This window comes from Pseudomonas sp. CCNWLW23, assembly GCF_037095675.1.
In the GTDB taxonomy this organism is placed as follows: domain Bacteria; phylum Pseudomonadota; class Gammaproteobacteria; order Pseudomonadales; family Pseudomonadaceae; genus Aquipseudomonas; species Aquipseudomonas atacamensis.
Map to the genome: position 1 here is coordinate 329,448 of NZ_JBAWKM010000002.1, position 55,663 is coordinate 385,110.

Genomic DNA, 55,663 nt, shown 5'->3' on the forward strand with positions numbered 1-55,663 from the left:
TTCCTTTACTTCGAGCAGGCACGCGTCGTCGCCGAACACTTCCCGGACCGCGAGGCGCAGGTGCGCGTGTTCGGCATCATCGACTTTGTCGTGCAGGCGGGCGCCCTGCTCTGTCAGCTGTTCATCACTGGACGCCTCGCGCAAAGGCTCGGCGTCGGCGTGCTGTTGGCCATGGTGCCGCTGGTCATGTGCGCGGGATTTATCGGGCTGATCTTCGCCCCCGGCTTTGGCCTGATCGCCGCGCTGATGATCGTGCGCCGCATCGGTGAGTACGCCTTCGTGCGCCCAGGCCGAGAGATGCTGTTTGCCCCGCTCGATGCCGAAAGCAAGTACAAGGCGAAGAACTTCATCGACACCGTGGTCTACCGCGCCGGCGACGCCATCAGTGCCTGGGCAAAAAGCGCGCTGGACGCCCTCGGCCAAGGTGCAGGCATGGCAGCGCTGGTTGGCGCGTTGTGTGCACTGCTGTGGGGTCTGCTGGGGTGGCGACTCGGCGAACGGGCGGACCGCCGAGCCAGTGTGGCGGGAGCGCGGCAAAACCCAGCGTAGCGTTCAACGGTCATTGACTGAGACAGGCATTGCCGTAGAATCGCCCGCCCAAAAAATCAGCTTGCAGAGCGAGAAGGAGCTTCGATGCAACGGGTGATGATTGTTGGTCAGCCTGGGTCTGGCAAAAGCACGTTGGCGCGCAGGCTTGGTGAGCGCACGGGGTTGCCGGTCGTGCATATCGACACGATCCATTGGCAGCCAGGCTGGATCGAGCGAAGCCCGGATGAGAAGACCCGACTCTGCCTGGAGGTCGAGGCGCGTGATCGCTGGATATTCGAAGGTGGCCATTCAACCACTTGGGAAAATCGCGTCGCCCGTGCAGATCTGCTGATCTGGATCGATCGTTCGCCACCGCTTCGATTCTCGCGCGTCTTCCGTAGAACGCTGCTCAACCACGGTCAGTCTCGGCCCGACTTGCCGGAAAACTGCCCCGAACAGCTGGCGAACCTGCCTGAATTTCTAAAGTTCATGTGGCGGACGAGAAAAACCTCGCGAGCCAAAATGCGCCAATTCGTGTCAATGGCGCCATCGGCTTGCCGGGTAGTTCATCTGCGGTCGAATCGAGAGACGAGGATTTTTCTCGAAAACATTCGCCATGCACAGGGCCAGACTTTGCAGACTGACTGACGGCTGACCGCTCCACCAGGGAACTGCCGGTGCCAGGCATCGTCCGAGCTTAAGCGTTTAAGCAAACAGCTCGTCGCGAGGTTTCCGTTTGAAAGCTGCCATCGTCAAAAAATACCGTTTGATCATCAAGACCCTGGGTTACGTGGGCTGGTCTTTGTTCTGGTTGCTGCTCTGGGACATCGCCGTCACCGTCGACTTCATGCTGTTTCTCAACACAAAACTCAACCTGCCGTTGATGCCGCTGACCTTGCTCGGTTCAGCGTTGATCGTGTTGATCAGTTTTCGCAACAGCAGCGCTTACAACCGCTGGTGGGAAGCGCGGACGCTGTGGGGGTCGATGATCAACAATTCCCGCAGCTTCGCCCGGCAAGTGCTGACGCTGCTGGACGACGCAGGTGGCGAGGTTAATCCGGTCAAATCGACGCTGTTGCGCCGCCACGTGGCCTACGTGAATTGCCTCGCCGCGCACCTACAGGGCCAGCCATGTCCCGACGAGGTGCGGGCGTTTATTCCCGCCGAAGAATTCGCCCGCAGTGGCACAACCAATAACTTTGCCAACGATATTCTCACCGGCTCGGCGACTTTGCTCGCTCGCGAATACAAGGCCGGGCACCTGGACAGTATTCGCCTGGCGCGGCTTGAGTCGACGCTGGTGGATCTGTCCAACAGCCAAGGCGGCATGGAGCGGATCGCCAATACCCCGCTGCCCTACCCTTATGTGTATTTCCCACGGCTGTTCATATCGCTGTTCTGCCTGATCGTGCCGATAGGACTTGTCGAATCCCTCGGTTGGTTCACGCCGCTGGCGTCGACCGTGGTCGGGTTCATGCTGCTGGCCATCGAACGCATCGGCACCGATCTGCAAAGCCCGTTTCGCCACAGCGAACACCAGATTCAAATGGAGGCGCTGTGCGAAACCATCGAAAAGAATTTGCAGTCGATGCAGCGTGATTCGTTGGGGGATGTGCGCAGGGTTGAGGAGCCCGCTTGAGACGCTGCTTTAGCAGCTGCGCTTTTCATCAGATGCGCAGCAGCTATTGACGAGTGTCCGCCTCCTCGGCCGGGTAAAACTCGCCCTGCTTGCCCATTTCTTCGAGTCGTTCGCGCGCTACCGCCTCAACTCGGGCCACTGCGTCTCGATCGTCAGGGTCAACCAACTGCAAACACAGGCGTCGGACATTTTGGTCATGGGTCCCCTCGCTGAGCATTTCGTGGGTGAAGACTTGTTCAGCACGCCATAGGCATAACTGGGTATGGGTCCCGCCGAGCCATATCTCGTTGATTGATCCAAGATCAGTGGTTGCCAGTTGATCCACGGTGATTGTCTTATCCATTGCGCCGTACCTGTAAAAATGTTCGTAGACAGGTACGACTAGCGGGCACAGTGGGTCGTTCCAAGCGTCGCACGTTCCCACCGCATCCGCGGTATATCCTCCTCCCAAAACGTCAATTTTTCCGAGCCCAACTCCCAAACATCACATCACCGACGTAGATACCCGAAGAAGCTGATCGCTCCTGATCCAGACGCGTCTGCAACGTTTCAATGTCGACCTCCTCTGCACTGGCCACCCCTAACGCAATGATTCGCGGCAAGCATGCTCGAACGATGGCGCCAAGGCTGTACGGCGTATCAGGCGTTTGTACCAGGCACTCGGCTCGCACGCTTTCAACGGTCAAGCCTGCCTGAGTGAAAATGCCGTGCAGGTTGAACCCGATGTGCAAATCCGCTCCTTCGCGAGCAAGCATTTGCTGTAACCAACGTTGCGCTCTTGCATGCAAAGGGAAAGGCTCGACGCTGGCAGGCGCCATCGTCGTATCGTGTTCCTGGAAGACCATGATCCCGCCGGGACGTAGACATCTCGACAGCGCTCGGATCGTCGCCACCGCATCCGGTTGATACATGAGGACACGCCCGCCGACGATGGCGTCAAAACTGCCGATAGAGTCTGGCAATTCCAAGAGGTCTCCCTCAAGAAAGGTCAGCGCATGTCCTGCGGTGCGCTGGCGTGCAACGGCAATGGCAGCGGCATCGTGATCAACGCCGATGATCTCCCCGCCTCTTCCCACGAGATCACACAGCAAAAACGAAACATCACCCGAACCGCAACCTACGTCCAGGATTCGCATCCCTTCACTAACGCCCGCATCGATCAGCAAGCGTGTGGTGAAATCGAGTCGGTTGAGCGGCATTATCAAATTCCCTGAGTTTTCTGAAAAATCATGGCAGGCGCATAAGTCATCTGGCCCCCAACAGCGCTTCATCCTTGGCCACCGCACGTTTGTAGGCGTCGCGGCTGGTCAACTTCTGGGCATAGGCGAGAAACGCAGGCCTGGGCGGCAAGGTTTGCAAGCCTAACCCCCAGCCAATGTGGGAGCCAACATAAACGTCTGCAGCGGTGAAGCGTTCCCCGGCGATAAACGGATGCGCCAATACCGCGCGCTCAAGCTGATCGACCGTGCGCTCATAGCTTCCGTAGCCAAAGAAAAACTCCTGATCCGGCGTCGGGTTGAAACTGGCGCGGTAGTTGGTGACCGCCTGCTCCAGCGGTCCCGCAGCGAAAAACATCCACCGGTAATAAGCGGCGCGCTCCGCTGCCACTGGCGCCAGCCCGGCTTCGGGAAATGCCTGAGCCAGATAGGCACAGATGGCGGCGGTTTCTGTTATGGTTTGCCCGTTATGCACCAGGGCCGGGATCTTCCCCATCGGGTTAACGTCGCGAAAAAAACTGGCGCGCGAACCATCAGCGTCGTTCATCGTCGGCGCCGCCAGCGCAGCACCACCCCAGCGGTCAGACTGACTGGTCGACTGGTAATCCATCACCACCGTCTCATACGCGCAGCCGATTTCTTCGAGCATCCAGCGCACCATACGGCCGCGAGAATTGGGGTTGGTATAGAAAGTCATTGTCATCGTGAGCTCCTTTTGGCTCGGTGTGTTGACGACAATGGTAAAAGCGAAGCGGTATGAGCCTGTGGGCGCCTTCCGCCAGAATACTTGCAGAACGCGCCATTGGCGGCGTATTGCATCACGCATCACCGCTATCCTGCAGTTCGGAGTCTGGAAATGCCGCACCTTCACACCAGCGCCGAGCGGTGTAAATTACCCAGGGTATTCTGGGAATCAATAGCGCAGCTGGGACTGGATCCCTCGTTGATTGAGCAACATGCTCAACTGCCCCATGACCTTTATCTGAACGAATCGACCTTTGTCAGCACACAGCAGTTGTTCGCTGTCTGGAACGCCATTGAGGCGCTTTCGGCAGATCCCGCTTTGGCGATAAAAATGGTTCGCGACACGCCCAGTGCGAAGCACAAAATGGCGTTCATCACGGCGTTATATGCTGCTGATTATCGCGACGGACTTGCGCGGTTGGCGCGCTTGCAGCGCCTGTGCAGTCCCGACAAATTATCCATGGTCGAGCACCAGAACACTGTGTCATTCACGATTCAGTGGCCATCCGGCACGGGGCCTGCGCCCTATCTTTCAGTGGAGGCGTGTTTTGCCTTGGTACTGGAGCTCGGTCGACGAGGCACCGGAAAACACATCACGCCTATGTCATTGAGCTTGCGGCGGCCAAAGCCACCGCTGGAAACTCACTCGGATTATTTCGCCTGTCCCATCAACTACGGCGCCAGCCATGACGAGATGATCGTGAGCGCCTCTGATCTTGAGCGGCCGTTTCTGCACCACAATGCGCAGGTGCTGCACATGATGAGCCCCGGCCTCGATGCCGCATTACGCGCAATCGAGGCGCCGGTTGGCTTCTGTGAGCAGGTCATTGAAATATTCAAGCGCACGCTGGCAAACGGACGGCCAAGTTTGCAACACCTCGCCAGAGAACTGTTGCAGAGCGAGCGAACCTTGCAGCGCCGTCTGGCGTCCGAGGGCACGACCTTCAACGCACTGCTCAACGAGGCGAGGCGTCAAGTGGGGTTGCAGCTGCTGGCTGATAAGAGCCTGGAGCTCAAAGAGGTGGCGTATCTTCTGGGTTATGACGACGTCAACTCTTACTATCGGGCCTTTCGGCAGGTGGAAAAGGTTACGCCCAGTCAGTGGCGTCGTTCGTTCAATCCTGATAAGAACCAGGCCTGAAGCAGCCGCTACCCGCTCTCAAAATGATGTCCGCTCTAGTTGGCGATAAATTTGTTGTTGGTTTTATTCGTCGTACTGTCAACAAACCAAATCGCGACCCCATCTGTTAAAACCCTGCTGCATTCCTTACCGTATTTTTGATAGGCAACGCAGATCACATCCCCCGTAATCACCCAACTTCCTGACTGCATGGACTCGCTGGAAATCTGAATTTGTGCAGTTCCGTCAGCGCTTAATACTTGAGAAAAAGGATAGCCAGTGGACGTTACGCTGGAATGTTTTCGGCCTATGACCGTAGTTTTTATTTCGCTGCCCGTTAGCTGCTTTGCGGTCGCCGGTGCGGCCGCATGGGCGTCGAGCGCAGCTTGATTACCGGACGAAGTGCAGCCAATCAAAAATAGAACGGCAACCGCACAAAAAAGGAGCTTTTTCATAACTATCACCCTTTCGCTTATTGAAGCGCATAGAAATACCGGACTTATATTAGGCACGAAACGGATCGACAATATATTCGATTACTATAAAGCCAATAGCACTCCCACCTATACATCCCCAAACTGTAAAGCAATCGGACACAATTAGATTTAGTTTGGTAGCGTCGCCGCGATTTAATTTTGCGAACTCACACCATTCAACTTAACGATGTAATGCTGGCGCCCAATTGGCGATTTCCGCCCATAGCGAGCCATCAGAAATGACCGCTGAAGTCGAAAGCAAACGATGCTTCAAAGCCTTGTCACCAGACAGTCACGCCAATTCACTAATCTTCCCATCCCCCCGTCGCCCCAAGAGCCCGCATTCCAAAATGCCGCCCATCACCGCCACCTCCCCACCCCGCCAAAAGATCATCCTGCGCTCCGACAACCTCACCTCTTCCGACTTCGGCGCCCTGTTCTCCAGGCTCTTCGGCAACCGCTACGCCGATACTCCGCCGCCACCTTCCAACATCATCATCGGCGGTGTCTACGGGCGGCACGACGGGGTGAGTTTTCGGCGTATGCATTACCACGGCGACTTCAGCGTCGCCCTCCCCGATCCGCAGAACGAAATCACTTTCGTCATCCCCACCGCCGGCAAGATCGTTTTCAACCACGTCGCTGAATCCATTGGCATGGCGCACATCGGTCTGGCAATCGACAAGGCGGATATCCGTTCGATGCGCTTTGTGGACGATCACGCGCACCACGGGATTTCGATCAATCGTCAGCAGCTCACCGAGCGGTTGTCGGCGCTGCTGGAGAAACCGGTCGTGCAGAAGATCGTGTTTGAGCCAAGCGTGGATCTGAATACCCCGGCATTTCAGGGCCTCAAGGCGTTGATCGATCTGGCCACGGGCACTGAGTTCGATGCCTTGATCAACAGCGGCACGCTGATGCCGTCGCGCTTACGCGAGATGTTGATCGATGCGGTGCTGGAGGCGTGGCCGCACAACTTCACCGAGGCATTACGGGGGCCGGCGCCGTGTGTGGCGCCGCGTCATGTGAAGGTGGCGATGGAATTTATTCAGGCGCATCCGCAGCAGTTGGTCAGTGGCGTGGATCTGGCGCGGTTGAGCCATGTCAGCCAGCGCGCCTTGCAGGAAGGCTTTCGACGTTTTGTCGGGATGTCGATCGTGGCGTATCAGCGGCAGGTGCGTTTGCAGCGCGCCTATGATGCGTTGGCGCGAGGGCATGCAGGCTCTGTGACGGAGGTGGCGTTGAGCTTTGGCTTCAGTAATGTCGGGCGCTTTTGTCAGTATTTTCAGAGTGCTTACGGCGTAAGCCCAGCGGAGTTGAAGGCCAGGCGTTGACCATTCGGTCCGGTGAAACCTGTATTTGATTGAACAGCAGGAATCTCAGGGCGACTAACCCCAGACAGGTCGTTTGACGGCACCGCCGATTCAAGCGGCGTTTACCTGGCTGCGACCCGACGGTGCGTTTCTGCGCGCGTCGGTGCAGGCTTCGCAAGGGGGTTTCCATGACCGAGGATTTCATCGGCTTTTTCACGGCTCACACGATTTTAGGAATTTCACTGGCGAACTGGGTGCTGGCGTTCCTCGCCGCGACACTCAGTTATCTGCTGACCACCACGGCGATCCGTTTCGTGTTCCGCAAGGTGCAGGCCCGGGCCAGCGCCGGCAATGGGCATCTGACCTACATGGCCAGCGAAGTGCTGGCGGCGACCAGCACCACGTTGCTGCTGTTGGCATCGATTCTGGTCGGCATCGGCTTGCTGGATTTGCCGGAGCGCTGGCTCGGGCGGGTCAGCAGTTTGTGGTTCGTGGTGGCGGCGTTGCAGGTTGGCCTGTGGACCAACCGCGCGCTGGCACTGGGGCTGCATCGGTATTTCTCGCGGCATAACGCGACCGGCACTTTTCAGGCGAGCGCCCTGGCGACCCTGAGCCTATGGGGCGTCAAGGTGTTGCTGTGGGCGGTTATTCTGCTGGCGATGCTGTCGAATCTGGGCGTGAACATCACTGCATTCGTCGCCAGCCTGGGTGTCGGCGGTATCGCGGTGGCGCTGGCGGTGCAGAACATTCTCGGCGACGTGTTCGCCTCGCTGTCGATTGCCGTCGACAAGCCGTTTGAGGTGGGTGATTTCATCGTCGTCGGCACGCTGGCCGGTACGGTCGAGCACGTCGGCCTGAAGACCACGCGCATCCGCAGTCTCGGCGGTGAGCAGATTGTCATGGCCAACGCCGACATGATCGGCAGCACCATTCAGAACTACAAGCGCTTGCAGGAGCGTCGAGTTGTGTTTGAGTTTCGTCTGACATACGAGTGCACCAGCGAACAGATCCGCCAGATCACCCAACGCGTTGAAAGCATCATCAAGAACGAAAAACAGGCACGCTTCGACCGCTGCCATTTCCGCAGTTTTGGTGAGAGCGCGCTGGAATTCGAGACGGTGTACATCGTTCTGGACGCCAGCTACAACGTCTACATGGACGTGCAGCAACGCATCAACCTGGCAATCATGGAAGCGGTGGCCGAGCTGGACGCGACGTTCGCCTTCCCGGCGCGCACCGTGCATGTCGCCTCCCTGCCCGAACCCAGCGCGCAGCCAGCACGCACACAGCAACCTTCGCGTGCGCAGCATGCTTGAGCGCAAGAGCCCGGCAATTTGCCGGGCTCGCTGTGTTCAAAACGCGTAACTGGCCTTGAGTCCGCCATTGAAACCATGGCTGTCACCGCCACCGTTGGCCCCGACCTCAGCGCCTACACTCAGTGCGCCGAGGTTGGCCATCAGATTAACGCCGCCGCTGAACTGGTCGCGGTTGTCGAACGCCGCGCGCTGCTCGATATCCAGCCCCAGCAGCTGGCCTTCGCTGTCGACTTGCTGATTGCCGAGCGCACGTTCATAGCCCACGCGAACACCCGGGACCAACTGCCACGCACCCATCGTCACCGGGGCAAATGACACGTCGAGATTGGCCACCGCGCTGCGGCGGGTCTGCTCAATGCCATCGACGTCGAGCGCCAGCTCACTGCCCTTCTCTTTGAAACCTTGCAAGTCGAGATGACTGACGCGAAAGCCCAGGCTCGGTTCGACAATCACGCTGCTGAGCGGCAGGCGATAACCCAACGCCACGGTCGCGCCAGTGAGATTGCCGTGAGTGTCGCCCTTGGCAGTGCCGAGGCCACCGCCAAGCTCGCGTTTGCTGTCGTAGTCGACATAACCGGCGCTGGCGTTGGCGTCGACAAACAAGCCGCGCTCAAGGCTGATGAAGCCGTAACGCGCACCGAGGTTGAGGAAGGTGAAGTCCGTATCGGCCTCGCCACCCGCTCCGCCCACGCTGCCCTTGCTGTAGCCAAAGCTGCCGCGCGCGCTGAGTTGTTCGCTGAAGCGCTGGGTGATGCCGAGCATCAGGCCCTGGCTGTGTTCGTTGCTGCTCTCGGCATGGGCCGAGCCGTCGGTGCCGACGTAGCTGGCGAGCGCGGTGCTCCAGAGGCGGTATTGGCCGACCTTCAAATCGCTGCCGCTGGCGAACGGTGCGGCGGCTTTTTCGATCATCGCGTTCTGCCGCAGCAGGTAGCTGGCCGCATCAGCGTGGACCTGACCGCCGACTTGAGATTCGACACCGCCCAGAGTGCCGGCGTCGATCGCCGATTGCAGGTAGTAGTTGTAGGCGCTGTAGGTGCCGGACAGCTCGGAGTTCTGCAACTGCCGCAGCAATTCTGCACCAGCGGCGGCATTGCCGATCAGCCCGGCCTGCCCCGGCAAGCTGTTGTACTCGACCAGTTTGCCGCGCAGCACGTAAATGGTTTCCTGGGACAGACCGAGGCCCTGCTTGAGGTAGTTGTCCATGCTGCCGTACTCGGCGGCGACCTGGTCGAGACCGGCCTGCAAGTAACTGGCCTGTACCCCGAGCAGCGGCTCGTAGACAGCGGCCATGCTCGGCGGCAGCGCTTTCAAGGTCGCGGCGACACGGGCGGCGGTGTAGTCGTTGGTCGCCAGATAATTGGCCATGATCGTCGCCTCATCGACGCCAGCGATGCTCTGCAACACGGCGGCGGTCCAGCCGGTGCGGTCCTTGCCGGCGGTGCAGTGGAATAGCTGCGCGGCGTCGACACTGGCCAGCTCATTGAACAACTGGCCGAACTGCCCACGCATGCCGGCATCGCTGACGAACGCGCGGTTGGTGTCCTCCATCATCGCCACCGCTTCGGCGGCGCTGTGGAACGAGATATTGGTGATGTTCGCACCCGAGGTGGTGCTGCCAATGATGTCGATATTGCGGTAGGCCGCGCCCGTGATCATCGTGTCAGGCGTGGCGGCAATTTCGCTGGGCGTGCGCAAGTCGTAAATGGCTTTGATGCCGAGCCCATTGAGTGTCGCCAGATCCGCCGCCGACGGCGTCAATGCGTTGGAGCGGTAGAACACGCCGCTGCGCATAACGCCGTCGTGGGCGGTGGAGTACGCGGTGGTGATGCCGGCGATGTCGCGGAAGTTGTCGATGCCGGACAAGCGCGGCGTGTCGAGGGTGACAGGCTCGGCCGCATGGGCAGCGGCGATGGACAGGCTCAGAACGGACAGCGAACACAGAAGACGTTGGAACACAGTGCAGCCTCATGAAATCAGCGTTGGGCTGGTCACTATGGGCAGACGAGTGGGAGGGAATATGACAGTTTCGGCTGGCGACAAAATGCCTGCGCGAATGGGCCGTGGCGTGCGTGATCGGTCCATCAATCCTGCTTGGATATGTTGAAGATCCCTGTGGCAGCGAGCCTGCTCATGAAAGCGGCGTGTCAGCCGATTATATTCAAACTGAAAAAAAGCTTTCGCGAGCAGGCTCGCTCCCACAGGGTTTGGGGAAGTATCCGTTTTTTCAATTTGTCGCGCGCAATGCCAACGCCTTATAAGACTGCCATCACTTTCAAGAACAAGAGGCTGTACCCATGAGCAACGCCTGGAACGAAGGTTATTTCACCGACGAAGGCTACACCTACAGCTATAGCCGGGAGATCAATCCGGTGTTCCTGCGTTACTGCCTGTTGTTGCGCGGTTTTGCCACGCTGGAAAGCAACGATGGCGTGCACTGCGAACTGGGCTTCGGTCAGGGCGTGTCGATCAACATCCACGCCACCGCCAACCCGGGTTCGTTTGTCGGTACGGACTTTCACCCGGGTATGGCGGCCCATGCCATCGACCTCGCGACTGCCGCCAACAATGGCGCGCGTCTGTATGACGACAGCTTCGAGCAGCTGCTGGCGCGCAATGATCTGCCGCAGTTCGACAGCATCAGCCTGCACGGTATCTGGACCTGGGTGAGCCGCGACAATCAGAAACTGATCGTCGAATTCGCCCGCCGTCACCTGAAACCGGGCGGCATGCTCTACGTCAGCTACAACTGCTTCCCCGGCTGGTCGCCGTCGGCGCCGCTGCGCAATCTGTTCAGCCTGCATGACCGTTTCGCCAACGCCTCGGCGCGCTCCGATGAGCGCATCGACGCCGCACTGGAGTTTTCCGAAGCGTTGCTCGCGGCCAATCCGAAGTATGCCGCTGCGGCACCAAGCCTGGGCGCGCGGCTGCAAAGCATCAAGGGCCAGGATCGTCACTACGTCGCCCACGAATATTTCAACCGCGACTGGAACTGCATGTACTTCGCCGACATGGTCGACGCGCTGGCCCCGGCCAAACTCGACTACGCCACCACGGCAGTGCCGCTGGACTCAATCGACCCGCTCAACCTGAGCGCCGAAGGCATGGACTTTCTGGAAACCATCGAACACCCGATCATGCGCGAGCAAGCGCGGGACTACTTCGTCAACCAGCACTTCCGCCGCGATCTGTACGTGCGTGGCGCGACGCGCCTGTCCGCTGCCGAACGCCGGGCGAGAATGCTGCACAGCCGTTTCGCGTTGCTGCAACCCTGGGAAACTGTCGCGGGTTCGGTCACCGGTCCTGCCGGCGAAGCGACCCTGCAAGCGGAAATCTACGGCCCGGTGCTCGATGCCTTGGCGGCGCAGAACTATGCGGCCAAATCAATGCGCCAATTGCTCTCCGAGACTGCAATGGCTTACGACGACGTCGAACAAGCCCTGGCCGTGCTGATCGGTATGGGCGCGGTCGCTCCGTGCCAGAGCGAGGCCGCCGAGGCGCAGGTCAGCGGTCGCTGCGCCGCGCTCAATCTGCAACTGTGCAAACGCTCGCTGTACGGCGCCAACATCCAGACCCTGGCCAGCCCGGTCACCGGTGGTGGCGTGACGGTCAGCCGCTTCCAGCAGTTGTTCCTGATCTCGATCAAACAGGGCAAACAGCAGCCGGCCGAATGGGCGCAACTGGCGTGGGGGGTGATCAGCGAACAAGGTGAAGTGCTGGTCGACAATGGCCAGCCGCTGCTCACCGCTGAAGCCAACATCGCCGCGCTGACCGCACAGGCGCAAGTGTTCGCCGAGCAGACGCTGCCTGTGCTGAGGGCGCTTAAAATCGCTTGATTGCAAACGAACCAAGGTGGGAGCGAGCCTGCTCGCGAAAGCGCTGGATCAGCCGCCAAATCGGTGACTGACGTACCGCATTCGCGAGCAGGCTCGCTCCCACATTGGTCGAGGAACCTGGCTAAGCCAACCGTCCTGTTTGCGGAACTTTCCGCGCTCTGCCGCCCGTCCTGCCACTCGGCAAAAAACGAAATTTCTGCTGCGCGCCCTGCTCACAAACTATGCATGCGCCAACGCCCACAAGGGTCGAGGCGCGATAGCCTGGTCTGAGGAAAATTTGAATGTTCATACATAACAAGCGACTTCAGTACACCGTTCGAGTGGCCGAGCCCAACCCGGGTCTGGCCAATCTGCTGTTGGAACAATTCGGGGGCGCCAATGGCGAACTGGCCGCGGCAGCGCGCTATTTCACTCAAGCCTTGGCTGAAGAAGATCCGGGGCGCAAAGACCTTTTGCTGGACATCGCCACCGAAGAGTTGAGTCACCTGGAGGTGGTCGGCTCGATCATCGTCATGCTCAACAAAGGCGCCAAGGGCCAACTGGCAGAGGGCGTTCAAGAGGAAGGCGAGCTGTACCGCGCGCTGAATGGCGCCGGTAATGACTCGCACATCACCAGCCTGCTTTATGGCGCAGGCGCTCCTCTGGTCAATTCGGCTGGCGTACCGTGGACGGCGGCCTACGTTGACTCGATCACCGAGCCGACCGCCGACTTCCGCTCCAACATCGCAGCCGAAGCGCGGGCGAAAATTCTCTACGAACGCTTGATCAACATCACCGATGATCCGGGCGTCAAAGAGGCGCTGGGCTTTTTGATGACGCGGGAAATCGCCCATCAACAGTCCTTCGAAAAAGCCCTGCATTCGATCCAGCCGAACTTCCCGCAGGGCAAACTGCCGGGCATGCCGGAGTTCACCAACAAGTACTTCAACATGTCTGGCGAGCCCAACGTGCGCGGTCCGTGGAACGAGGGCGGTGCGTGGGAGTACGTGGAAAACCCAGAGCCGGCAGTCGACGGCGGCGATGGTCTGGCGACCGTCACCCTTCCGGCTGAAGACGAACAGGTGCTGGAAGCGATGAAGACCCGTACAGCTTCTGACCCACTCAGCGAGCCGGTGACCGGTGCTGATCTGGGCTCCGGTTACGTGCAAGGCAAAGATGTCTGAACCCCGTCCGGCGGCCCCGGATCGGGGTCGCCACTTGCTCAAGGTGATCAACATGAAAAACAGCAAAGTCTCGGCACTGACCTCTGAACATTTTCAACGTTTGATGGAGCACGCATACGCCGGTTTTGAGCTGGACTGCAAACAGGCCTGTCGGGGATTGAAAGTCAGCATGGCGGTGAATGTATTTGGCCTGGGCACCCTGCTGCCGAATAATTTCGCTGAGGAGACTGCCGTTCCGCCAGCGGACGCACATCCAGCCGTCGACGACGCCTTGCCCACGATGCCGGTGGTCGCCAAGCGCGTATTGGCGCAGCGCAACCGTTCCATCGACGGGGCGGAAAGTTTTCATCGGTAACAGGAGCGCGACATGAGAACGTATAAAAACCTGAGTTTCCCCTCAAGCCTGGGTGTCGCCCCGGGACTCCAGTTTCTGCTGGGCTGTGCGATATTCGCCGGCGGAACGCTGATCCTGATGAGCGAACTGGCGGGAACATTCTTTGCGATGTGAACCTTGGTTTGCTATCGCGCGTTCAAAACAGCACCGCAGCCGCTTCCCTCATGAAGATCTCAACGGTCTTCGGCCCTATCCCCTCGAACTCGGACAGGCGCTTCTCCAGCGCCTTACGATCCGCGCTCGCCGCCACGATGTTGCTCACCTTACCGGCGTACTCGCTGTTGAGCTTGTTGGCCAGCGCGAGCAGTCGCGACGCCGTGCTTTCATCGTAGCGAACGTAACGCGCCTGCCCCAGCATCGACACCAATTGACGGTGTGTGCACTGCGCGAGCTTTTGCGGGGTGTCGTTGTGATGCTGCTCTACTATGACCTGATACGCCTTGGCGGCGATGGCGCCCTGAATCCTTTTGCCCATCAGAAAACTCGCCAGCAACCATTTGAACAGGCCGGGTTCGCTGGCGTTTTGCAGGTCGATGTTCAAGCCACCGGCCGTGATGATTTCGCTCACAAGTCTCACCTCAAGGCGCGCTTCAATTACAGATGTTGACCCGGCACGGCTTTGAACGATCCAATCGCGACAGCCTGGCCAAGGCAGTAAATTGAATTCCAGGTGGAAATGGATGGTCATCTTTCAAGAGATGAGAGATGACAAGCATAAGGACCCTCAAATGCTCGGTCGTAAAATGCCCAAAACCCGGGGGCATGACGCCGCACAAACCGCTCCCATCAAAGCTGCCAGCGAGATCGCCGCTTTCCGCCTGACAGTCATCTTCATGCTGACGGTCATTCTGGCGTTTCTCGGCGTGGAAGGCTGGCGAACCTGGCGTGACTATCATGCAGCCTTCTCGTCGGCGCGTGATTCGGTCACCAACCTCGCGCGGGCAACCGCGCAACATGCCGAGGACGCCATCCGCCAGGTCGATGTGCTGACCGCCGCTTTGGGCGAGCGCGTCGAAGGTGATGGCCTACAAAACATAGACGTACCGCGCATCCACAACTTGCTGGTGCAGCAGGCCAGATTGATGCCGCAGTTGCATGGACTTTTTATCTACGGCCCGGACGGCAAATGGATCGTCACCGACAAGGAAATGATCCCCGACCCGGCGAACAATGCCGATCGCGACTACTTCCAGTATCACCGCGCCAACACCGATCGAAACGTGCGTATCGGTGATGTCGTCAAGAGCAAATCCACCGACGACCTGATCATCCCGATTTCCCGCCGCTTGAATAACCCGGACGGCTCCTTCGCCGGCGTGCTGCTGGGGACGATCAAGGTCAGTTATTTCGTCGACTATTACGGCGATTTCAAGATCGACGACAAGGGTGCACTGGTGCTGGCGCTGCGCAACGGCACCATTCTCGTGCGGCGTCCCTTCATCGCTTCGGTAATCGGTCAGAGCCTCGCCGACAGTGAGGTGTTCAAAAACTACCTGCCCTTTTCCAGTCAAGGGATCGCCGAGGTCCGAGCGGTCGTCGACGGCACCCAGCGTCTTTACGGTTACAGAGCTTTGAGCACCTATCCGCTGGTGGTCGAAACCGGCCTTTCCCGCGAATCGATCATTGCGCCGTGGCGCTGGGACCTGATCAAAACCGGTTTCGTGCTGATGTCGGTGATTACCGCGTTCACGGTCTTCGGACTGATTGTCTTGAGGCAACTGCGTCAACGGATGGTGATGGAAAAGGATCTGCGCCGGGCACATCAGGCCATGAAGGACATGGCGTTGACCGACAGCCTGACCGGGTTGGCCAACCGTCGGCGACTGGACACTGCCTTGGTTGACGAAATTCGCCTGGCCAGACGCCAGGGTTCGTCGATCTCACTGATCATGATCGATGTCGATCACTTCAAGCTCTACAACGACAGCTACGGGCACGCGGCGGGTGACGATTGCCTGAGCGCTGTCGGACAGGCGATTGCGCAAGCAGTAAAACGGCAGGGTGATCTGGCCGTGCGCTATGGCGGCGAGGAGTTTTCCGTGCTGCTGCCCAACACCGATATTCGCGGGGCGGCGCTTGTGGCGCAGGAAATTCTTGAGGCCATTCGATCCTTGCGGATGGAGCACAAAGCCCATCCGCTGGGTCACGTCACCGCCAGCGCAGGTATTGCGGTTGGCAAGCCGGCCGAACATGAAGTGAGCCCCGCCACTCTTATCGAGTCGGCTGACAAACTGCTTTATGCCGCGAAGCAGAAAGGCAGGGATCGCTACTGTATCGGCGAGGAAGTGCTCGGCGCCTAGCCACCGCTCTTCAACGGGAGCGCAGCATCACGGCAGCGCGAACCCGCTGGACGCCAAACACCGTCATGCGCAGAAATTCCTGGTGACTGACCGGCAAGTGCTGGCAGTCCAGGCCGCGCTTGAGTTTGCTGTGGTCGACATCAGGATCGTGCAAGTAAACGAAGTCCTCGTCGCACCCGGTGATGATGACCCAATGCGGCGCTTTCAAGCGGGTGAATCGGTAGCTGCTGATCAGCACCAGCGGTTTGTATCCGGCCGCCAACGCAGCGCCGATCTGCAGATAATCACCCAGCACCTGCTCGACTTGCGTGGCCGCCAGGTCTTGGGCAAAGCCGTCCTCGACCAGTTTCATGATCGCCTTCTTCTCCGTGCTGCGTACGCCGTGAAGAAAAAGCGAGCCCGCGTGACTGACCTCAAGGCGCACATCGAAACCGCGCCGCCAGGCCGCCAATGCCAGACCCTGAGGACTACAGCCACCGTGCCCCGCCGTCATGAAAATGGTGGTTGCCTCGCGCCACAGCTGGATTTCCTCCGCTCGGGTCATGGCGCGGCTCGAATCGATGGCAGACATGGCCATCAGCAAGCACGCGGCGCCGCAGGTGAACTCGGTGGTTTGCTGGTAGTAAGGCACTTGGCGCGCGGGCGCTGGTGTTTCGCGCAGGATGCGTTTCTCGTAGCGCAACGCCTCGCAGTGGTCCTCGTAGTAGTCCTCGACGCTGGCAAAGCGCTGATAGCCGTTGGCTTCGTAGAGGCGGATGGCAGCGCTGTTGTCAGCGCGCACCTCCAGACGCAGCCATGCGCAGTTGCGCACCAATGCACAGGCCTGGGCCTGTTCCAGCAGACGCTGGCCAAGCTCATGTCCGCGCCACGCTGGGCTGACGGCAACCGAATACAGGCGTCCAAGTGAGGTGCCACGGTGAAAAAGCACCAGTGCGTAACCGCAAAGGATTGCGCCTGAGGTAACGACAATCAACGCGGCATTGGCTCGACTGAGCATCCAGCTGAAGTTGCGCTGATTCAACCGGTCGAGGGTAAAACACACCCGCTCCAATTCGACCAGATCGTCGATATCGTCAGTGGATGCAAAGCGAAAATCAAAAGACATGACCGCACCGTAAAATTTGAGTAACGAACCGGGACAGACCGAAAGGCCCGTGATTTATTGAAGCGGCGTCTTCTTCAACAGGGATTCATTACTCATGTCAGCGGTGCAAGCCAACGTGAACGAAGTATTAGACAAAACCGAGCATTCGACAATCTCCCTCAGCGAGGAACCTCCCAGTCCCAAACCCTCGGGAAGTCGATTGCTCATACTGGTCGAACGCAAGGATGACTGGGCTGATTACCTGCCCAGCGAGAGCCTGATGCTGGCTCAGGATTACCTTGAACACAGCGATGATTTTCCTCATCGCACCCAGGTCATCAACCTCTGCCGCAATTACAAATACCTCGGTCAGGGCTATTACTGCTCATTGCTCGCCGAGGCGCGTGGGCACAAGGTTTTCCCCTCGGTACGCACCGTCAGCGAGCTGGCGCGCAAAGCGCTTTACGGGGTCGGGCTGAATGATCTGCAACGCACCCTGGAGCGGGCGCTGGCGAACCACCCGTACGGCGAAACCGAGGCTTTCACGCTGTCGTTGTACTTCGGCAAGGCCTCGATCGAGCCGCTGCAAGAGATCGGCCGTCAGCTGTTCGAGGCGTTCCCCTGCCCTATCCTGCTGGTGGAATTCCGCCGTGGTGAGAGCTGGCAGATCGCAGGCATCAAAGCCGGAGCGCTGCACAAGCTTCGCGACGAACAGCAGCATGTCTTCGCTGACGCACTGGATGCCTTCAATCGCAGAACGTGGCGTCAGCCCGCCTCCAAACGCGTGGCCCGCTACGACCTGGCCATCCTGCACGATCCTGACGAAGCCCTGCCGCCCTCTAACCCCGAGGCATTGCAGCGCTTCATCGCGGCAGGCGAACAGCTGGGTATCGATGTCGAGCTGATCGAGAAAAAAGACTACGCGCGTCTTGCTGAATTCGACGCGCTGTTCATCCGCGAAACCACGCGAGTGGACGATCACACCTATCGGTTTGCCAAGAAGGCTGAAAGCGAAGGCCTTGTGGTGATTGACGATCCGTCGTCGATCCTGCGCTGCACCAACAAGGTCTATCTGGCCGACCTGCTCAAGCGTCGCGGGCTGGGCATGCCGGCAACGGAAATCCTCTACAAGGATCGTCCGCAGGAACTCGAAAACGCAGGGCGTCGCCTCGGTTTCCCCTTGGTGCTGAAAATCCCCGATGGCTGCTTTTCACGGGGTGTGATCAAGGTCGCCGATGCACAAGCGCTGGCCACAGCCGCACAGGAGTTATTCGAACACTCGGTGCTGCTGCTCGCGCAGGAGTATTGCTACACCGAGTACGACTGGCGCGTCGGCGTGCTCAATGGCGAGGCGCTTTATGCCTGTAGATACTTCATGTCCAAGGGGCATTGGCAGATTTACAACCACAAGGCGCTGCCCGGCGAGATCAACGGAATGTGCGAGGCGGTGCCCGTCGAACAAGCCCCGCCCGCAGTCGTGCAGCTCGCCGTACAGACGGCGCGGCTGATCGGCGACGGCCTCTACGGCGTCGACCTCAAGCAGGCGGGCGATCGGGTGCTGGTCATCGAAGTGAACGACAACCCCAACCTCGATGCGGGTATCGAAGACGCGGTACTGGGCGACGAACTTTATCGGCGCGTGCTGCAAGCGTTCACGCAAAGGCTCGAGCTCAAACACCGTGGCCAAGCGTGGTGAGCAATGATTGAAGGCTATTGCATTGATTGCGGCGCCCTGCACAGGACATCTGGAGAACAGGCGACTGTCTGGCTGTGTGTCGCCCCAGACGCAGCCGAGCAACTGGATCTGCACAGACGCCTGGGCATTGGCCCACAAGCGATAGAGTCGTCGCTGGACCCTGACGAAGTGGCCCGCATCGAGGTCAAGCCTGATCACCTGTTTATGATCTGGAAGCGCCCGGAAAGCTTCGACGGGCGCGCATTCAACGTTTCGTCCTTCGGAGTGGTGCTGAGCGAAAAACGCTTGGTGGTCATTTGTGCGAGCAACTCGCTGCTTTCGGGGCTGGAGCACGATGCGCAAATGACCGGGCCGCTGGACGTGCTGATGGCGTTACTCGCTGAAAGCGTTCATCACTATCTCGGGCATTTGCGCGTGGTCAAACAGATCGCGCGGGAGATTCAACAGCAGTTCACCCGGGCGATGGACAATCAGCAATTGGCGCAGATGTACAACCTGAGCGAAAGCCTCGTGTACTACGTCAATGCGATTCAAAGTAACGGAGCGGTGCTGACGCTGCTGCGCAACCACGGCCAGCGTCAGGGCTTCAGCGACGGTCAGCTGGCTGCGCTGAACGATCTGATCGTGGAAAACGAACAAAGCTTCCAGCAGGCCAGAATTCACGCCAAGGTGTTCGCCAACCTCATCGAATCCCACGGCAACCTTGCCAACAACAGCATGAACCGGGCGCTGCGCAAGCTGACGCTGATCAACGTCGTATTCCTTCCCTTGAACCTGATCGCCGGCATCGGTGGCATGTCGGAGTTCAGCATGATGACGTCCGGCGTTCCGTGGTGGATGTCCTTTCCCGTGCTGATCGCCTGCATGGGCCTCGTGGGCGCGGGGATGGTGCTGGTATTGCGGCGCATGGCCTGAATCCAGAGCACATTCTGCTAACGCCTGCGCCGCATTCGAAGGTCAATTGGTCCGGCTGACCACCCGGATATGTGTAATCCCTACCCGCTCGGCCTGCTCGAGAATCTGTTCTGGCGTCGAATCCGCCGTGGGCATGACCAGGCTGTTTTCGGCATCGCCCAGATGCAATTCGAGCAGATGCATCGCCGCGTCGTGCTCGGCCAGTTGCGCTTCCTTGAGCTCGAGCAGATAAGTACGAGGCTCGCCATTGAAACGGTATTCGATGTGATAGGTGTACATGATGTCGTCCGCGTCGGTGGGAAAAGGCAGTGTTTATCCTGACGCGACGGTCAGCTTTTAGTTCAACCTGACTGCCATTTTGCGTTTGCAAACAAACTTTTTGCGCAGCGAAGCGTCCTCTTCTTAACTCTCCATGACAGCTGATCACAGCTAAGGACTGGCAATGACCTTTTTCATCTTCCTTCTCGCCTGTGCGGCGGCGGCAACCACTGGCGTGATGTTCAAACCTGGTCCGTGGTACGAATCGCTGACCAAACCCTCTTTCACCCCGCCCAACTGGGCCTTTCCCGTAGCGTGGACGATCATCTACCTGCTGCTGGCCTGGGCCGGTTATCGCTTGAGCCTGATCCCCGGCAGCCAAACGGTGCTGGCCTTGTGGGCCGCGCAAATCGCCCTGAACACGCTGTGGACACCGGTGTTCTTCGGCGCGCATCAGGTGCTGGCGGCGCTGGTGATTCTGGCGGTGCTGTGGGTGGTGGTCGCGGTGATGGTCGTGCTCGCCCTGCAACTGGACGTGGTCACCGGGCTGATTCTGTTCCCGTATCTGGCGTGGCTATGCGTCGCGGCGGCGCTGAACTGCTCGATCCTGATGAAGAATCGCCTGTGAGCGACTTCCCATGGCCGCAAGGCGAGCGCGAACTGGCGCAGGTTCGCGCGTTCAACAAAAAGCTCGCCTGGCTGCCGCGTTTCAAGATCCGCAATCGCCTCACCCCACGGCTGATTCAGGCGTTGCTGCGGGCGGGTCAGCTCGGCGGCGACGGCAAGCTGCGCCAGCATGGGCTGAGCGCCGAACGGAAGATCATCGACACGGTGCCGGTACGCATCATTCGACCCAAGGGCAAAACCAGAGGCATGGTGCTGGATTTCCATGGTGGCGGCTGGGTGATCGGCAATGCGCAGATGAACGACAACTTCAACATCGCCATCGTCAACGCCTGCGACGTGGCGGTGGTGTCGGTTGATTATCGGCTGGCCGTGTCGACGCCAATCGAGGGCTTGCTGGACGACTGTCTGCGCGCCACTCGCGGCATCTTGAACGATGGCGAATTTGCCGGACTGCCCGTGGTTGTCGTCGGTGAATCGGCCGGCGGGCATTTGGCGGCGGCCACCCTGCTCGCGCTCAAGTCTTCGCCGCAACTGCTGCAACGGATCTGCGGCGCGCTGCTGTATTACGGCGTCTACGACCTGACCGGCACGCCCAGCGTGCGCACCGCATCCGCCGATACTCTGGTGCTCGACGGCCCCGGCATGGTCGAAGCGTTGCGCCTGCTCACGCCGGACATCAGCGACGAACAACGACGCCAGCCACCGCTGTCGCCGCTGTACGGCGATTTCAGCGGGCTGCCGCCAGCGTTGCTGTTTGCCGGCGACCTCGATCCGCTGCTGGATGACACCCGGCTCATCGCCGAGCGCTGGCAACACGCGGCGCCGGTGGAGATGTACGTGCTGCCGGAATGTCCGCATGGCTTCATCCACTTCCCGACCGCCACTGCTGACCATGTGCTCGCTTACAGCCGCAAGTGGATTTCGGCACGAGTGGCAAGCTACTCAGAGAAATCCGCCGAAATCAGCCCGGCGCTTTCGTAGCTGCCGATCAACTCATCAAACAACGCAATATCCCCTCGGCTGCGCGCAATCAACTGCGCGCCGGCCACCGCCGCGTAAATCGCCCGCGCCCGCGCCTTGCAGCTGTCTTCGTCGGCAGCTCCTGCAGCGATCAACGCCTGGGTCAGCCACTCGATGTTGACCTCTGCGAATTTCTTCACCTGGTCCTTCACCGGGTCTGGCAGATCCTGGTATTCGGCAGCCATGAAGCTGACGAGGCACAGCCGATTACCGTTCTCCAGCGAAGTGCGGAATATCGACGGGTACAGCTTCAGGGATTGTTGCGGCTCGGGATTGGCCTCGCGAATGCTGTCCAGCGCCTTGGCCGCGTCTTGCCAGTAACGCTCGGCGACTGCCGCGCCGAGGTCGGCCTTGCTGGGAAAGTGGTAGTAGATGCTGGCGTTCTTGATACCCACCACTGCACCGATGCTACGGAAGTTGATGCCGTTGTAGCCGTGGGTCTGCGCCGCTGTTTTGGCGGCGTCCAGAATCGCTTCGCGTGCGTTCACGCTCATGTCTGTGTCCTCGCTGACTATCGGTCAATGGGGCGGAGTGTACCCGCGAAAGATTTACCTGCCAATTGGCAGGTAGGGAATTGACAGGAATAAATTCTGGTCGCAGTCTTTGCCTACCAACTGACAGGCAGGGCAACTGAAATGACCGCTAACTCGACTCAAAACGACGCTCACTCCATTTCCGCATTGAAAATCTACGACTGGTACAACGGCCCCTACCCGGCCCGCGTGCGCATCGCCCTGGCGGAAAAATCGCTATTGGCCCGCACCGAATTCGTCTCGGTAAATCTGTGGAAAGGCGAACACAAGAACCCCGAGTTCTTGCGCTTGAACTACTCCGGAACGCTGCCAGTGCTGGAACTGGAAGACGGCACGCTGCTCGCCGAATGCACGGCCATCACGCAATACCTGGACGTTCTCGATGGCAACCCTGTCCTCACCGGCCGCACACCGGTTGAGCAAGGACGGATCCACATGCTGACCAAGCGTGCCGAGATTGAATTTCTCGATGCCGTCAGCGTGTATTTCCACCATGCAACCCCGGGACTTGGCCCGGAAGTGGAGCTGTACCAGAACGCCGAATGGGGCATGCGCATGCGGGACAAAGCTGTGCGCGGCATGCGCTATTTCGACGACTTGCTGCGTGATCAGCCGTTCGTGGCCGGCACCAGTTTTTCCATGGCGGACATCGCCGTGTTGGGCGGGATGATCTTCTCGGCGCTGGTTGAGCTGGAAGTCCCGGAAGACTGCACGGCACTGCGCGAATGGCACGCGCGCATGCAGCAACGTCCGAGTGTGCAGCATTGGCGCGCGATGGTAGAGCGCGGCGAACCGTAAAAAACCAGACCAGCAAAAAAAGGCGCCTTGATCGGCGCCTTTTTCGTTGTCAGCTCACCTTGATCACAACCTTGCCAAACGCCCCCTTCGCCAGATGCTCATAGGCCTCGCGCGCCTGTTCGAAGGGATACACATGGTCGATCACCGGCCGAATGTCGTGCTCGGCGAGGAACACATTCATCCGGTCGAACGATGAACGCGGTGCCACCGCGATGCCGCGAATGGTGGTCTGGCGGAAGATCAGCGGCATCAGGTTCAGCTCGACAGTCTGCCCTGTCAGAAAGCCGATCTGCGCTATCCGCCCCGAGGCCTTGGTCGCTGCTACCGACTGATTGATGCCATTGCCTCCCGCCACATCAAGGAGCAGATCCACACCCTTGCCCTCGGTGAGTTTCAGCACCTCGTCCGCCCAGTTCGGCGTGCTGCGGTAGTTGATACCGGCGACCGCGCCCAGACGTTTTACCGCGTGCAGGTTTTCATCGCTGCTTGAGGTAGCGATGACTTTGGCGCCCAGCGCGGTGGCGATCTGCACGGCGAAAATCGATACGCCGCCGGTGCCCTGCACCAACACAGTCTGGCCCGGTTGAATAGCGCCGAAATCCACCAGCGCATACCACGCGGTGAGTGCGGCGATTGGCAGCGTCGCCGCCTCTTCATCGCTCATGTTGGCCGGCGCGCCGACGGCGCTGTCCTCGTGAATGATCATGTACTCGGCGAGGCCACCGGGCAGCGGCGAACCGAAGCAATAATCTGGCTCGTTCGGCCCCGGCTCGCCGTCAAGCCAGCGCGAGTACAGATGCGAATTGACCCGGTCGCCGACCTTGAAGCGTGTCACGCCGTCGCCGATCGCAACCACCGTGCCGACGGCATCGCTGACCGGAATCAACGGTTTTGGCACCATGTGCGGCTCATAGATGCCGTCAACGATCGCCTTGTCGCGAAAATTCAGCGACACCGCGCCGACCTTGACCAGCAGCTCGCCGGGCTTGGGTTGCGGCGTTTCCGTCTCCCCGAGTTGCAGATTGTCGAGCCCGAAATCTTTCAGTAACCATGCTTTCATGGTGAGTCTCCAAATGCGTTATTGGCCGCAAACCCTCAGCAGGTTTGCCTTGGGGCCATGATTGGCTTGTACACCAGCGCAATAAATGCTTGGAAACAGACAGGATTGTTCTATTCTCAGGCAACAAATCCAGATACTGAAGCTCAGCGGAAAAGTCATGGAATTACTGCAATCGATGCGCCTGTTCGCCCGGCTGGCGGAGCTGGGCAGTTTCACCAAAGCCGCCGAGTCGCTGGATATCGGCCGGCCGCAGGTCACTCGCTATATTCAGGAACTGGAAACATCGCTGGGCGTGCGCCTGTTCCAGCGCACTACGAGGAAAGTCGCACTCACCGCCGAGGGTGAACTTTTCTATCAGCGGGTACAGGAAATCCTCGCCGAGATCACCGCCGCCACCACGATGTTCGATCGCACCGGAGCCACGCTGTCCGGCCGCCTGCGCATCGATATCCCCACTGCGTTCGCGCAACTGGAATTCATCAAGAGCCTGCGCGAATTCACCGCCACCTACCCCGGCATCGATATGGTGCTGGGCGTCACCGATCGTGCGGTTGATCTGGTCGGCGAAGGCATCGACTGTGCGCTGCGCATCGGCGAGCTGCCCGACTCAACCCTGATCGCCCGCCCTATCGCCTTGGCGACCATGGTCACCTGCGCCGCGCCCGAATACCTGCGCGAGCACGGCACGCCGGAAACGCTTGGAGATCTGGCGAACCATCAAGGTGTGAACTTTCTCTCGGGCCAGAACAACCGCACCTTGCCCTGGCAGTTTTCAGTTGAGGGCAAACAGAAAAGCTACGTCAGCCGCAAAGGCATTACCGTCACCGAGTCGAACGCTTACGTGCAGTGTGGCGTGTCGGGCTTCGGCATTATCCAGGCGCCGGGCATCGCGGTCGCCGAGCATTTGGCTAGCGGTGCTCTGGTGGAAATTCTGCAACCGCTGCGCCCGCTGCCTCGGCCGGTATCGCTGCTGTACCCGAGCCGCACGCATTTGCCGGCGCAGGTTCAGGTGTTTATCGAATGGCTGCAGGTGCGGTTTGTGCAGTTGTATGCGGGGTGGGTAGAAGGTTGAATCTGGCTTTATCGCGCAGTTTCTGCAGCGTGCGCACCTAGGATTTGACGCTGATCCCGCGAGCAGCAAAGACTTCACGCGCAGCCGTTATACCGTTCAAGGCGCTGGGAAATCCTGCGTATACGGTCATTTGCAAGATCACATCGACCACCGCCTCCGGTGTGCACCCGACGTTCAGGGCGCCGCCGATATGCACTTTCAGTTGTGGCTGGGCGTTGCCCAGTGCGGTCAATGCCGCAACGGTTGCCAGCTCACGAGTGCAGTGATCGAGCCCGGGGCGGGCGAAGACATCGCCGTAGGCAAAACTCAGAATCCAGTCCGCAAGCTCTGGAGCAGTATCCTTCAATGAATCAACCACTGCCTGACCAGGTCCGCCAGTAATCTGCGTCAGAGCGGCTTCTCCGCGCGCTCGACGATCAGTCATCTCCACGGGCGCTGCGACACTGGTCACGCTGGCGCCGATCAATGTGGCGGACAGCAAACGATTGAAACCGGGAAGTTTACGGATCATGGTGATGCTCCTTTTGCTCGAGTTGGTGATAGATCTGAATCTTGTTATCCAGAACCTCCAGGGACTGGCTCAACTGGCTGATCTGCGCTTGCACGTCCCGGCGATGCTGCTCGAGAAGTTCGCGGCGTTCTGCCAGGGTCGAGTCGCCTGATCGACGCAATTCGGCATACCGCAGCATTTGCTGGATCGGCATTCCGGTCGCCTTCAGCCGGAGCAGAAATTCGGCCCACAGCACATCCTTCTCGGCGTACACCCGGTGGCCATTGCCACCGCGCCCAACCGGATCGAACAGCCCGATGCGCTCGTAATAGCGGATCGTGTGAGCGCTCAGATCAAGGCGTTTGGCCAACTTTGAAATTGTCAGTTCTGGATTCATGTCATCACCGTAAAGGTTTGAGTGCGCTCTAAGTCAATGGCTATTTTCCATCGTGCAGAATCAGGCAAATCGCCAACAGTATCCGCCTAACGCCGACACCGCCCTGCCCCCTAATCTGAACCCATGCAGAACACACCACTGCAACGGGTTAACCAGAGACTGATCTGAACGACCCGGACCTCAATCGAAATTTGACCGGAGTCACCGCCATGAAAACTGTAAGCCAACTGATCGCCGTCGCCACCTTCGCCCTCAGCGCCAGCGCATTCGCCGTACCGAGTAATCAGGAAGATCGTTTCTTCACCCAGGTCAACGAACCACAGCAGACTGTTGCTGCCGATGGCTCGGAACGTACGCCGCAGGGCCAGGCTCTGGCTGAAAACGGCCGCAACCGCCTCGAGGAACAAGGCTTGGTTGAAGACGGTTATGACAAGACCCCACAAGGCCAGGCCATCGCTGCCGACGGCTCAGACCGCACCCCACTGGGTGAGGCGCTCGCCGCTGATGGCTCGGACCGTACACCGGGTCGTCGCGCAGCATAAGTGCGTGTTGCCGAGACAGGAAAAGTCCTGCAGGTTTGAAACCTTCAGGACTTTTCCGCTTTTTGAGGCAACATCCGGGAAACCCTATTGATAGGAACAGGCAATACTTCGATCCGATTCGGCATCGTCCGCCAGCGTTATCCGCCCTAGCATGGCCTCTCCAATTGCCTCCTGGAGTACAAATCCATGAAGACTCTTTTCATCACCGGTGTCAGCAGCGGCTTCGGCCAGGCGCTGGCCAAGGAAGCGCTCGCTCAAGGTCACAGGATTATCGGCACTGTGCGCAGTGAATTCGCTCTGGCAGCCTTCGAAGCGCTGTCGCCCGAGCGCGCGCATGGGGTGCTGCTGGAGGTTACCGATTTCGATGCCATCAATGGGGTGGTTGCGGCAGTGGAGGATCGTCACGGCCCGGTGGACGTGCTGGTCAACAACGCCGGTTATGGCCATGAGGGGATTTTCGAAGAGTCATCGCTGGAGGAACTGCGCCGCCAGTTCGACGTCAACGTGTTCGGCGCGGTGGCGGTGACCAAGGCTTTCGTCCCGTATTTCCGCCGGCGCCGCGCGGGGCATATCCTCAATATCACTTCGATGGGCGGCCATATCACCATGCCCGGGATCGCGTACTACTGCGGCAGCAAGTTCGCTCTGGAGGGGATTTCTGACACCTTGAGCAAGGAGCTTGCGCCCTTCAATATTTTTGTCACCGCTGTGGCGCCGGGATCGTTTCGCACCGACTGGGCAGGCCGCTCGATGCAGCGCACGCCTCGTAGTATCAGTGATTACGACGCAAGCTTCGATCCGGTGCGCAAGGCCCGGAAGGAGAAAAGCGGCCATCAGTTGGGCGATCCGCAGAAAGCTGCACGGGTCATGCTGACGATCATCGACAGTCCAAACCCGCCGGCTCACCTGCTATTGGGCAGTGATGCGCTGGCGCTGGTGCGTGACAAATTGCAGCGCACGGCGGAGAGTATTGAGCAATGGGCAGCGCTTAGCCGCTCGACGGATGGCTGAAGGATCAAAAGCACCCTCACCCCAGCCCTCTCCCGGAGGGAGAGGGAGCCGATCGCGGGTGGATTCAACTCCTGAGCCTGCCTCGAAGATTTCCGCAGGGCTTATTACTCTAGAACAGCGCGGTCAGCATTCGGCGCGATATTTCAGGTCGGCAGATCCCGATCAAACACCACGGTCAGTCCCCTCTCCCTCTGGGAGAGGGCTAGGGTGAGGGCTCTGTCTGACACCCCGCCAATCAGCCAGACAGGTTCAAACCCGCCTTTTCACAAGGAAACCCACAGCCCATGCCGAAACCGAAAGACCCGCTCACAACGCGCATGGTCCAGCTAATGAGCCAGCTCGCCCCGCTGGAAGGTTACAACCTGAGCCCGCTGGACGATGTGCGTTTCCTGCGTTCCAATCGACCGCTGACCCGCACGCCGGTGTTGTACGAGCCGGGCATCGTCATCCTTTGTCAGGGGCGTAAACGCGGTTATCTCGGCGATGAAATCTACGTCTACGACGCTCAGCATTATCTGGTGGTGTCGGTGCCGGTACCCTTCACCATGGAAACCGACGCCAGCGAAGCCGAGCCAATGCTCGCGGTGTACGTGCGCCTGGATTTCGCTTTGGCTGGCGAGCTGATCCAGCAAGTGGACGAGCGGTGGGATTTCACCACAGCGCACCCGATGGGCATGTACGCCTCGCCGCTCGACGAACCGCTACGCCGGTCAACCCTGCGTTTTCTTGAAGTGATGAGCGACGATGCCGACGCGCAAATCCTCGGTCCGGCGATGCTGCGCGAGCTCTACTACCGCATCCTCACCGGCGAACAAGGCGGCACCCTGCGTGCCGCCATCGCCCAGCAAGGTCAGTTCGGCAAAGTGACCCGCGCCATCCACAAGATCCACAGCTGTTATCACCAGCATCTCGACGTAGAAACCCTGGCCGAGGAAGCGCAGATGAGCGTGCCGAATTTTCATCTGCACTTTCGCAAGGTCACCGACTCCTCGCCGATGCAGTATCTGAAGTCGACGCGGCTGCACCAGGCGCGATTGCTGATGCTGCGTAACGACCTGACCGCGGCAAAAACTGCATTTCTGGTCGGCTACGAAAGCGCCTCGCAATTCAGCCGCGACTTCAAACGCCTCTTCGGCCGCACACCGCTAGCGGAAGTTGCGTGGATGAAACAGGCCTATGCGCTGCCGGCACCGACGACTGCTTCGCCGTTTGTGTCGTCGCACTGACTTCACCCGCGTCTTGAACAAACAGAAATCCACATTGAAGGGAAGAAAGTGAATCTGAGAGCTGAGATCGAAAACGCATTTGGACCCCAGGCATTCGCCCGCCCGCTTTTCTATTCCTGGCCCGGAGGATTGCGTTTCGAACTCTCCGAAACGGGCGGAATGATCGAGCAATTCCTGACCGCTATGCGCAAATCCATAACCATCTGCGGCGACGTTTTCCAAGGGGACGAATCGTTTGTCGCATGCCTGCGCATTCATTCCGGTCGCAATCGATTCGCCCATCGCAGTACTCTTCGCGCCCTTAAATCTGCTGGCATCGATACTCCATCAGCGCTGTGCATCTGGAGCGAAGAAATAGATAACGAGGAATGGTTCAGTGAGGAAGAGCCGGAATATTGGGTCAACGTCGCCTTCGAAGCGTCTGTGGCGAGCATTCAAGCATTACTCTGGTGCGCATTGGCCAAGGACTTCGGTGCTATCCAACCGCGTGCGAACTGTGCTGTCTACCTGTTCAATCTGCCCAAGCGAGTCATGGTCTTTCCCTATGACGACCGAGGCATGGACGTGGTTGGAGCCAACACCGAACTACTTTTGCAGCTTTATCAACGACATCATGCCTGGTTGCTCGACCATGACCGCGCAGCGATGGAAGCCACATTCGGCAGGCTGAAACGTTAGGTGAACGCTATCGTTTCAACTTCTTCGCCATGATGATCGTGCGCTCCGTCTGATGAAACTCATCTCTGATTTTCTTGAAGCCGAGCGAAGCATAGAAGCCTTCTGCGGTGACTGAGGAAGGAACGCGCAGCAGATTGAAACCTGTGTCCATGGCGAGTGATTGAATGCTCTTCATCAGCTGTCTTCCGACACCCATTCCTTGAAAGTCCGGGTCGACAAAAACGCTTCGAACAACGTCTCGATCGAGACTTGCCGTTGCGACGATTTGACTGTCGAGCGTAGCGACCAGCACCTGACGCTCAGTCAAAAAACGAAGGATCTTCGAGGGCGAAAAACTTTCAATCACTCGATCGATGATTTCGGGAGGATAGTCCCGAGCATTGCTCTCACGGAGCGTCTTGATGATCGTTTCACTGATAGCCGATGCATCCGCATCTCTCGCGATGTGAATTTGAATATCCACCCAGTAGCTCCTTGCTTGTCCGCTCCGTGTACAGCACTTATCGCAGCAAATTCCCCATCCGCATAGTGCTTGCCCCCTTCTGTGTTTCCCCGCCCAATCAAACAGGTCAGCCACCTGCATCAGGATGGGATCATGCACACCACGGCCATTCCCGAAGGTTTCACACCATTCACCCGCAGCAGTCCGTTGCTGGATCTGCTCGGCCCGATCTACGCCAGAGGCCACGGCCTGCAATTGGAACTGGGCTTGCTGACCGACTCCCGCCACGCCAATGGTCGCGGCACTTTGCATGGTGGTGTATTGGCGACTTTGGCCGATGTCGGGATGGGCTACGCCATGGCCTTTTCCAGCGATCCGCCGCAGCCGTTGATTACGGCGAGCATGACCCTGGATTATCTCGGGGCGGTGCAAATCAACGAGTGGCTCGAAGTGCGTCTTGAACACTCCAAAAAGGGCCGCCAACTGGCGTTTGCTGGCGTCAGTCTGCACGTAGGTGAGCGAACGGTCGCGCGCGCCAGTGCCGTGTTCGCGGTGCCGCTGAGCTGAAGCGCGAAACCTCAGTCTGACGCTTCAGAATCATCCCGCGCTGGAACAGGAATTTGCCATGAGGGTTTCTTGCCGACCTGGCTATCGAACGTGCGTCGCGCTTGGCGGAAACCCTCGACGTTTTCCACCACCCAAGTCCAGATCGGCGACATCCGCACCAGCAAGCCCATGCCCAATGGCGTCAGCTCGTACTCGACGTGCGGCGGCACCTGGTCGAGCTCGCGCCGGGTCAGCAGGCCGTCGCGTTCCAGCGCACGCAGGGTTTTGGTCAACATGCGCTGAGTCACGCCGGTCATCTGCCGTTTGATCTCAGCGTGACGCATCGTGCCGTACACCCCCAAGGCATGCAGGATGCCCAAAGACCAGCGACTGCCGGCGTGCGCGAGCACTTCGCGGCGCACGCCATCATCGTCTCGTCTGAGCGTCTGGCAGATTGCTTCTGCCTCACTGAGCGCTTGCTGATCAGTCATTTCTTCACTTGGTATCACGCGTGTGCCTTCTTCTGAGTGCTGCCCGATCGTGCCAGCATTTGCCGATCTTACATGCAGATCTCAGGAGACATCATGACCGAATTGAGCCACCCTTCCCCGCAATCCATTCTTGTCCTGGGCGCAGGCGAACTCGGCCTGCCGGTTTTGCGCAACCTTGCGCGAGTGGCAAAGCGCTCGCCCGGCAGCACGATCAGCGTCCTGCTCAGGGCCTCGACGATCGACAGTCAGTTGCCGGCAAAGAAAGCCGAAATCGATGAACTGCGCAGTCTCGGCGTGCAGATGGTAGCGGCAGATCTGGTCAACGATTCGATCGACCAACTGGCCGAAGTCTTCGCATCTTTCGATACCGTCATCGGCTGCGCCGGCATGGTCGCTGGTCGTGAGACGCCGATGAAGCTGGCGACCGCTGCGCTCAAGTCGGGCATCAAACGCTACTTTCCCTGGCAGTTTGGCGTGGACTTCGAAGTGATCGGCCGGGGCAGTCCGCAGGATCTGTTCGATGCTCAGCTCGACGTGCGCGAACTGCTGCGCGCGCAGGACAAAACCGAATGGGTGATCATCTCGACCGGCATGTTTACCAGTTTCCTCTTCGAGCCGGTGTTTGAAGTCGTTGATTTCGACAACGACACCGTTAACGCCCTGGGCAGCCTGGACACCAGCGTGACGCTGACGACCCCGGACGACATCGGCAAACTGACTGCAGAAATCGTTTTCTTCGAACCGCCTTTTCGCAACGAGATCGTGTATCTGTCGGGCGACACGCTGACCTATGATCAGGTCGCGGGCCTTCTCGAACGCGTGCTCGGACGGCCCTTCAAGCGTAACGTCTGGACAGTGCCGCACCTGATGCAGGAACTGGAAAAAGACCCCACTCACCACATCAAAAAATACCGCGCGGTGTTTGCCCAAGGTCGAGGTGTGGCGTGGCCGAAAGCGGGCACGTTCAATGAGCAGCGGGCGATACAGGTCACGACGGCCGAGCAGTGGGCGCGGGAAAATCTTGCGAACGAGTGAAAGCAGATTTTGCGCAGCGGGGCGTTGTGGGCGCTTTATACTCCCGCAAGCACCAGCTCCGCTGCCCGCTCACCAATAACGACACACGGCGCCATCGTGTTGCCAACGGTGATGCGCGGCATGATCGAAGCATCTGCAACGCGCAGCCCGTCGATCCCGTACACGCGTAATTGGTGGTCAACCACCGACAGCGCATCGCGGCCCATTTTTGCCGTACACGACAGGTGCCAGTAGGTCATCGCCGAGTTGCGGATGAACTGTTCCATAGCGCGGTGTTCTCTCGGCCCGGGCACCACTTCGCGCTTGATCAGCCCATTGAAGGCCTGGCTGTTGCCGAGTGCCCGGCACAGTTCGATCGACGCATATGCCGCTGCCATGTCCCCGGGTTCACTCAGCGAGTTCGGCTCGATAATCGGCGCATCTACTGGCCCTGCACCCGACAACCGCAAGCGTCCGCGACTGGCTGGTCTGGCCAGCCCGGCGAACATGGTCCAGCCATGCTCCGGCGGCTCGATGGCGACCTCAGGCGGAGACGGTACCGCGAATGCCAGCTGACACTGCAACAGATCCGGGGCTTCCAGGCGACTGTCGCTTTTCCAGTACAAGGTGGTTTCGCACCCGCTGCCAGCGACCGCTTGGGGTTGTTGGTATTCCCACGTGCAGCCGAAAGCCAGATGATCCTGCAAATTCTCGCCGACACCGGGTAAATGAACGACCGGTGCGATGCCGTGTTTTCGCAGTTCATCCGCCGGGCCGATGCCCGACTGCATGAGCACTTTCGGTGATTGCACCGCGCCCATGGACAGGATGACTTCAGCTGCGGCATGAAAGCGCCGCCGCTCGCCGGCGATCAACACTTCGACACCGACGGCCCGGGTGCCGACCAGCAACACGCGGGTCACCAACGCCCCGGTCAGCACCGTCAGGTTCGGACAGTGCAAGCGTGGCCGGATGTAGGCGTCGTAAACCGACTCGCGCTTGCCCTGTTTGATGCGCAAGTCGGTGACAGCGATCCCTCCTGCCCCTTCCATCATCTCGCCATTGGGGCTGTCGAATCGTGGGATGCCCAGATCGCCGGCCGCCTCCAGCGTTGCCAACGCAAGGGGTTGAGGTGTGGCCGGCTGCTCGACATGTACCGGCCCACCTGAACCACGCCGGGTGGCGTCCGGGCTGCCTTGCCAGTTTTCGATCCTGCGGTAGTAATCGAGCACCGATGCGTAGCCCCAGGCCGGGTCGCCAGATTCGGCAGCGAAATGCTCCCAATCGGCGCGATGGCCGCGCGACCAGACCATCACGTTGATGCTCGAACCACCGCCGAGCCCCTTGCCCATGCTCAACGGTAGCCGTCGACCGTTCAAGCGTGGATCGGCTTGGCCCGCGAATGCCCAGTCGCGCGCGGAGCCGAGGTTCAGCGGCCATTGCGCCGGTTCTGTCACCTCGGGGCCCGAATAGTCTTCGCCGGCCTCAATCAGCAGAACTCGTGCGCCTGACTCATCGGCAAGCCGCGCAGCGACCACGCAGCCCGACGTGCCGGCACCACAGACAATGAAGTCATAGTCGTGATCGCTCCGAAGATTCATACGCCCGCTCCCCTTCGATGCCGCGATCACTGTTCAGCAACGCCGTGCACGGCCTGGAGAATCACCGCCGCGACTTGCGCCGGCTGCGACTGCTGCGGGACATGGCTGGACTTCACCTCGGCGAGGGTCGCACCGATGCGCTTGGCGGCAGACCGCTGGACGTCGGGATGAATCATCCGGTCTTCGGTAGCGAGCAGGTACCAGGACGGCTTGGTTTTCCAGGACGAAACGGTGGTTTTATCTTCGAAAGCCGAGGCCTTGATCGGTCCTTGCGTGGCAGTCATGACGGCAGTTTGCGCGGCCGGCAGATCCTGAGCGAAGTCCTTGGCCATGCCTTCGGGGGTCAGATAGAGGAAGCCGTTACCGTCAGCCTTGATCTGACTGATGCCCGGCGGCGTCGGCGCACCTTTGCCCTGTTCGCCACTGGTTTGCCCGGCCTCTGGCGCGAAGGCGGCGACATACACCAGCGCGCTGACTTTCTGGTCGTTGCCGGCTTCGGTGATCACCGTGCCGCCCCACGAGTGACCGACCAGCACCACCTTGCCCTGCTGGTTGTTCAGCGCGCGGCGCGTGGCGGCAACGTCGTCGGCCAGCGAGGTGAGCGGGTTTTGCACAACAGTCACGGCCACGCCTTTGGCTTGCAGCAGTGGCACGACTTTGGCCCAGTCGGAACCGTCGGCGAAGGCGCCGTGTACGATCACCACCGAAGGCGTTGTATCCTGCGCGTGGCTGGCGCCAGCCATGAAGGTACTGGCCAGGGCAAAGGCGACGGTGGCGAATTTCGATTTGATTGTTTTCATTGGATGAGCTCCTGTTCGGGAGTTCAGATTCTGCTGACTGGCCTGCGTTGTGGGCATCGGTCAATTATCCGACCCCGGGGCATTTTTCATGGATAGTGGCTTGCAACTGGACATCTCACTGGACGGCGCATTGGCAACCATCGCCCAGGTCGGTGACCTCAGCATGGGGCAACCGCTCGGTCACTCCCGGCGCGTTGCCGCTTTGGCGCGGATGCTCGCGCAGGCATGCCACGGCGACGGTGAGCATCTGCAGGTTGCAGAGCAGATTGCCTTGCTGCGCTGGTCTGGGTGCACGGCCAACGCCGAAGGCTTTGCCGACCTGCTGGGCGACGACGTCGATGGTCGCCGCGCAATGCTCGATCTGACCCTGGGCAATGAACAGATGAACGCGGTGCATCAGGCAACCCCGCTGGCCGTGGTGCACTGTGAAGTGTCCGGTGCAATCGCCAAAACCCTCCAGCTCGGAACCGCCGTCGAAGCGGGCCTGTGTCGGGTGTTCGAAACCTACGACGGCACTGGCCGACCGCTGGGCGTAAGCCATGAACAAATCCCTGAAGTCGCCTATCAGGTGGTCATGGCCGGTGATCTGGACATTCTCACCCGCGCCCATGGCCTGGACGCGGCGCTGCGCTGGATCAGCGAGCAGTCGGATCGGCGCTATCCCGCATCGCTGGTGTCGTTGCTGGTGGCCAATGCCAAGACCTGGCTGGCGGATCTGGAAACGCTTTGCACAAAAGTTGAACCCGTGCCTGAGCAGCGTCGTGTCTCGCTGACTTTGGTCGGAGACGTCATTGACTTGAAGCTGCCATGGCTGGCCGGGCATTCGCGTCAGGTCGCGCATGTTGCCATGGAAGCGGCACGCCTGTGGGGGCTGAGTGAGCCGACGCTGACAGACATTGGCAAGTCCGCGCTGATTTACGGCCTCGGCCGCGCAGCCGTTTCCAATCACCTATGGAATAGCCCAGGGCCGCTGCCCTACGGTGCGGCAGAGCGAGTGCGCCTGGTGCCTTACTGGACGCAACAGGCGCTCAGGCCGGTAATGGAACTGGCCGCGCCCGCCGAGATAGCCACCCACGCGTATGAACGGCTCGATGGCAGCGGCTATTTTCGCGGCGTGGCGGGTGATGCACTGAATGCCGAACATCGGCTGTTCGCCACCTCGGTCGCCTGGGTGGCGTTGAGGCAGGCCCGGCCCTGGCGATCAGCCCACGACGAAGCCGCAGCGGGCAAGCTACTCAAAGAGGATGCTGGCCGTGGCCTGTTCGATAACGATGTCTGCGAAGCGGTCATTGCTGCCGCCAGTGGCGAGCGCCGCCTGCGGCAACCCAAGCCTTCGCTGCTGACAGCCCGTGAGTGCCGCATTCTTCTGGAGATCAGCCGTGGCGCCAGCAACAAACAAGTCGCGCAACTGTTGGCTATCAGTCCGAGCACGGTACGCACGCACATGGAAAGCATCTTTCGCAAATTGCAATGTTCGACCCGGGCAGCCGCCACCCTGAAGGGGCTGACACTGGGCTTGATCGCCTGAGCCCTGCGCCGGGTCAAGCCTGATCAGCCTGCCTGGCGCGAGCAAGTTCGATGAATGCCCTGGCGGCCGCAGAGGGATTGCGGCGGTTCGGGTAGTACAGGCACAACCTGTCTCGGGGCGGCGTCCAGTCCTCGAGTACCTGCACGAACTCGCCGGTGCGGATTTCGTCACGAACGTCCTGCTCCATGAAAAAGCCCAGCCCCATGCCCGCCTGCACCGCGACCTTGACCACGCTCGATTCATCCAGCGTAAGCGGACCATTCACATCCAGACGAATGACTTCGCCGTCGCGCTCGAAATACCAAGGGAAAATCGCCCCGTTCGGTAGTCGCACACGGATACATCGATGCCCGAGCAGCTCGGACGGCTTGCGCGGTTTGCCCTGTTGTTCAAAGTACGCTGGCGAACCGACCACTGCGTACCGCTGCGGCGGCCCTACGGGGACCACAATCACGTCGTTGGGCACCAGGCCTGCCGAGCGCACGCCGAAATCGAAGCCGTCAGCCACGATATCCACCAGCCGGCCTTCGGTTACAAGGTCAATATGGACTTTCGGATGCTGCTGCAAAAACTCGATCACCAGTGGCAGCAACGCTGAACGCGCAGCACTGGCGAAGGCGTTGATGCGCAACGTGCCCGAGGGCCCGGCGTTCTGCGAGCGCACTGCGTCAAGTGCCGCACGCAAATCCTGCAAGGCTGGCCCCACCTGTTCGAGAAACACTCTCCCCGCTTCGGTGATGGCGACGCTGCGGGTGGTGCGGTTGAACAGGCGCGATTCGAGGCGCGCTTCCAGTTGCGCAATGGTGTTGCTCAGCGCGGTGGTGGAGACGTCGAGATCAATGGCGGCCTGGCGAAACGACCCCCTTCGCGCCACGGCTATGACGGCGTCCAGTTCATTGAGGGCCAAGCGATCCTGAACCATGGATTGTCCTGATTTCCGGGATAGGTCATTAAGTTTTGTCCCAGTTGAACAAACTATGTGCGGCCCAGCAAGATGACTCCAGTTAATCAATCAGGAGTCAGCCAATGAACCTTCAACTTCCCGCCGTCGTGCAGACGTATGCCACGGTCATCGACGAGAAAGAAATCTACGATGCGACCCATCAATTCCGAGCGCTGGAGATTTCGCCATGCTGAATTCAGGATTGACTGGCAAGCGGGTCCTCGTCACTGGCGGCACCAAGGGAATCGGCAAAGCAGTGGTCGAGTGGTTCCTCGCCGAGGAGGCAAAGGTCATCACTTCGGCTCGGCAAGTGGACGTCGAAATGCCGGGCGCACTGCTGGTTGCGGCTGATCTTTCGACCCGGGAAGGTTGTGACGCACTCATCGCAGCGGTCCAACAGCAACTGGGCGGCGTCGACATAGTGATCCATGTTCTGGGTGGCTCGTCGGCCCCCGGTGGTGGTTTTGCAGCGCTGGACGAGGAGCTATGGCAACGCGAGCTCAATCTGAATTTGCTGCCAGCGGTGCGCCTCGATCGCGCCCTGCTCCCGGGCATGCTTGAGCGTCGGGATGGCGTGGTGATCCATGTCACCTCCATCCAGAGTCGATTGCCGCTGCCGGAATCCACCACAGCGTACGCGGCGGCCAAGGCTGCGCTGTCGACCTACAGCAAGAGCCTGTCGAAAGAGGTGTCGCCCAAAGGGGTCCGTGTGGTTCGGGTTTCCCCGGGCTGGGTCGAAACCGAAGCATCGGTCGCATTCGCCGAGCGACTCGCGCAGGAGGCTGGCACTGACTATCAGGGTGGCAAGGACATCATCATGCAAGCCTTGGGCGGTATTCCGCTCGGCCGCCCATCGACGCCAGCTGAAGTGGCTGAGCTGATCGGGTTTATGGCGTCGCCGCGAGCGGCTTCGATCACAGGAAGTGAATTTGTGATCGACGGCGGGACCATCCCGACAATCTAGCCGCCAGTCTGCGGGTCAAGGACGACTCGCTGAATCCGACCGGCACGCTTACATCCGATGCTGCTCCAGCAAAAAATCCACGAACAAGCGCACCCGCGCCGGCATCGCCGCGCCGCCCACGAACACCGCATGAATCGGCTCCTCATCGCCCGGGTTAAACGTCTGCAGCAGCGGGATCAGCGTGCCGCGCTGCAAGTCTTCCCTGACGGTGAACTCGCCAATGCGCGCTACGCCTGCGCCGAGTCTGGCGAACTGGGCCAGTGCTTCGCCGCTGCTGCATTCGATGTTGCCGCTGACTTTCAGTGAGAACTCCTTGCCGTCGCGGATGAACGGCCAGTTGGCTTCGGCGCGGCGGAAGTTGAAGCGCAGGCAGTTGTGCTTGAGCAGGTCTTCCGGTTCGAGAGGTGTGCCGTGGCGTTTCAGGTAATCGGACGATGCGACCACGACCTGGCCGGTGTGGCCGAGGCGGCGTGCGGTCAAAGGGCTGTCGGGCAGATGGCCGAAGCGGATGGCGACGTCCGCCTGGCCGGCGAGGATGTCGACTACTTCGTCGCCGAGGCTGAGGTCGACGACGATGTTCGGGTAACGGGCGGTGAAAGCTGCGACCAGCGGCACAATGGTCAGCCGTCCATGGCCAAGGGCGGCACTGACACGCAAGCGGCCCTTGGGTACGCCTTGGTCGGTAATGGCCCCTTCCACTTCGTCCATGTCGGCGAGAATTCGCCGGGCACCGCGCAGGAAGGCCTCGCCCTCGACGGTAAACGTCAGCGCGCGGGTCGTGCGCAGCAACAGACGAGTGCCGAGTCGCTGTTCGGCGCGGGCGATGATCCGACTGACCGCCGAAGGCGTCAGCCCCAACGCACGCGCAGCTGCTGAAAGGCTGCCCTCCTGCGCCACGGTGACGAACACGCTCATTTCCCCTGATCTGCCGTTAAAGTCCATTCGTGCCTCTTACGCAAAGGTGATTACCGAAATCGCCATCTACCGCCGGAAAACGATGGATCGTAGCATTGGCGGCATAGATGAGGAGACTTTCCATGCGTATCAATCCACCACTTGTTGCACTCGCTGTCGGCGCCTTTGGCATCGGCGTCACCGAGTTTGCGCCGATGGGCATGTTGCCCGGCATCGCTGCCGATCTTGGCGTTTCCATTCCCGCTGCGGGGTTGCTGGTCAGTGCCTACGCCTTGGGCGTGCTGCTCGGCGCACCACTGATGACCCTGACCACTGGCAAGATCCCGCGGCGCTATCTGCTGATCGGGCTGATGGCGATTTTCACCCTGGGTAATCTGATGTCGGCGCTGGCCACCGATTACTCCAGCCTGATGGTCGCCCGGGTGATCACCTCGCTCAATCACGGCGCATTCTTTGGGGTCGGTTCTGTGGTCGCCGCCAGTGTGGTCGCGCCGGAAAAACGTGCCGGCGCCGTGGCGGCGATGTTCATGGGCCTGACGTTGGCGACTATCGGCGGTGTGCCGCTGGCAGCCTGGTTTGGTGAACTGTTTGGCTGGCGCACGGCGTTCTGGGGCATTACCGGTCTCGGCGTGCTGACCATGATCGCCTTGTGGTTCGCCCTGCCCAATCTGAAAGCAGAGCAAGGCGCGGGTGCGCTGGCGGAAATTCGTGTGCTAGGCCGAGGTCCGGTGCTGGCCGCGCTGGCCCTGACCGTGGTCGGCTCGAGTGCGATGTTCACCGTGTTCACTTACATCGCGCCGATCCTCAGCAGCGAGACCCACGCCTCCGCCGCGTTCATCACCGCCATGCTGGTGTTGTTCGGAATCGGTTTGACGCTGGGCAACATGTGGGGTGGCAAGGCTGCCGACCGTTCGATCGACCGCACCCTGATCGTGTCGCTGAGCGCATTGATTGTGGTGTTGTTGGCGTTCACGGTGCTGATGCGCTGGCCGCTGCCGGCCGCCGTGGCCATTCTGATCTGGGGTATCGCCAGCTTCGCTCTGGTGCCGCCGCTGCAGATGCGCGTGATGGAAGCCGCCAAGGACGCGCCGAATCTGGCTTCGGCGGTGAACATCGGTGCGTTCAATTTCGGCAACGCGATCGGCGCGGCGCTGGGTGGCGCGGTGATCAATGCCGGGCTGGGTTATCCGGCGATTTCCCTGGCCGGCGCGGCGATGGCTGGTCTGGGGTTGCTGATGGTGCTGACGTTCGCCTGGCGCTCCAGAGCCAGTGCCGCTGCGCTGGCGTAAGTCTTCGCAGCGCTACGCCCCGCCCTGCTGATACTCGCGGGGCGTGCAGCCGAACTCGCGACGGAACACCGTGTGCAGATACTGCGCAGACTTGAAGCCGCAGGCCTGGGCAATGTCGGCAATCGCAGCATCGGTGTTCTTCAAACCGCTGGTAGCCGCCGCCAGTTTGAAACGCAGAATCTCGTCATGCACGCTGCAACCGCGCTCGGCGCGGAAATGCGCTTCCAGCGATGAGCGCGACACCCCGACATAGGCCGCCACTTGCGCGGTCTTGATGCCCTGACAGGCATATTGGCGGATGAACAGCAGCGCTTGCATGACGTAGGGATTGCCCAGTGGTTGGTGCAGGCTCGACACCTGCACGTTGACCGCGTCCGGCGGAATCAGAATCTGCGTACCGGTGGACGGCATGCCGTGGAGCATCTGGTGCAGCAATTGCGCGGCGGTGCGGCCCATGGTTTCGGTGCCCTGAATCACCGAACTCAGCGGTACGCGAGTCAGGCTGCGGGTCAGCGGGTCGTTGTCGATGCCGATCAGCGCGACCTGCTCCGGCACGGCAATGCCGGCGGTCAGGCAGGCTTGCAGCAACTGCCGGGCGCGGGCGTCGCTGACGGCGATGATGCCGATCGGTTTCGGCAGGCTGTGCAGCCAGGCGATCAGCTGTTCGACGGCGCTGTCCCACAGCGGCGCGCTGGTGCCCATGCCGCGATAGATCTCGGCGTGGAGGCCGTCGCGTTGCATCAGTTTGCGAAAGGCTTTTTCCCGCTCCTGCGCCCAGCGATTGGCCTGCGCCTCGGGCAGGCTGAAACAGGCAAAGCGCTGCAATCCCGCCTCGACCAGATGCGAGTAAGCCAGAGTGATCAATGCGTTGTTGTCAGTGGCAACGTAGGGAATCGCTTTTGGATAAGCGCGTGCATCCTCGTAGGAACCGCCCACCGCTACCACCGGCAAATGAATGTCGGCCAGCGCCTCGCCAATCAGCGGATCGTCGAAATCGGCAATGATCCCGTCACCCTGCCAGCGCTCGATGCCTTTCAAGCGGCAGAGAAAGTCCTCTTCCAGAAACAGGTCCCAGGAAGCGCGGGTGCTGCTCAGGTAGTTGCCGATGCCGCTGATGATTCCACGGTCGTAGATCTTGCTGCCGTTGAACAACAGGGCGATGCGGTGCACGGGCGGTAGGCTTTTCATTGTTTTTAGGCTGTTCCGGGTCGCTTCGTCGCGGCGACGATGGACACAGACTAGGCCTGCGCGCGCTGAAGCTCAATACGCAAAATCGCACTCGCAGTTGAGGCTTTTCATAATCAGCGGGCACGGGGCCGTTGCTAGTATCGAGACACCGCCAAGAACAACAAGGACAAGGTCCATGCAGTATTTCCCCAATATCGAGCCGGTTCGCTACGAAGGCCCGAACAGTGATTCGCCCCTCGCATTCCGTCACTACGACGCCGACAAACTGATCCTCGGCAAACCCATGCGCGAACACCTGCGCATGGCCGCCTGCTACTGGCACACTTTCGTCTGGCCGGGCTCTGATGTGTTCGGCGCCGGAACCTTCAAACGCCCGTGGCAACGCAGTGGCGAACCGATGGAACTGGCTATCGGCAAGGCTCAAGCCGCATTCGAGTTCTTCAGCAAACTGGGCATCGATTACTACTGCTTTCACGACACGGACGTCGCCCCCGAAGGCAACTCGCTGAAGGAGTACCGCGAACACTTCGCGCAAATGATCGACCGCCTCGAACAGCATCAGGAACAAAGCGGCATCAAGCTGCTCTGGGGCACCGCCAACTGCTTCAGCAATCCGCGTTTCGCCGCCGGTGCCGCGAGCAATCCCGATCCGGAAGTGTTCGCCTGCGCCGCCGCGCAAGTGTTCAGCGCGATGAACGCCACCCATCGCCTCAAGGGCTCCAACTACGTGCTGTGGGGCGGTCGCGAAGGCTACGAAACCCTGCTCAATACCGACCTGAAACGTGAGCGCGAACAACTCGGGCGCTTCATGCGCATGGTGGTCGAGCACAAGCACAAGATCGGTTTCACCGGCGACCTGCTGATCGAGCCCAAGCCGCAGGAGCCGACCAAGCACCAATACGATTACGACAGCGCCACGGTGTTCGGCTTCCTCCAGCAGTACGGCCTGGAGAAGGAAATCAAGGTCAACATCGAGGCGAACCACGCGACCCTGGCCGGCCACAGCTTTCATCACGAAATCGCCACCGCCGCCTCGCTGGGAATTTTCGGCAGCATCGACGCCAACCGTGGCGATCCGCAGAACGGCTGGGACACCGACCAGTTCCCCAACAGCGTCGAAGAAATGACCCTGGCGACCTATGAAATCCTCAAGGCCGGCGGTTTCAAGAATGGCGGTTTCAATTTCGACTCCAAGGTGCGCCGGCAGAGCCTCGACGAGATCGACCTTTTCCACGGTCACGTTGGCGCCATGGACGTTCTGGCCTTGTCGCTGGAACGTGCCGCCGCGATGGTCGAGAACGATCAACTGCAAACCCTCAAGGATCAACGCTACGCCGGCTGGCGTCAGCCGTTCGGGCAAGCGGTGATGGCGGGCGACTTCAATCTCGAGTCGCTGGCCGAGCACGCGTTCAGCAACGAGCTGAACCCGCAAGCCGTCAGCGGCCGCCAGGAAATGCTCGAAAACATCGTCAACCGTTACCTGTATCGCTGATCGCCGAGACCCTCTGCCGACGCAACGACGCTGTGACAATTGCACGACAATTCTGTGCCTGCTGCGTCGGCAGATTCTCTACAGTTCTACCAGCCCGATTCATCGTCAGGCCGTGTCTTTCCAACAAAAATAAAAGGACGCACCACCATGAAGAACTTGAAACGTACGCTGTTGGCCAGTGCCCTGGCGTTGTTGGCCCTGCCGGTAATGGCCGACGCTACCCACCCGAAAATCGGTTTCTCCATCGACGATTTGCGTCTGGAACGCTGGTCGCGCGATCGCGATTACTTCGTCGCGGCGGCAGAAAAAATGGACGCCAAAGTCTTCGTGCAATCGGCGGACGCCAACGAGCAGAAGCAGATTTCGCAGATCGAAAACCTCATCTCTCGCGGCGTCGATGTGATCGTCATCGTGCCATTCAACGCGACAGTGCTGACCAACGCCGTGGCCGAGGCGAAGAAAGCCGGGATCAAAGTGGTGTCTTACGACCGGCTGATTCTCAACGCCGATGTCGACGCCTATATCTCCTTCGATAACGAAAAGGTCGGCGAAATGCAGGCCGGCGGCGTGCTGAAAGCGGCGCCCAAGGGCAATTACTTCTTGCTGGGCGGCGCGCCCACCGACAACAACGCCAAGATCCTCCGTGAAGGCCAGATGAAGGTGCTGCAACCGGCCATCGACAAGGGCGATATCAAGATCGTCGGCCAGCAGTGGGTCAAGGAATGGAACCCGACCGAAGCGCTGAGCATCGTCGAAAACGCCCTGACCCGTAACAACAACAAAATCGACGGCATCGTCGCCTCCAACGACGCTACCGCTGGCGGCGCCATCCAGGCACTGGCCGCGCAGCAACTGGCCGGCAAGGTGCCGATTTCCGGTCAGGACGCCGACCTCGCAGCCGTCAAACGCGTGATCGCCGGCACGCAAACCATGACCGTGTACAAACCACTGAAACTCATCGCGTCCGAAGCGGCCAAGCTCTCGGTGCAACTGGCGCGCAACGAAAAACCGGCCTACACCTCGCAGTACGACAACGGCAGCAAAAAGGTCGACACCATCCTGCTCACGCCAACGCCGTTGACCAAGGACAACATCGACTTGCTCGAACAGGACGGCTTCTACACCAAGGCGCAGATTGCCGGGCAGTGATCCGGTCGTAAATCTTGATCAGACCTGTGGGAGCGAGCCTGCTCGCGAAAGCGGAGTGTCAGTCAGTAAAGCTCTGGCTGAAAAGGCCCCTTCGCGAGCAGGCTCGCTCCCACACAGGTTCAGTGGTGTTTGAGTCCCTGGTATACGAGCCTTTTCCATGTCCGACTATCTGCTGCAAATGAACGGCATCGTCAAAACCTTCGGCGGTGTCAAAGCGCTGAACGGCATCGACATCAAGGTCCGGCCCGGCGAATGCGTGGGCCTGTGCGGCGAGAATGGCGCCGGCAAGTCGACGCTGATGAAGATCCTTTCGGCGGTCTATCCCCATGGCACCTGGGACGGTGAAATCCTCTGGGACGGGCAACCGCTTCGGGCGCAATCGATCAGCGAAACCGAGGCCGCCGGCATCGTCATCATCCATCAGGAACTGACCCTGGTGCCGGACTTGTCAGTGGCGGAAAACATCTTCATGGGCCATGAGCTGACGCTGCCCGGCGGGCGCATGAACTACCCGGCGATGATCCACCGTGCCGAAGCCTTGATGCGTGAATTGAAAGTGCCGGACATGAACGTTTCGCTGCCGGTTTCGCAGTACGGCGGCGGCTATCAGCAACTGGTGGAAATCGCCAAGGCCCTGAATAAACAGGCGCGTCTGCTGATCCTCGACGAACCTTCCTCGGCCCTGAGCCGCTCGGAAATCGAAGTGCTGCTGGACATCATCCGCGACCTCAAGGCCAAGGGCGTCGCCTGCGTCTACATCTCGCACAAGCTCGATGAAGTCGCCGCCGTGTGCGACACCATTTCGGTGATCCGCGACGGCAAACACATCGCTACCACCGCCATGGCCGACATGGACATTCCACAGATCATCACGCAGATGGTCGGGCGCGGAATGAGCAACCTCTACCCCAGCGAGCCGCATGAGATTGGCGAGGTGATTTTCGAGGCGCGCCACATCACTTGCTACGACGTCGACAACCCCAAGCGCAAACGGGTCGACGACATTTCCTTCAGCCTCAAGCGCGGCGAGATTCTCGGCATTGCCGGGCTGGTCGGGGCCGGCCGCACCGAGCTGGTCACCGCTCTGTTCGGCGCTTACCCCGGCCGCCACGAGGGCGAAGTCTGGCTGGACGGCGAGCCAATCGACACGCGCACGCCGCTGAAAGCGATTCGCGCCGGCCTGTGCCTGGTGCCTGAAGATCGCAAGCGGCAGGGCATCATTCCTGACCTCGGCGTCGGCCAGAACATCACCCTCGCCGTGCTCGAGAGTTATTCGAAAATGACCCGCATCGATGCCGAAGCCGAGCTGGGCTGCATCGACCGGGAAATCTCCCGTCTGCATCTGAAGACCGCAAGTCCATCCCTGCCGATCACCAGCCTGTCAGGCGGTAACCAGCAGAAAGCCGTGCTGGCGAAAATGCTGCTGGCCAAACCGCGCGTACTGATTCTCGACGAGCCGACCCGAGGCGTGGATGTCGGCGCCAAGTACGAGATCTACAAGTTGATGGGCGCGCTGGCCGCCGAAGGCGTGTCGATCATCATGGTTTCATCGGAACTGGCCGAAGTGCTCGGCGTGTCCGACCGCGTGCTGGTGATCGGCGAAGGCCAGTTGCGTGGCGACTTCGTCAACCATGAACTGACCCAGGAACAGGTACTCGCCGCCGCCCTCAGCCAGCCCGGCAGCCATAACAATAATGATCGGAAAACCGCGTAAATGAATCAGGTCAAACAACTGTTCACCCGCTACAAGATGCTCGCGCTGGTATTCGCCGTGGTGCTGATCTGGCTGTTCTTCAGCTGGCAGACCGAGGGCGGCTTCCTCACCCCGCGCAACCTTTCCAACCTGCTGCGGCAGATGTCGATCACCGGAATTCTCGCCTGCGGCATGGTGCTGGTGATTATCAGCGGCGAGATCGATTTGTCGGTGGGCTCATTGCTCGGCCTGCTCGGAGGCCTCGCGGCGATACTCGACGTGGTCTATCACATTCCGTTGCTGGCGAATCTGAGTCTGGTCGCCCTGTGCGGCCTGATGATCGGCCTCGCCAACGGCTACATGGCGGCGTACTTGCGCATACCGTCCTTTATCGTCGGCCTGGGCGGCATGCTCGCATTTCGCGGGATTTTGCTGGGGATCACCGGCGGCACCACCATCGCCCCGGTATCGCCGGAGCTGGTCTACGTCGGCCAGGGTTATCTGCCCCACGCGATAGGCACCGGCCTGGGTGTGCTGCTGTTTGTGCTGACGGTGTTCCTGACCTGGAAACAACGACGCAATCGCGCCCTGCATGGCCTGGCGGCGCATTCGCTGGTGCGTGATGTTGTGCGCGTGCTGGTGATCGGCGCGGTGCTGGCCGGTTTTGTTCAGACCCTCAATAGCTATGACGGCATTCCCGTGCCGGTGCTGCTGTTGCTGATTCTGCTCGGCGTGTTCAGCTACGTCACCAGCCAGACCGTGTTCGGCCGCCGGGTCTATTCGGTCGGCAGCAACATGGAAGCCACGCGCCTGTCAGGCATCAATGTGCAGGCGGTCAAGCTGTGGATTTTCGGCATCATGGGCGTGATGTGCGCCCTCGCCGGCGTGGTCAACACCGCACGCCTCGCCGCCGGCTCACCGTCCGCCGGCAGCATGGGCGAACTCGATGCCATCGCCGCCTGCTTCATCGGCGGCACCTCCATGCGCGGCGGCTCCGGCACCGTCTACGGCGCCCTCCTCGGTGCACTGGTGATCACCAGCCTGGACAACGGCATGTCGATGCTCGACGTCGACAGTTACTGGCAGATGATCGTCAAGGGCAGCATTCTGGTGTTGGCGGTCTGGGTGGATGTGAGTACGCGCACGGCGCGGCGTTGATCGCCGCGAGCCTGGAGCTATCTGCTTCAAAAGGGAGCAAGAACGCAAGCCGCTGCTACGCTACGTAACACAATATTATGGAATACCAGATACCACAAAACATTGCTTTGAACGCTTGGTCCGCTCTGGCTCAATGGCTTCGAAGGCCTTGCACAGCTTGGCCCGTATCTTGCTCCTCCAGTGCATATCGCGCTCAAGGTCTATGGCCATGCCTGCATCCTCCGCAAATTTCGGCGACGCTCACACCCGCTCTTCAAGCGCGGTGTGTGCGTTGCCGTGCGCAGCCATGGCGCGTTATCTCCGTCGATTCCGCTCTTCGTCCTCCATCGTGCTGCCGCAGCTGCCATCCTGCGTGAGCGCGAAGCAAAACGGTTTCTGGCAGATAGTCAGGTAACACCTCCCCACGAGAGTCTCTCTCGATCTCTCGCAGTTTCCGCCTTGGCGGATCGCTGCGCACCGTCATTACCGAGTTTCCTGGTGAGTCCCTCCGGCTCGCCCGGCGCTCTGCATCCGGAACAAACCTGATGAACCAAGATACCGCCTTGCTTGTGATCGATATGCAAAAGGAAGATGGCTTCCCGCTCGAACGCTTCGATCAAGTGGTCGATAACGCCGCATCCCTGATCGATCGCGCTCGCCAGTTGCACATCCCGATTTTCTACACCCGCCATGTCAACGACGCTCCGGGCCGCGATCTGGCGCTGGGCGAACCGGTAGACGACCAAGGCAGGCCAACGACTTACCGCGCCGGCACATTTGCGATCGAGATCATTGACGCCCTGGCGCCTCGAGACGCTGACGTCGTCATCGATAAACGCCGCTACAGCGCCTTCCACGGCACCCGTTTGGCTCAGATGCTCAACCGCCGAGGCATCAAACACCTGGTGGTCATCGGCGTGCTGACGGATGTGTGTGTCATGAGCAGTCTGTTCGACGCCTATCAGCACGACTTCCAGGTCAGCCTTGTCGCTGACGCCTGTAGTGCGACTACAGAGGGAGCGCATTACTCGGCACTGTTCATCCTTTCCAACTGGCTGTACGGGCTGGAGCTCTTCACCACCGAGCAGTTGTCGAGACGCTGGAACAACGAGCCGGCAACATCGCTTCGAACCGCCGAACCCGATCACCTCGCCTTCCAGCCAGATGAATTCCCACAAGTCGTAGCGCGCTTTCAACGCCGCCTCGTCGACGCCTGCTGAACGGAGAACAGACATGAAAGTTGAAAAACGCAGCATCGACTTTATCCCAGAGAGCGAGCGTCACGGTCGGCCCCGTTCCCTGTTCTTCGTCTGGTTTGGTGCCAACGCCAACATCACCACGGTAGCGGCTGGCGTGTTGCCCATCAGCCTGGGACTCAATCTTTTCTGGAGTGCGCTATCGATCCTTATCGGTTCGCTGATTGGTGCAATCTTCATGGCTTCGCACTCCGCGCAGGGACCGAGACTGGGTATTCCGCAGATGATCCAGAGCCGGGCACAATTCGGGGTTTTCGGCGCTATCGTCCCGCTGCTGTTCGTCATGCTTATCTACTTGGGCTTTTTCGTCAGCAACACGCTGTTGGCTGCTCAGGCGGTGAGCGACCTGAGCCCGTTGAGCACCGCTGGCAACATCGCTCTGCTGGGCGCGGCATGCTTCCTGGTCGCGCTGTTCGGCTACCAACTGATTCATCGCGTGCAGAAGCTGCTTTCGCTGATTTCGATTGCCGTGTTCGGCATCGCCACCCTGCTCGCCCTCGCGCTGCCGATAGAGGCCGGCCAATGGACCGCGCAGGGTTTCAATCTGGTCAGCTTCCTCGCCTCCGTCAGCATCGCGGTCACTTGGCAACTGTCCTACGCACCTTACGTGGCGGACTACTCTCGGTATTTGCCGAGCGACACATCCACCCGCCAAGTGTTCTGGTACAGCTATGCCGGTACCGTGATCGGCGGAAGCTGGATGATGCTGTTAGGCGCCGTGCTGGCCAAGGGCATGGTGGGGTTCTCCGATAACGTCGGGCTGCATCTGATAGGCCTGCTCGGAGGAGGCACGCTGCTGATGGTGGCATTCGTGCTTTACGGCCAGATCGCCATCAACGTGTTCAACCTGTATGGCGCTTTCATGTCGACGGTCACGATGATCGAGCCTTTCTCTGCGCTCAAAATCACCCCGTCTGTACGTGCGGGATTTCTGCTGATCATCTGCACGACCGCTACCGGTTTATGCACTCTGGCGCAGGACGACTTTCTGCAGTTCTTCCTGAATTTCATCTTTTTCATGAGCTACTTTCTGATCCCCTGGACGGCGATCAATCTTGTCGACTACTACGCGCTGCGCAAAGGCGTTTACCGGATTACCGACATCTTCGATCCGGCAGGTATCTATGGTCGGGTGAACTGGACAGCAATCGCAGTATTCCTTTGCACGATTGCTCTGGAAATTCCGTTCATGAACACCTCGATGTACGTCGGGCCTGTTGCCACCAGCCTGCAAGGCGTAGACCTGGCGTGGGTCGTTGGCTTGCTGTGCCCTGCGTGCGCTTACTACGCCCTCATGCGCCGGCGCGGTTCGCTGTTGATCAAGGCATCGCAAGTTTGATGTTCGCAGGCTGAGAGCGTTTGTGCTCTTTTATCGGAACAGTACTAAGGCCCGTATTCACGGGCCTCTTACTTCCTGTGCAAGTTTGTGTAACATCCGGGAAACTGGACGATTCGATTTATACGTAAGTCAAAACAATTACTGGCAGTGATTTATCGTCAGGGACATGATCAACGGCCCAACCCAACTCTCTGCAGTTGTACAAGCGCAGCGGTAATCGTTGAGCCTTGCTGAATTTCATCAGCCGCCTCGTTTGCGAGCTGAAGTGAATATCAGCGTTTCGCTGATGGCTTGAACTGACGATCAATGTCCAACATCTTCGCGACGCACAAGGCCAGGCGCTCATTGATCACCCGCTCCTGCTCGTTTTTGAGACACTTCTCACAAAGCCCGCCATGGCCGGCGCTTGCCTTGCAACGCTCCGCTTGCGGCGAGGTTTTGTACAGCCTATTGCATTTTGTACAAGTTTGACGCAGCTCGTCGTTTTCCATGGCCCTTCTTCCTGTCAAGGCACAAACGGGTCATTAACCATTACATGAGCTTCGCTGAATCTGTACAGGAAATAGTTCGTTTATCGCCTCGCTTGCGAAGCTTGCTAACTAAAATATTCCACTGTATTAACTGCACCAACGTACTAATTTGACAGTATCGGCAGCGATCTACAGATTATGCGCTAGTTAAACGCAGCGATAATCCTCGTCAACATAAAATGACATTCAAATGCCATCACACCGGGCAAGCGTCGATATATTTTGCCGTTTCGCTTAGTTGCGCTGATCAAACTTTCGCAATCACAAGAGGAGCGCTGTTATACCGCAAGCGCATGCTTGTATAAGTAATTTTCAACCGGTGCGGACGCATGTCGAGATGTTAGAAAAAACTGTGAATTTCCTGGCACGAGGAACATCCCTCTTTCATGAGTAACAGGAGAGCCTCATGAGCCAGACAGATTTGTACATGATCAAGTACCGACTTCACGGTGTGCCCAAATCTTTCATTATCCGCGCTAAATTGATGAACAACGCAGAAGCCTGGCAGTGGGCGAGTTGTGATGCCGGCTTGACGCCAATTCCCAAGCCAGGCCGGCCTCCATTGAAGCGCTTTTCGAAACCGATGGCCGAGCGATTCGGCGTCACCGACGTGCAATGGCACGAATCAAAGGCCGTGTGTTGGGACGAGGACCTGGCGATATGAGAATCCCGCGCCGCCAACCCGAGGCCTATCTGCCCGGTTCACCTTCAGCAGCGGGCACTTGAAATTCAAACGTCACTCATTGCCGGGTAATCCCCATACCGTTCACGGCCCTGACGGAACCACGTAGTCAGTTGACTCGCCACTGTTTTGCGGTTTTCTGGTCAATTCCCCGGCAAATCAGATATTTCTGCCTAGACTTGAACATGTCTCGGCACTTGAACGCGTTCAGCGCGTCGAGCGGTCATCACAATAAAAACAAGAGGAATCACCCAGATGCTCAGATCTCTGTTCAGCGCACTTGCCTGCGCTTTGGCGGTAAGCAGCATGAACCCGGCCATGGCGGCAGACCCGGTGATCATCAAGTTCTCGCATGTGGTCGCTGACCAGACGCCCAAGGGGCAAGGTGCGTTGCTGTTCAAGAAACTGGTCGAGGAACGTTTGCCGGGCAAGGTCAAGGTCGAGGTGTATCCCAACTCCTCGCTCTTTGGTGACGGCAAGGAAATGGAAGCGCTGTTGCTCGGCGATGTGCAGATGATTGCGCCGTCGCTGGCCAAGTTCGAGCAGTACACCAAGTCAGTGCAGTTGTTCGACCTGCCCTTTCTTTTCAATGACATCAACGCTGTCGACCGCTTTCAACTGAGCCCGCAGGGTCAGGGCCTGCTCAAATCCATGGAAAGCAAAAACATCACCGGCCTGGCTTATTGGCACAACGGCATGAAACAACTGTCGGCCAACAAGCCACTGCGTGTACCGGCGGATGCGCGCGGCCTGAAGTTCCGGGTGCAGGCCTCGGCGGTGCTGGAGGAGCAGTTCAAGGCGGTGCGCGCCAATCCGCGCAAGATGAGTTTTGCCGAGGTATATCAAGGCCTGCAGACCGGTGTGGTCAACGGCGCGGAAAATCCTTACTCGAACATCTACAGCCAGAAGATGCATGAAGTGCAGAAGTACATCACCGAATCCAACCACGGTGTACTGGACTACATGCTGATCACCAACACCAAGTTCTGGAACGGCCTGCCGCCCGACGTGCGCAGCGAACTGGACAAGATCGTCGTGGAAGTCACCACCCACGTGAACAAGGAAGCCCAGCAACTGAACGAGGGTGACAAGCAGCGCATTCTTGCCGCCAAAACCACGGAAATCATCACCCTCACGCCAGAAGAACGTGCGCAATGGCGCGATGCGATGAAACCGGTGTGGAAGAAATTCGAAGGCGAAATCGGCGCTGAGCTGATCTCTGCCGCCGAAGCCGCAAACCAGGCGCAATAATCGCAAGGCAGGCGCCGCTGCGTCGGCGCCTGCCCGTCTTCACTCGACGTGAGATGCCATCCATGAAAGCGCTTCGGCGAATCTGGGAACACTTCGAGGAAGGCTTCATCGTCTTCCTTCTGGCGGCCATGACCCTCGTCACGTTTGTCTACGTGATCCTCAACAACTTCTACAGCCTGTTTTACTGGCTCGCCGATCATTGGCCGGCGGCCAGTGTCCCGCTGTTCGCCGTTGGCGATCAGATCATGGGCATGGCGCAGGCCATGACCTGGAGCACCGCCCTGACCAAAGCGCTGTTTGGCTGGCTGATTTTTTTCGGCCTGGCTTATGGCGTGCGCACCGCCGGGCACATCGGTGTCGACGCACTGGTCAAACTGGCGCGCAGATCGGTACAGCGCTACATCGGCATTTTGGCCTGCCTGTGCTGTCTGGCCTACGCGGGGCTGCTCGCCGTCGCCAGCTTCGAATGGATTGAAACCTTGATGAACGCCGGTATCGGTGCCGAGGATCTCGGCCATTTCGGCGTCATGCAGTGGCATATCGGGTTGATCGTGCCGCTGGGCTTCGCGCTGGTGTTCATCCGCTTCGCTGAAATTCTCCTGCGCATCCTGCTCAACCGTCAGACCGGCCTCGGCCTGGCCGATGAAGCGGCCGACGCGCTGAAACTTGCCGAACACGAGGATGACAAGCCATGACCATCGCCTTCCTGTTCGTGGCCCTGTTCGCCTTGATGTTCATCGGCGTGCCGATCGCCATCTCACTGGGCCTGGCCGGCTCCCTGACGATCATTTTCTTCAGTCCCGACTCGGTGCGCTCGCTGGCGATCAAACTGTTCGAGACCTCGGAACACTACACGCTGCTGGCCATTCCGTTTTTCCTGCTGGCGGGGGCCTTCATGACCACCGGCGGCGTCGCCCGCCGGCTGATCGACTTCGCCAACGCCTGTGTCGGGCATATTCGCGGCGGCCTGGCCATCGCGGCGGTGCTGGCCTGCATGCTGTTCGCCGCCCTCTCCGGTTCAAGTCCCGCCACGGTCGCTGCGGTGGGCTCGATTGCGATTGCCGGGATGGTCCGTTCCGGCTATCCGCAAGCGTTCGGCGCAGGGATCATCTGCAACGCCGGTACGTTGGGCATCCTGATCCCGCCGTCGATCGTGATGGTGGTTTACGCCGCTGCTACAGAAACCTCCGTGGGCAAGCTGTTCATGGCCGGCGTGGTGCCTGGCCTGCTGCTGGGCACGGCATTGATGGTGGCGATCTACATCGTCGCGGTGAAGAAAAATCTCCCCGCCTTGCCGCGTGCGACGCTTCGCGAGTTTCTGAGTACGGCACGCAAAGCAATATGGGGCCTGTTGCTGATGGTGATCATCCTCGGCGGCATCTATTCGGGCATGTTCACCCCGACCGAAGCCGCCGCCGTGGCCGCCGTCTATTCGGCCTTCATCGCTCTGTTCGTTTACAAGGATCTGACCTTTCGCGAGACCCCCAATGTTCTCCTCGACTCGGCCAAACTGAGCATCATGCTGATGTTCATCATTGCCAACGCCATGCTGTTCGCCCACGTGCTGACCACCGAACAGTTACCTCAACAAATCACTGCCTGGGTGATCGAAGCCGGGCTGACACCGGTGACGTTTCTACTGATGGTCAACATTGTGCTGTTGATTGCCGGCGCGTTCATGGAACCGTCAGCGATCATCCTGATCCTGGCGCCCATTCTTTTTCCCATCGCGATGAAACTGGGCATCGATCCGATTCACCTCGGCATCATCATGGTGGTCAACCTTGAGATCGGCCTGATCACGCCACCGGTGGGCCTGAACCTGTTCGTGACCTCGGCGGTGACCGGCATGTCCTTGCCCGCCACAGTCAAAGCCGCGATGCCCTGGTTGTCGATTCTGCTGTTGTTCCTGATCCTGATTACTTACGTGCCATGGATCTCACTGGTGCTGCCGAACTGGCTGGGGATGAACTGACGTCGTGACGATCACGTTCAGCCGGGACCGGCTAGAGTGCAATCACTCTGCTTAAAACCATAACAAGACGGAGAAGTGCCCCCATGCGAGTCAAAACACGCTTTGCCCTGCTGGCCGCCGCCACGCTGACCCTTAGCAGTGCTGCGCAGGCCGCGCCCGTGTTCATCAATATCCTCACCGGCGGAACCAGTGGGGTTTACTACCCGATCGGGGTCGGTCTGTCGCAAATCTACAGCGACGGTATTGCCGGTTCGAAGACATCGGTGCAGGCCACCAAAGCGTCGGTGGAAAACCTCAATTTGCTACAGGCCGGTCGCGGCGAGTTGGCCCTGGCTTTGGGCGACTCAGTGGCCGACGCCAAAAACGGCGTGGAGGACGCCGGTTTCAAAGCACCACTGACCAAATTGCGCGCCTTGGGCGGCGCCTATCCCAATTACATTCAAATCGTCGCTAGCAAAGAGTCGGGGATCAAAACCCTCGCCGATCTCAAGGGCAAGACCATCTCGGTCGGCGCCCCTAAATCCGGGACTGAATTGAATGCGCGGGCGATATTCAAAGCGGCCGGCCTGACCTACGAGGACATGGGCAAGGTGCAATATCTGCCGTTTGCCGAATCGGTGGAATTGATCAAGAACCGGCAACTGGACGCCACCCTGCAATCGTCGGGACTGGGCATGGCCGCCATTCGCGACCTGTCGTCGGTGATGCCGCTGAACTACGTCGCCATTCCGAGCGAGGTGGTGACAAAAATCGGCAATCCGGCCTACCAGAGCGCAATGATCCCGGCCAACACCTACGACGGACAGGCCGAAGCCGTGCCCACCGTGGCAATCACCAATATTCTGGTGACCCGCGCCGACCTGCCGGATGACGTCGTCTATGACATGACCCGCCTGCTGTTCGACAACCTGGGGCGCTTGGGTAACTCCCATTCGGCGGCCAAGGACATCAAGCTGGAAGCGGCCGCGAAAAACCTGCCGATCGCGCTGCACCCCGGCGCCGAACGCTACTACAAGGAAAAAGGCGCTTTATAAGCGCCTGTGCGCAGTGGCGTGACGGCCACTGCAGCGTCGATTCCTTTGCGTGGTCATGAGGAAGGCAGCCAATGAGTGACGAGCATCACGGTATTTCCGCGAACCCACGGGACTGGCCGAAAACCCTGTTTTACGTAGCGTTGCTGTTCTCGATTTTCCAGATCGTCACCGCAGCCTTCTCTCCTCTCTCCAGCCAGGTGCTGCGTGCGGTGCACGTCGGTTTCCTGCTGTGGGTGGTGTTTCTCAGTTATCCGGCACACGGCACAGACCGTCCGTGGCAACCGCTGGCCTGGCTGCTGAGCCTGGCCGCCATCGCTACCGCGCTGTATCAATGGGTGTTCGAGGCCGATCTGATCCAGCGCTCCGGTGACCTCACCTCGGCCGACCTGATGATCGGCATCGTATTGATTGCCCTGGTCTTCGAAGCCGCGCGACGGGTCATGGGCATCGCGCTGCCGGTGATTTGCGGGCTGTTCCTGGCGTACGGCCTGTTCGGGGAATACCTGCCCGGCGAACTGGCCCATCGCGGCTACGGTTTCGACCAGATCATCAATCAGCTGTCGTTCGGCACCGAAGGGCTGTACGGCACGCCGACCTACGTATCGGCGACCTACATTTTCCTGTTCATCCTGTTTGGCGCGTTTCTTGAGCAAGCCGGCATGATCAAGCTGTTTACCGACTTCGCCATGGGTTTGTTCGGTCACAAGCTGGGAGGCCCGGCGAAAGTGGCCGTGGCCTCGTCGGCATTGATGGGGACGATCACCGGCTCCGGGATTGCCAACGTCGTGACGACCGGGCAATTCACCATTCCGCTGATGAAGCGCTTTGGCTATCGCGCCGCGTTCGCCGGCGGCGTGGAAGCCACCTCCAGCATGGGCAGCCAGATCATGCCTCCGGTGATGGGCGCGGTCGCCTTCATCATGGCTGAAACCATCAATGTGCCCTTCGTCGAAA

The 55,663-nt window shown here is 59.7% G+C and carries 58 protein-coding genes (2 of these 58 only partly in view); 38 read left to right on the forward strand and 20 right to left on the reverse strand.

Annotated features, from left to right (window positions below; all coding sequences use genetic code 11):
- The 3 genes from V8J63_RS04610 to V8J63_RS04620 all read left to right on the forward strand — a co-directional run.
- Nucleotides 1-549 carry the 3' end of an NTP/NDP exchange transporter gene (locus tag V8J63_RS04610; RefSeq protein ID WP_336463659.1) on the forward strand. Its footprint begins 762 nt before the window's first position, so only the last 549 of its 1,311 coding nucleotides appear in the window; its start codon lies beyond the left edge, outside the window; the stop codon is at nt 547-549.
- An 84-nt stretch (nt 550-633) separates the two neighbouring features.
- Nucleotides 634-1,176 (forward strand): AAA family ATPase, encoded by a 543-nt coding sequence (locus tag V8J63_RS04615; protein WP_336463660.1) that lies wholly within the window; start codon nt 634-636, stop codon nt 1,174-1,176.
- An 88-nt stretch (nt 1,177-1,264) separates the two neighbouring features.
- Entirely contained in the window at nt 1,265-2,167 is a 903-nt protein-coding gene (locus V8J63_RS04620) for a bestrophin family protein (protein ID WP_130888024.1), read from the forward strand.
- Nucleotides 2,168-2,210: 43 nt separating this feature from the next.
- Here the strand turns inward: V8J63_RS04620 and V8J63_RS04625 are convergent, their stop codons facing one another.
- From V8J63_RS04625 to V8J63_RS04635, 3 genes are all read right to left on the reverse strand, one after another.
- Complete coding sequence (locus V8J63_RS04625) at nt 2,211-2,510, reverse strand: hypothetical protein (RefSeq protein WP_236169219.1); 300 nt, start codon at nt 2,508-2,510, stop codon at nt 2,211-2,213.
- Between the two features lie 112 nt (nt 2,511-2,622).
- Nucleotides 2,623-3,366 carry a methyltransferase domain-containing protein gene (locus V8J63_RS04630; RefSeq protein ID WP_336463661.1) on the reverse strand — a complete coding sequence of 248 codons (744 nt, stop codon included), beginning with the start codon at nt 3,364-3,366 and terminating at the stop codon, nt 2,623-2,625.
- A gap of 46 nt (nt 3,367-3,412) precedes the next feature.
- Entirely contained in the window at nt 3,413-4,210 is a 798-nt protein-coding gene (locus V8J63_RS04635) for a glutathione S-transferase family protein (RefSeq protein WP_336463662.1), read from the reverse strand.
- Between the two features lie 30 nt (nt 4,211-4,240).
- Between V8J63_RS04635 and V8J63_RS04640 the strand changes: the two genes are divergently transcribed.
- On the forward strand, nt 4,241-5,269 hold the full coding sequence (locus V8J63_RS04640; RefSeq protein ID WP_336463663.1) for an AraC family transcriptional regulator: 1,029 nt from the start codon (nt 4,241-4,243) through the stop codon (nt 5,267-5,269).
- Nucleotides 5,270-5,304: 35 nt separating this feature from the next.
- On the opposite strand, the gene V8J63_RS04645 is transcribed toward V8J63_RS04640, so the two are convergent.
- Complete coding sequence (locus V8J63_RS04645; RefSeq protein ID WP_336463664.1) at nt 5,305-5,703, reverse strand: hypothetical protein; 399 nt, start codon at nt 5,701-5,703, stop codon at nt 5,305-5,307.
- A 371-nt stretch (nt 5,704-6,074) separates the two neighbouring features.
- Here V8J63_RS04645 and V8J63_RS04650 point away from each other — a divergent pair, with 371 nt between their 5' ends.
- Both V8J63_RS04650 and V8J63_RS04655 read left to right on the forward strand, forming a co-directional pair.
- Entirely contained in the window at nt 6,075-7,058 is a 984-nt protein-coding gene (locus V8J63_RS04650; protein WP_336463721.1) for an AraC family transcriptional regulator, read from the forward strand.
- A 167-nt stretch (nt 7,059-7,225) separates the two neighbouring features.
- On the forward strand, nt 7,226-8,353 hold the full coding sequence (locus tag V8J63_RS04655) for a mechanosensitive ion channel family protein (protein WP_016774365.1): 1,128 nt from the start codon (nt 7,226-7,228) through the stop codon (nt 8,351-8,353).
- A gap of 36 nt (nt 8,354-8,389) precedes the next feature.
- Here the strand turns inward: V8J63_RS04655 and V8J63_RS04660 are convergent, their stop codons facing one another.
- Complete coding sequence (locus V8J63_RS04660; protein WP_336463665.1) at nt 8,390-10,309, reverse strand: tyrosine-protein phosphatase; 1,920 nt, start codon at nt 10,307-10,309, stop codon at nt 8,390-8,392.
- A 338-nt stretch (nt 10,310-10,647) separates the two neighbouring features.
- Between V8J63_RS04660 and V8J63_RS04665 the strand changes: the two genes are divergently transcribed.
- The 4 genes from V8J63_RS04665 (at nt 10,648) to V8J63_RS04680 (ending at nt 13,857) form a co-directional block, all read left to right on the forward strand.
- The gene (locus tag V8J63_RS04665) at nt 10,648-12,186 is read left to right on the forward strand and encodes a class I SAM-dependent methyltransferase (RefSeq protein WP_336463666.1); all 1,539 of its coding nucleotides are present in this window, start codon (nt 10,648-10,650) and stop codon (nt 12,184-12,186) included.
- Between the two features lie 281 nt (nt 12,187-12,467).
- A complete protein-coding gene (locus tag V8J63_RS04670) occupies nt 12,468-13,349 on the forward strand; it encodes a manganese catalase family protein (protein ID WP_130899703.1) in 882 nt (293 codons plus the stop codon).
- Complete coding sequence (locus V8J63_RS04675) at nt 13,342-13,704, forward strand: hypothetical protein (protein WP_073475017.1); 363 nt, start codon at nt 13,342-13,344, stop codon at nt 13,702-13,704. The genes V8J63_RS04670 and V8J63_RS04675 overlap by 8 nt, the downstream gene beginning before the upstream one ends.
- Before the next feature lie 12 nt (nt 13,705-13,716).
- Nucleotides 13,717-13,857, forward strand: coding sequence for a hypothetical protein (locus V8J63_RS04680; RefSeq protein WP_163012312.1), 141 nt, complete (start codon nt 13,717-13,719; stop codon nt 13,855-13,857).
- A gap of 22 nt (nt 13,858-13,879) precedes the next feature.
- On the opposite strand, the gene V8J63_RS04685 is transcribed toward V8J63_RS04680, so the two are convergent.
- Nucleotides 13,880-14,311 (reverse strand): DNA methylase, encoded by a 432-nt coding sequence (locus V8J63_RS04685; RefSeq protein ID WP_336463667.1) that lies wholly within the window; start codon nt 14,309-14,311, stop codon nt 13,880-13,882.
- Nucleotides 14,312-14,471: 160 nt separating this feature from the next.
- On the opposite strand from V8J63_RS04685, the gene V8J63_RS04690 reads away from it, so the two are divergent.
- Complete coding sequence (locus V8J63_RS04690) at nt 14,472-16,043, forward strand: sensor domain-containing diguanylate cyclase (protein WP_336463668.1); 1,572 nt, start codon at nt 14,472-14,474, stop codon at nt 16,041-16,043.
- 10 nt (nt 16,044-16,053) lie between these two features.
- Here the strand turns inward: V8J63_RS04690 and V8J63_RS04695 are convergent, their stop codons facing one another.
- Nucleotides 16,054-17,148: a GNAT family N-acetyltransferase/peptidase C39 family protein gene (locus V8J63_RS04695; protein ID WP_336463669.1), complete on the reverse strand. Its 1,095-nt coding sequence runs from the start codon at nt 17,146-17,148 to the stop codon at nt 16,054-16,056.
- Nucleotides 17,149-17,242: 94 nt separating this feature from the next.
- Here V8J63_RS04695 and V8J63_RS04700 point away from each other — a divergent pair, with 94 nt between their 5' ends.
- Nucleotides 17,243-18,823 carry a RimK family protein gene (locus tag V8J63_RS04700; protein ID WP_264364989.1) on the forward strand — a complete coding sequence of 527 codons (1,581 nt, stop codon included), beginning with the start codon at nt 17,243-17,245 and terminating at the stop codon, nt 18,821-18,823.
- Between the two features lie 3 nt (nt 18,824-18,826).
- The gene (locus tag V8J63_RS04705) at nt 18,827-19,738 is read left to right on the forward strand and encodes a magnesium transporter CorA family protein (RefSeq protein ID WP_130927602.1); all 912 of its coding nucleotides are present in this window, start codon (nt 18,827-18,829) and stop codon (nt 19,736-19,738) included.
- 42 nt (nt 19,739-19,780) lie between these two features.
- Here the strand turns inward: V8J63_RS04705 and V8J63_RS04710 are convergent, their stop codons facing one another.
- Complete coding sequence (locus V8J63_RS04710) at nt 19,781-20,017, reverse strand: hypothetical protein (protein ID WP_016774354.1); 237 nt, start codon at nt 20,015-20,017, stop codon at nt 19,781-19,783.
- A 163-nt stretch (nt 20,018-20,180) separates the two neighbouring features.
- Between V8J63_RS04710 and tspO the strand changes: the two genes are divergently transcribed.
- Both tspO and V8J63_RS04720 read left to right on the forward strand, forming a co-directional pair.
- Nucleotides 20,181-20,624, forward strand: a complete 444-nt coding sequence (gene tspO, locus V8J63_RS04715; RefSeq protein ID WP_041480509.1) for a tryptophan-rich sensory protein TspO — start codon at nt 20,181-20,183, stop codon at nt 20,622-20,624.
- A complete protein-coding gene (locus V8J63_RS04720; RefSeq protein WP_336463670.1) occupies nt 20,621-21,604 on the forward strand; it encodes an alpha/beta hydrolase in 984 nt (327 codons plus the stop codon). The genes tspO and V8J63_RS04720 overlap by 4 nt, the downstream gene beginning before the upstream one ends.
- Here the strand turns inward: V8J63_RS04720 and V8J63_RS04725 are convergent.
- Nucleotides 21,562-22,137 (reverse strand): TetR/AcrR family transcriptional regulator, encoded by a 576-nt coding sequence (locus tag V8J63_RS04725; RefSeq protein WP_336463671.1) that lies wholly within the window; start codon nt 22,135-22,137, stop codon nt 21,562-21,564. The genes V8J63_RS04720 and V8J63_RS04725 overlap by 43 nt on opposite strands.
- 141 nt (nt 22,138-22,278) lie before the next feature.
- On the opposite strand from V8J63_RS04725, the gene V8J63_RS04730 reads away from it, so the two are divergent.
- Nucleotides 22,279-22,974: a glutathione S-transferase gene (locus tag V8J63_RS04730; RefSeq protein WP_336463672.1), complete on the forward strand. Its 696-nt coding sequence runs from the start codon at nt 22,279-22,281 to the stop codon at nt 22,972-22,974.
- Between the two features lie 49 nt (nt 22,975-23,023).
- Here V8J63_RS04730 and V8J63_RS04735 read toward each other — a convergent pair whose 3' ends face one another.
- The gene (locus V8J63_RS04735; protein WP_130927603.1) at nt 23,024-24,034 is read right to left on the reverse strand and encodes a zinc-dependent alcohol dehydrogenase family protein; all 1,011 of its coding nucleotides are present in this window, start codon (nt 24,032-24,034) and stop codon (nt 23,024-23,026) included.
- Between the two features lie 157 nt (nt 24,035-24,191).
- Between V8J63_RS04735 and V8J63_RS04740 the strand changes: the two genes are divergently transcribed.
- The gene (locus V8J63_RS04740) at nt 24,192-25,106 is read left to right on the forward strand and encodes a LysR family transcriptional regulator (RefSeq protein WP_336463673.1); all 915 of its coding nucleotides are present in this window, start codon (nt 24,192-24,194) and stop codon (nt 25,104-25,106) included.
- Between the two features lie 37 nt (nt 25,107-25,143).
- Here V8J63_RS04740 and V8J63_RS04745 read toward each other — a convergent pair whose 3' ends face one another.
- Together V8J63_RS04745 and V8J63_RS04750 are read right to left on the reverse strand one after the other, a co-directional pair.
- Nucleotides 25,144-25,536, reverse strand: a complete 393-nt coding sequence (locus tag V8J63_RS04745; RefSeq protein WP_016774346.1) for a carboxymuconolactone decarboxylase family protein — start codon at nt 25,534-25,536, stop codon at nt 25,144-25,146.
- 70 nt (nt 25,537-25,606) lie between these two features.
- Nucleotides 25,607-25,993 carry a MerR family transcriptional regulator gene (locus V8J63_RS04750; RefSeq protein ID WP_016774345.1) on the reverse strand — a complete coding sequence of 129 codons (387 nt, stop codon included), beginning with the start codon at nt 25,991-25,993 and terminating at the stop codon, nt 25,607-25,609.
- Nucleotides 25,994-26,202: 209 nt separating this feature from the next.
- On the opposite strand from V8J63_RS04750, the gene V8J63_RS04755 reads away from it, so the two are divergent.
- From V8J63_RS04755 to V8J63_RS04770, 4 genes are all read left to right on the forward strand, one after another.
- The gene (locus tag V8J63_RS04755; protein WP_122610114.1) at nt 26,203-26,535 is read left to right on the forward strand and encodes a hypothetical protein; all 333 of its coding nucleotides are present in this window, start codon (nt 26,203-26,205) and stop codon (nt 26,533-26,535) included.
- 186 nt (nt 26,536-26,721) lie between these two features.
- Nucleotides 26,722-27,546: an oxidoreductase gene (locus V8J63_RS04760; RefSeq protein WP_197890403.1), complete on the forward strand. Its 825-nt coding sequence runs from the start codon at nt 26,722-26,724 to the stop codon at nt 27,544-27,546.
- A 284-nt stretch (nt 27,547-27,830) separates the two neighbouring features.
- Nucleotides 27,831-28,772: an AraC family transcriptional regulator gene (locus V8J63_RS04765; RefSeq protein WP_024012610.1), complete on the forward strand. Its 942-nt coding sequence runs from the start codon at nt 27,831-27,833 to the stop codon at nt 28,770-28,772.
- Nucleotides 28,773-28,820: 48 nt separating this feature from the next.
- Nucleotides 28,821-29,450, forward strand: coding sequence for a DUF3885 domain-containing protein (locus V8J63_RS04770; RefSeq protein WP_038861559.1), 630 nt, complete (start codon nt 28,821-28,823; stop codon nt 29,448-29,450).
- A 7-nt stretch (nt 29,451-29,457) separates the two neighbouring features.
- Here the strand turns inward: V8J63_RS04770 and V8J63_RS04775 are convergent, their stop codons facing one another.
- Complete coding sequence (locus V8J63_RS04775) at nt 29,458-29,913, reverse strand: GNAT family N-acetyltransferase (protein ID WP_024012608.1); 456 nt, start codon at nt 29,911-29,913, stop codon at nt 29,458-29,460.
- 132 nt (nt 29,914-30,045) lie between these two features.
- Here V8J63_RS04775 and V8J63_RS04780 point away from each other — a divergent pair, with 132 nt between their 5' ends.
- Entirely contained in the window at nt 30,046-30,459 is a 414-nt protein-coding gene (locus tag V8J63_RS04780; protein ID WP_130927610.1) for a PaaI family thioesterase, read from the forward strand.
- An 11-nt stretch (nt 30,460-30,470) separates the two neighbouring features.
- Here the strand turns inward: V8J63_RS04780 and V8J63_RS04785 are convergent, their stop codons facing one another.
- Nucleotides 30,471-30,929: a winged helix-turn-helix transcriptional regulator gene (locus tag V8J63_RS04785; protein ID WP_016774338.1), complete on the reverse strand. Its 459-nt coding sequence runs from the start codon at nt 30,927-30,929 to the stop codon at nt 30,471-30,473.
- Nucleotides 30,930-31,022: 93 nt separating this feature from the next.
- Between V8J63_RS04785 and V8J63_RS04790 the strand changes: the two genes are divergently transcribed.
- The gene (locus V8J63_RS04790) at nt 31,023-31,964 is read left to right on the forward strand and encodes an aromatic alcohol reductase (RefSeq protein WP_197890401.1); all 942 of its coding nucleotides are present in this window, start codon (nt 31,023-31,025) and stop codon (nt 31,962-31,964) included.
- Nucleotides 31,965-31,999: 35 nt separating this feature from the next.
- On the opposite strand, the gene V8J63_RS04795 is transcribed toward V8J63_RS04790, so the two are convergent.
- The gene (locus V8J63_RS04795; RefSeq protein ID WP_336463674.1) at nt 32,000-33,544 is read right to left on the reverse strand and encodes a GMC family oxidoreductase; all 1,545 of its coding nucleotides are present in this window, start codon (nt 33,542-33,544) and stop codon (nt 32,000-32,002) included.
- Between the two features lie 26 nt (nt 33,545-33,570).
- Nucleotides 33,571-34,344, reverse strand: a complete 774-nt coding sequence (locus V8J63_RS04800) for an alpha/beta fold hydrolase (RefSeq protein WP_130927612.1) — start codon at nt 34,342-34,344, stop codon at nt 33,571-33,573.
- A gap of 88 nt (nt 34,345-34,432) precedes the next feature.
- Here V8J63_RS04800 and V8J63_RS04805 point away from each other — a divergent pair, with 88 nt between their 5' ends.
- Entirely contained in the window at nt 34,433-35,872 is a 1,440-nt protein-coding gene (locus V8J63_RS04805; protein ID WP_336463675.1) for an HD domain-containing phosphohydrolase, read from the forward strand.
- Between the two features lie 13 nt (nt 35,873-35,885).
- Here V8J63_RS04805 and V8J63_RS04810 read toward each other — a convergent pair whose 3' ends face one another.
- A complete protein-coding gene (locus tag V8J63_RS04810) occupies nt 35,886-36,794 on the reverse strand; it encodes a LysR family transcriptional regulator (protein WP_336463676.1) in 909 nt (302 codons plus the stop codon).
- 208 nt (nt 36,795-37,002) lie between these two features.
- On the opposite strand from V8J63_RS04810, the gene V8J63_RS04815 reads away from it, so the two are divergent.
- Nucleotides 37,003-37,779, forward strand: a complete 777-nt coding sequence (locus V8J63_RS04815) for an SDR family oxidoreductase (protein ID WP_258606091.1) — start codon at nt 37,003-37,005, stop codon at nt 37,777-37,779.
- 48 nt (nt 37,780-37,827) lie between these two features.
- Here V8J63_RS04815 and V8J63_RS04820 read toward each other — a convergent pair whose 3' ends face one another.
- Nucleotides 37,828-38,721, reverse strand: a complete 894-nt coding sequence (locus tag V8J63_RS04820) for a LysR family transcriptional regulator (protein ID WP_336463677.1) — start codon at nt 38,719-38,721, stop codon at nt 37,828-37,830.
- Nucleotides 38,722-38,816: 95 nt separating this feature from the next.
- On the opposite strand from V8J63_RS04820, the gene V8J63_RS04825 reads away from it, so the two are divergent.
- Nucleotides 38,817-39,983: an MFS transporter gene (locus tag V8J63_RS04825; RefSeq protein ID WP_041480537.1), complete on the forward strand. Its 1,167-nt coding sequence runs from the start codon at nt 38,817-38,819 to the stop codon at nt 39,981-39,983.
- A 12-nt stretch (nt 39,984-39,995) separates the two neighbouring features.
- On the opposite strand, the gene V8J63_RS04830 is transcribed toward V8J63_RS04825, so the two are convergent.
- The gene (locus tag V8J63_RS04830; RefSeq protein ID WP_016774329.1) at nt 39,996-41,171 is read right to left on the reverse strand and encodes a XylR family transcriptional regulator; all 1,176 of its coding nucleotides are present in this window, start codon (nt 41,169-41,171) and stop codon (nt 39,996-39,998) included.
- 175 nt (nt 41,172-41,346) lie between these two features.
- Between V8J63_RS04830 and xylA the strand changes: the two genes are divergently transcribed.
- The 6 genes from xylA to V8J63_RS04860 all read left to right on the forward strand — a co-directional run bounded on the left by xylA (nt 41,347) and on the right by V8J63_RS04860 (nt 49,237).
- On the forward strand, nt 41,347-42,663 hold the full coding sequence (xylA, locus tag V8J63_RS04835) for a xylose isomerase (RefSeq protein WP_130927617.1): 1,317 nt from the start codon (nt 41,347-41,349) through the stop codon (nt 42,661-42,663).
- Between the two features lie 147 nt (nt 42,664-42,810).
- A complete protein-coding gene (xylF, locus tag V8J63_RS04840) occupies nt 42,811-43,812 on the forward strand; it encodes a D-xylose ABC transporter substrate-binding protein (protein WP_016774327.1) in 1,002 nt (333 codons plus the stop codon).
- 157 nt (nt 43,813-43,969) lie between these two features.
- Complete coding sequence (gene xylG / locus V8J63_RS04845) at nt 43,970-45,526, forward strand: D-xylose ABC transporter ATP-binding protein (protein ID WP_336463678.1); 1,557 nt, start codon at nt 43,970-43,972, stop codon at nt 45,524-45,526.
- Nucleotides 45,527-46,663, forward strand: a complete 1,137-nt coding sequence (locus tag V8J63_RS04850) for a sugar ABC transporter permease (protein WP_016774325.1) — start codon at nt 45,527-45,529, stop codon at nt 46,661-46,663.
- A gap of 524 nt (nt 46,664-47,187) precedes the next feature.
- Nucleotides 47,188-47,862 carry a cysteine hydrolase family protein gene (locus V8J63_RS04855; protein WP_217879795.1) on the forward strand — a complete coding sequence of 225 codons (675 nt, stop codon included), beginning with the start codon at nt 47,188-47,190 and terminating at the stop codon, nt 47,860-47,862.
- Between the two features lie 13 nt (nt 47,863-47,875).
- Nucleotides 47,876-49,237, forward strand: a complete 1,362-nt coding sequence (locus V8J63_RS04860) for a purine-cytosine permease family protein (RefSeq protein ID WP_313872157.1) — start codon at nt 47,876-47,878, stop codon at nt 49,235-49,237.
- A 272-nt stretch (nt 49,238-49,509) separates the two neighbouring features.
- Here the strand turns inward: V8J63_RS04860 and V8J63_RS04865 are convergent, their stop codons facing one another.
- Nucleotides 49,510-49,728 (reverse strand): hypothetical protein, encoded by a 219-nt coding sequence (locus tag V8J63_RS04865; RefSeq protein ID WP_336463679.1) that lies wholly within the window; start codon nt 49,726-49,728, stop codon nt 49,510-49,512.
- Nucleotides 49,729-50,173: 445 nt separating this feature from the next.
- On the opposite strand from V8J63_RS04865, the gene V8J63_RS04870 reads away from it, so the two are divergent.
- The 6 genes from V8J63_RS04870 to V8J63_RS04895 form a co-directional block, all read left to right on the forward strand.
- Nucleotides 50,174-50,431, forward strand: a complete 258-nt coding sequence (locus tag V8J63_RS04870) for a DUF6555 family protein (protein WP_039758965.1) — start codon at nt 50,174-50,176, stop codon at nt 50,429-50,431.
- A 273-nt stretch (nt 50,432-50,704) separates the two neighbouring features.
- Nucleotides 50,705-51,700 carry a C4-dicarboxylate TRAP substrate-binding protein DctP gene (gene dctP, locus V8J63_RS04875; protein ID WP_024012588.1) on the forward strand — a complete coding sequence of 332 codons (996 nt, stop codon included), beginning with the start codon at nt 50,705-50,707 and terminating at the stop codon, nt 51,698-51,700.
- Between the two features lie 62 nt (nt 51,701-51,762).
- On the forward strand, nt 51,763-52,395 hold the full coding sequence (locus tag V8J63_RS04880) for a TRAP transporter small permease (protein ID WP_024012587.1): 633 nt from the start codon (nt 51,763-51,765) through the stop codon (nt 52,393-52,395).
- Nucleotides 52,392-53,675: a C4-dicarboxylate TRAP transporter large permease protein DctM gene (dctM, locus tag V8J63_RS04885; protein ID WP_223630318.1), complete on the forward strand. Its 1,284-nt coding sequence runs from the start codon at nt 52,392-52,394 to the stop codon at nt 53,673-53,675. Before V8J63_RS04880 ends, dctM begins: the two co-directional genes overlap by 4 nt.
- 83 nt (nt 53,676-53,758) lie before the next feature.
- Nucleotides 53,759-54,709, forward strand: coding sequence for a TAXI family TRAP transporter solute-binding subunit (locus V8J63_RS04890; RefSeq protein ID WP_122881889.1), 951 nt, complete (start codon nt 53,759-53,761; stop codon nt 54,707-54,709).
- Nucleotides 54,710-54,780: 71 nt separating this feature from the next.
- Nucleotides 54,781-55,663, forward strand: the 5' portion of a protein-coding gene (locus V8J63_RS04895) for a TRAP transporter permease (protein ID WP_125926100.1). It continues 1,145 nt past the right edge of the window; only the first 883 of its 2,028 coding nucleotides appear in the window; it begins with the start codon at nt 54,781-54,783; the stop codon falls past the right edge of the window.

Coding starts and splice junctions, on each gene's coding strand:
- xylG (WP_336463678.1), top strand. CDS start 43,970: ATGTCCGACTATCTGCTGCAAATGAACGGCATCGTCAAAACCTTCGGC.
- V8J63_RS04780 (WP_130927610.1), top strand. CDS start 30,046: ATGCACACCACGGCCATTCCCGAAGGTTTCACACCATTCACCCGCAGC.
- V8J63_RS04730 (WP_336463672.1), top strand. CDS start 22,279: ATGACCGCTAACTCGACTCAAAACGACGCTCACTCCATTTCCGCATTG.
- V8J63_RS04760 (WP_197890403.1), top strand. CDS start 26,722: ATGAAGACTCTTTTCATCACCGGTGTCAGCAGCGGCTTCGGCCAGGCG.
- V8J63_RS04650 (WP_336463721.1), top strand. CDS start 6,075: ATGCCGCCCATCACCGCCACCTCCCCACCCCGCCAAAAGATCATCCTG.
- V8J63_RS04880 (WP_024012587.1), top strand. CDS start 51,763: ATGAAAGCGCTTCGGCGAATCTGGGAACACTTCGAGGAAGGCTTCATC.
- V8J63_RS04765 (WP_024012610.1), top strand. CDS start 27,831: ATGCCGAAACCGAAAGACCCGCTCACAACGCGCATGGTCCAGCTAATG.
- V8J63_RS04785 (WP_016774338.1), bottom strand. CDS start 30,929: ATGACTGATCAGCAAGCGCTCAGTGAGGCAGAAGCAATCTGCCAGACG.
- V8J63_RS04865 (WP_336463679.1), bottom strand. CDS start 49,728: ATGGAAAACGACGAGCTGCGTCAAACTTGTACAAAATGCAATAGGCTG.
- V8J63_RS04735 (WP_130927603.1), bottom strand. CDS start 24,034: ATGAAAGCATGGTTACTGAAAGATTTCGGGCTCGACAATCTGCAACTC.
- tspO (WP_041480509.1), top strand. CDS start 20,181: ATGACCTTTTTCATCTTCCTTCTCGCCTGTGCGGCGGCGGCAACCACT.
- V8J63_RS04705 (WP_130927602.1), top strand. CDS start 18,827: ATGATTGAAGGCTATTGCATTGATTGCGGCGCCCTGCACAGGACATCT.
- V8J63_RS04630 (WP_336463661.1), bottom strand. CDS start 3,366: ATGCCGCTCAACCGACTCGATTTCACCACACGCTTGCTGATCGATGCG.
- V8J63_RS04645 (WP_336463664.1), bottom strand. CDS start 5,703: ATGAAAAAGCTCCTTTTTTGTGCGGTTGCCGTTCTATTTTTGATTGGC.
- V8J63_RS04800 (WP_130927612.1), bottom strand. CDS start 34,344: ATGAAAACAATCAAATCGAAATTCGCCACCGTCGCCTTTGCCCTGGCC.
- V8J63_RS04830 (WP_016774329.1), bottom strand. CDS start 41,171: ATGAAAAGCCTACCGCCCGTGCACCGCATCGCCCTGTTGTTCAACGGC.
- V8J63_RS04625 (WP_236169219.1), bottom strand. CDS start 2,510: ATGGATAAGACAATCACCGTGGATCAACTGGCAACCACTGATCTTGGA.
- V8J63_RS04805 (WP_336463675.1), top strand. CDS start 34,433: ATGGATAGTGGCTTGCAACTGGACATCTCACTGGACGGCGCATTGGCA.
- V8J63_RS04890 (WP_122881889.1), top strand. CDS start 53,759: ATGCGAGTCAAAACACGCTTTGCCCTGCTGGCCGCCGCCACGCTGACC.
- V8J63_RS04820 (WP_336463677.1), bottom strand. CDS start 38,721: ATGGACTTTAACGGCAGATCAGGGGAAATGAGCGTGTTCGTCACCGTG.
- xylA (WP_130927617.1), top strand. CDS start 41,347: ATGCAGTATTTCCCCAATATCGAGCCGGTTCGCTACGAAGGCCCGAAC.
- V8J63_RS04815 (WP_258606091.1), top strand. CDS start 37,003: ATGCTGAATTCAGGATTGACTGGCAAGCGGGTCCTCGTCACTGGCGGC.
- V8J63_RS04665 (WP_336463666.1), top strand. CDS start 10,648: ATGAGCAACGCCTGGAACGAAGGTTATTTCACCGACGAAGGCTACACC.
- V8J63_RS04690 (WP_336463668.1), top strand. CDS start 14,472: ATGCTCGGTCGTAAAATGCCCAAAACCCGGGGGCATGACGCCGCACAA.
- V8J63_RS04710 (WP_016774354.1), bottom strand. CDS start 20,017: ATGTACACCTATCACATCGAATACCGTTTCAATGGCGAGCCTCGTACT.
- V8J63_RS04825 (WP_041480537.1), top strand. CDS start 38,817: ATGCGTATCAATCCACCACTTGTTGCACTCGCTGTCGGCGCCTTTGGC.
- V8J63_RS04670 (WP_130899703.1), top strand. CDS start 12,468: ATGTTCATACATAACAAGCGACTTCAGTACACCGTTCGAGTGGCCGAG.
- V8J63_RS04675 (WP_073475017.1), top strand. CDS start 13,342: ATGTCTGAACCCCGTCCGGCGGCCCCGGATCGGGGTCGCCACTTGCTC.
- V8J63_RS04855 (WP_217879795.1), top strand. CDS start 47,188: ATGAACCAAGATACCGCCTTGCTTGTGATCGATATGCAAAAGGAAGAT.
- dctP (WP_024012588.1), top strand. CDS start 50,705: ATGCTCAGATCTCTGTTCAGCGCACTTGCCTGCGCTTTGGCGGTAAGC.
- dctM (WP_223630318.1), top strand. CDS start 52,392: ATGACCATCGCCTTCCTGTTCGTGGCCCTGTTCGCCTTGATGTTCATC.
- V8J63_RS04790 (WP_197890401.1), top strand. CDS start 31,023: ATGACCGAATTGAGCCACCCTTCCCCGCAATCCATTCTTGTCCTGGGC.
- V8J63_RS04700 (WP_264364989.1), top strand. CDS start 17,243: ATGTCAGCGGTGCAAGCCAACGTGAACGAAGTATTAGACAAAACCGAG.
- V8J63_RS04750 (WP_016774345.1), bottom strand. CDS start 25,993: ATGAATCCAGAACTGACAATTTCAAAGTTGGCCAAACGCCTTGATCTG.
- V8J63_RS04850 (WP_016774325.1), top strand. CDS start 45,527: ATGAATCAGGTCAAACAACTGTTCACCCGCTACAAGATGCTCGCGCTG.
- V8J63_RS04615 (WP_336463660.1), top strand. CDS start 634: ATGCAACGGGTGATGATTGTTGGTCAGCCTGGGTCTGGCAAAAGCACG.
- V8J63_RS04725 (WP_336463671.1), bottom strand. CDS start 22,137: ATGAGCGTGAACGCACGCGAAGCGATTCTGGACGCCGCCAAAACAGCG.
- V8J63_RS04870 (WP_039758965.1), top strand. CDS start 50,174: ATGAGCCAGACAGATTTGTACATGATCAAGTACCGACTTCACGGTGTG.
- V8J63_RS04860 (WP_313872157.1), top strand. CDS start 47,876: ATGAAAGTTGAAAAACGCAGCATCGACTTTATCCCAGAGAGCGAGCGT.
- V8J63_RS04640 (WP_336463663.1), top strand. CDS start 4,241: ATGCCGCACCTTCACACCAGCGCCGAGCGGTGTAAATTACCCAGGGTA.
- V8J63_RS04795 (WP_336463674.1), bottom strand. CDS start 33,544: ATGAATCTTCGGAGCGATCACGACTATGACTTCATTGTCTGTGGTGCC.
- V8J63_RS04680 (WP_163012312.1), top strand. CDS start 13,717: ATGAGAACGTATAAAAACCTGAGTTTCCCCTCAAGCCTGGGTGTCGCC.
- V8J63_RS04740 (WP_336463673.1), top strand. CDS start 24,192: ATGGAATTACTGCAATCGATGCGCCTGTTCGCCCGGCTGGCGGAGCTG.
- V8J63_RS04755 (WP_122610114.1), top strand. CDS start 26,203: ATGAAAACTGTAAGCCAACTGATCGCCGTCGCCACCTTCGCCCTCAGC.
- V8J63_RS04695 (WP_336463669.1), bottom strand. CDS start 17,148: ATGTCTTTTGATTTTCGCTTTGCATCCACTGACGATATCGACGATCTG.
- V8J63_RS04810 (WP_336463676.1), bottom strand. CDS start 36,794: ATGGTTCAGGATCGCTTGGCCCTCAATGAACTGGACGCCGTCATAGCC.
- V8J63_RS04655 (WP_016774365.1), top strand. CDS start 7,226: ATGACCGAGGATTTCATCGGCTTTTTCACGGCTCACACGATTTTAGGA.
- V8J63_RS04635 (WP_336463662.1), bottom strand. CDS start 4,210: ATGCGTGATGCAATACGCCGCCAATGGCGCGTTCTGCAAGTATTCTGG.
- xylF (WP_016774327.1), top strand. CDS start 42,811: ATGAAGAACTTGAAACGTACGCTGTTGGCCAGTGCCCTGGCGTTGTTG.